Source organism: Bacillus sp. EB600 (genome assembly GCF_024494385.1).
In the GTDB taxonomy this organism is placed as follows: Bacteria; Bacillota; Bacilli; order Bacillales; family Cytobacillaceae; genus JAEVLT01.
Map to the genome: position 1 here is coordinate 1 of NZ_JAEVLT010000025.1, position 57,671 is coordinate 57,671.

At 38.0% G+C, this 57,671-nt stretch carries 51 protein-coding genes, 5 pseudogenes and 1 other annotated feature (1 of these 57 running past the window's edge); of the genes and pseudogenes, 9 read left to right on the top strand and 47 right to left on the bottom strand.

Annotated elements, in window-relative coordinates; all coding sequences use genetic code 11:
* Window positions 1–895 (top strand): IclR family transcriptional regulator (locus tag JN080_RS20150; protein WP_256237777.1); only part of this gene is annotated, 895 nt, incomplete at its 5' end.
* A 179-nt stretch (window positions 896–1,074) separates the two neighbouring features.
* Here JN080_RS20150 and JN080_RS20155 read toward each other — a convergent pair.
* The 4 genes from JN080_RS20155 to JN080_RS20170 form a co-directional block, all read right to left on the bottom strand.
* On the bottom strand, window positions 1,075–2,262 hold the full coding sequence (locus JN080_RS20155) for a M20 family metallopeptidase (RefSeq protein ID WP_256237778.1): 1,188 nt from the start codon (window positions 2,260–2,262) through the stop codon (window positions 1,075–1,077).
* A 56-nt stretch (window positions 2,263–2,318) separates the two neighbouring features.
* Entirely contained in the window at window positions 2,319–3,725 is a 1,407-nt protein-coding gene (locus JN080_RS20160) for an MFS transporter (protein WP_309144704.1), read from the bottom strand.
* Window positions 3,726–4,146: 421 nt separating this feature from the next.
* Complete coding sequence (locus tag JN080_RS20165) at window positions 4,147–6,522, bottom strand: helix-turn-helix domain-containing protein (RefSeq protein ID WP_256237780.1); 2,376 nt, start codon at window positions 6,520–6,522, stop codon at window positions 4,147–4,149.
* Window positions 6,523–6,729: 207 nt separating this feature from the next.
* Window positions 6,730–7,746: a 4Fe-4S binding protein gene (locus JN080_RS20170; RefSeq protein WP_256237781.1), complete on the bottom strand. Its 1,017-nt coding sequence runs from the start codon at window positions 7,744–7,746 to the stop codon at window positions 6,730–6,732.
* A 241-nt stretch (window positions 7,747–7,987) separates the two neighbouring features.
* Window positions 7,988–8,242, top strand: a binding site (T-box leader).
* A 142-nt stretch (window positions 8,243–8,384) separates the two neighbouring features.
* Here JN080_RS20170 and brnQ point away from each other — a divergent pair.
* Window positions 8,385–9,719: a branched-chain amino acid transport system II carrier protein gene (gene brnQ / locus JN080_RS20175; protein ID WP_256237782.1), complete on the top strand. Its 1,335-nt coding sequence runs from the start codon at window positions 8,385–8,387 to the stop codon at window positions 9,717–9,719.
* 199 nt (window positions 9,720–9,918) lie between these two features.
* On the opposite strand, the pseudogene JN080_RS20180 reads toward brnQ, so the two are convergent.
* Window positions 9,919–10,905: pseudogene (locus JN080_RS20180) on the bottom strand (Gfo/Idh/MocA family protein).
* Window positions 10,906–11,075: 170 nt separating this feature from the next.
* Between JN080_RS20180 and JN080_RS20185 the strand changes: the two are divergent.
* Entirely contained in the window at window positions 11,076–12,734 is a 1,659-nt protein-coding gene (locus tag JN080_RS20185) for a glutamine--tRNA ligase/YqeY domain fusion protein (protein ID WP_256237783.1), read from the top strand.
* 67 nt (window positions 12,735–12,801) lie between these two features.
* Here the strand turns inward: JN080_RS20185 and JN080_RS20190 are convergent, their stop codons facing one another.
* The 20 genes from JN080_RS20190 to JN080_RS20285 form a co-directional block, all read right to left on the bottom strand.
* A complete protein-coding gene (locus JN080_RS20190; protein WP_256237784.1) occupies window positions 12,802–13,869 on the bottom strand; it encodes a PAS domain-containing sensor histidine kinase in 1,068 nt (355 codons plus the stop codon).
* Window positions 13,870–13,886: 17 nt separating this feature from the next.
* Window positions 13,887–14,339 (bottom strand): GAF domain-containing protein, encoded by a 453-nt coding sequence (locus JN080_RS20195; RefSeq protein WP_256237785.1) that lies wholly within the window; start codon window positions 14,337–14,339, stop codon window positions 13,887–13,889.
* A gap of 15 nt (window positions 14,340–14,354) precedes the next feature.
* Complete coding sequence (locus JN080_RS20200; protein ID WP_309144703.1) at window positions 14,355–15,008, bottom strand: response regulator; 654 nt, start codon at window positions 15,006–15,008, stop codon at window positions 14,355–14,357.
* Window positions 14,986–15,699, bottom strand: coding sequence for a sensor histidine kinase (locus JN080_RS20205; protein WP_256237786.1), 714 nt, complete (start codon window positions 15,697–15,699; stop codon window positions 14,986–14,988). Before JN080_RS20205 ends, JN080_RS20200 begins: the two co-directional genes overlap by 23 nt.
* 43 nt (window positions 15,700–15,742) lie before the next feature.
* Window positions 15,743–16,018: a hypothetical protein gene (locus JN080_RS20210; protein WP_256237787.1), complete on the bottom strand. Its 276-nt coding sequence runs from the start codon at window positions 16,016–16,018 to the stop codon at window positions 15,743–15,745.
* Window positions 16,005–16,316, bottom strand: a complete 312-nt coding sequence (locus JN080_RS20215) for a hypothetical protein (RefSeq protein ID WP_256237788.1) — start codon at window positions 16,314–16,316, stop codon at window positions 16,005–16,007. The genes JN080_RS20210 and JN080_RS20215 overlap by 14 nt, the downstream gene beginning before the upstream one ends.
* Complete coding sequence (locus JN080_RS20220) at window positions 16,313–16,510, bottom strand: hypothetical protein (RefSeq protein ID WP_256237789.1); 198 nt, start codon at window positions 16,508–16,510, stop codon at window positions 16,313–16,315. Before JN080_RS20220 ends, JN080_RS20215 begins: the two co-directional genes overlap by 4 nt.
* Window positions 16,500–17,024 carry a Rieske 2Fe-2S domain-containing protein gene (locus JN080_RS20225; RefSeq protein WP_256237790.1) on the bottom strand — a complete coding sequence of 175 codons (525 nt, stop codon included), beginning with the start codon at window positions 17,022–17,024 and terminating at the stop codon, window positions 16,500–16,502. The genes JN080_RS20220 and JN080_RS20225 overlap by 11 nt, the downstream gene beginning before the upstream one ends.
* 12 nt (window positions 17,025–17,036) lie before the next feature.
* The gene (locus JN080_RS20230) at window positions 17,037–17,597 is read right to left on the bottom strand and encodes a 4Fe-4S dicluster domain-containing protein (RefSeq protein ID WP_256237791.1); all 561 of its coding nucleotides are present in this window, start codon (window positions 17,595–17,597) and stop codon (window positions 17,037–17,039) included.
* Window positions 17,598–19,766 (bottom strand): molybdopterin oxidoreductase family protein, encoded by a 2,169-nt coding sequence (locus tag JN080_RS20235; protein WP_256237792.1) that lies wholly within the window; start codon window positions 19,764–19,766, stop codon window positions 17,598–17,600. It lies immediately after the preceding gene.
* Window positions 19,753–20,793 (bottom strand): hypothetical protein, encoded by a 1,041-nt coding sequence (locus JN080_RS20240; protein ID WP_375141715.1) that lies wholly within the window; start codon window positions 20,791–20,793, stop codon window positions 19,753–19,755. The genes JN080_RS20235 and JN080_RS20240 overlap by 14 nt, the downstream gene beginning before the upstream one ends.
* A 203-nt stretch (window positions 20,794–20,996) precedes the next feature.
* Entirely contained in the window at window positions 20,997–22,184 is a 1,188-nt protein-coding gene (locus JN080_RS20245; protein WP_256237794.1) for a zinc metalloprotease, read from the bottom strand.
* Window positions 22,185–22,312: 128 nt separating this feature from the next.
* Complete coding sequence (locus tag JN080_RS20250; RefSeq protein ID WP_256237795.1) at window positions 22,313–23,494, bottom strand: HD-GYP domain-containing protein; 1,182 nt, start codon at window positions 23,492–23,494, stop codon at window positions 22,313–22,315.
* A gap of 156 nt (window positions 23,495–23,650) precedes the next feature.
* Entirely contained in the window at window positions 23,651–24,886 is a 1,236-nt protein-coding gene (locus tag JN080_RS20255; RefSeq protein WP_256237796.1) for an ATP-binding protein, read from the bottom strand.
* A 160-nt stretch (window positions 24,887–25,046) separates the two neighbouring features.
* On the bottom strand, window positions 25,047–26,840 hold the full coding sequence (locus JN080_RS20260) for a carbon starvation CstA family protein (protein WP_256237797.1): 1,794 nt from the start codon (window positions 26,838–26,840) through the stop codon (window positions 25,047–25,049).
* A 261-nt stretch (window positions 26,841–27,101) separates the two neighbouring features.
* The gene (locus JN080_RS20265) at window positions 27,102–27,848 is read right to left on the bottom strand and encodes a LytR/AlgR family response regulator transcription factor (protein ID WP_256237832.1); all 747 of its coding nucleotides are present in this window, start codon (window positions 27,846–27,848) and stop codon (window positions 27,102–27,104) included.
* Between the two features lie 24 nt (window positions 27,849–27,872).
* Window positions 27,873–29,600, bottom strand: a complete 1,728-nt coding sequence (locus JN080_RS20270) for a sensor histidine kinase (protein ID WP_256237798.1) — start codon at window positions 29,598–29,600, stop codon at window positions 27,873–27,875.
* 947 nt (window positions 29,601–30,547) lie between these two features.
* Window positions 30,548–31,279 (bottom strand): C39 family peptidase, encoded by a 732-nt coding sequence (locus JN080_RS20275; RefSeq protein WP_256237833.1) that lies wholly within the window; start codon window positions 31,277–31,279, stop codon window positions 30,548–30,550.
* Window positions 31,280–31,417: 138 nt separating this feature from the next.
* Window positions 31,418–31,870 (bottom strand): threonine/serine exporter family protein, encoded by a 453-nt coding sequence (locus JN080_RS20280; protein WP_256237799.1) that lies wholly within the window; start codon window positions 31,868–31,870, stop codon window positions 31,418–31,420.
* 78 nt (window positions 31,871–31,948) lie between these two features.
* A complete protein-coding gene (locus JN080_RS20285; protein ID WP_256237800.1) occupies window positions 31,949–32,713 on the bottom strand; it encodes a threonine/serine exporter family protein in 765 nt (254 codons plus the stop codon).
* A 195-nt stretch (window positions 32,714–32,908) separates the two neighbouring features.
* Here JN080_RS20285 and JN080_RS20290 point away from each other — a divergent pair, with 195 nt between their 5' ends.
* Together JN080_RS20290 and JN080_RS20295 are read left to right on the top strand one after the other, a co-directional pair.
* Window positions 32,909–34,987, top strand: coding sequence for a carbon starvation CstA family protein (locus JN080_RS20290; protein WP_256237801.1), 2,079 nt, complete (start codon window positions 32,909–32,911; stop codon window positions 34,985–34,987).
* Window positions 34,980–35,183, top strand: coding sequence for a YbdD/YjiX family protein (locus tag JN080_RS20295; RefSeq protein ID WP_256237802.1), 204 nt, complete (start codon window positions 34,980–34,982; stop codon window positions 35,181–35,183). Before JN080_RS20290 ends, JN080_RS20295 begins: the two co-directional genes overlap by 8 nt.
* A 217-nt stretch (window positions 35,184–35,400) precedes the next feature.
* Here the strand turns inward: JN080_RS20295 and ltrA are convergent.
* Window positions 35,401–36,594 (bottom strand): annotated as a pseudogene (gene ltrA, locus JN080_RS20300) (group II intron reverse transcriptase/maturase); the annotation flags it as partial.
* Window positions 36,595–37,251: 657 nt separating this feature from the next.
* Window positions 37,252–37,827 (bottom strand): ferric reductase-like transmembrane domain-containing protein, encoded by a 576-nt coding sequence (locus JN080_RS20305; RefSeq protein WP_256237803.1) that lies wholly within the window; start codon window positions 37,825–37,827, stop codon window positions 37,252–37,254.
* A 393-nt stretch (window positions 37,828–38,220) separates the two neighbouring features.
* Here JN080_RS20305 and JN080_RS20310 point away from each other — a divergent pair, with 393 nt between their 5' ends.
* On the top strand, window positions 38,221–39,438 hold the full coding sequence (locus JN080_RS20310; protein WP_256237804.1) for an MFS transporter: 1,218 nt from the start codon (window positions 38,221–38,223) through the stop codon (window positions 39,436–39,438).
* Between the two features lie 69 nt (window positions 39,439–39,507).
* Here JN080_RS20310 and JN080_RS20315 read toward each other — a convergent pair whose 3' ends face one another.
* Window positions 39,508–41,706, bottom strand: a complete 2,199-nt coding sequence (locus tag JN080_RS20315) for a heavy metal translocating P-type ATPase (RefSeq protein WP_256237805.1) — start codon at window positions 41,704–41,706, stop codon at window positions 39,508–39,510.
* 170 nt (window positions 41,707–41,876) lie between these two features.
* On the opposite strand from JN080_RS20315, the gene JN080_RS20320 reads away from it, so the two are divergent.
* On the top strand, window positions 41,877–42,299 hold the full coding sequence (locus JN080_RS20320; protein ID WP_256237806.1) for a hypothetical protein: 423 nt from the start codon (window positions 41,877–41,879) through the stop codon (window positions 42,297–42,299).
* Between the two features lie 445 nt (window positions 42,300–42,744).
* On the opposite strand, the gene JN080_RS20325 is transcribed toward JN080_RS20320, so the two are convergent.
* The 16 genes and pseudogenes from JN080_RS20325 to JN080_RS20410 all read right to left on the bottom strand — a co-directional run bounded on the left by JN080_RS20325 (window position 42,745) and on the right by JN080_RS20410 (window position 53,758).
* Entirely contained in the window at window positions 42,745–43,713 is a 969-nt protein-coding gene (locus tag JN080_RS20325) for a DMT family transporter (RefSeq protein ID WP_256237807.1), read from the bottom strand.
* Between the two features lie 322 nt (window positions 43,714–44,035).
* The gene (locus tag JN080_RS20330; RefSeq protein ID WP_256237808.1) at window positions 44,036–44,518 is read right to left on the bottom strand and encodes a hypothetical protein; all 483 of its coding nucleotides are present in this window, start codon (window positions 44,516–44,518) and stop codon (window positions 44,036–44,038) included.
* Window positions 44,519–44,872: 354 nt separating this feature from the next.
* Window positions 44,873–45,019, bottom strand: a pseudogene (locus tag JN080_RS20340) (NAD(P)H:quinone oxidoreductase, type IV); the annotation flags it as partial.
* Window positions 45,020–45,160: 141 nt separating this feature from the next.
* Window positions 45,161–45,859: a pirin family protein gene (locus tag JN080_RS20350; RefSeq protein ID WP_256237809.1), complete on the bottom strand. Its 699-nt coding sequence runs from the start codon at window positions 45,857–45,859 to the stop codon at window positions 45,161–45,163.
* A gap of 40 nt (window positions 45,860–45,899) precedes the next feature.
* Window positions 45,900–46,034 carry a BA3454 family stress response protein gene (locus JN080_RS20355; RefSeq protein WP_256237810.1) on the bottom strand — a complete coding sequence of 45 codons (135 nt, stop codon included), beginning with the start codon at window positions 46,032–46,034 and terminating at the stop codon, window positions 45,900–45,902.
* A gap of 116 nt (window positions 46,035–46,150) precedes the next feature.
* On the bottom strand, window positions 46,151–46,426 hold the full coding sequence (locus JN080_RS20360; protein WP_256237811.1) for a hypothetical protein: 276 nt from the start codon (window positions 46,424–46,426) through the stop codon (window positions 46,151–46,153).
* A gap of 90 nt (window positions 46,427–46,516) precedes the next feature.
* Window positions 46,517–47,125 carry a flavin reductase family protein gene (locus JN080_RS20365; RefSeq protein WP_256237812.1) on the bottom strand — a complete coding sequence of 203 codons (609 nt, stop codon included), beginning with the start codon at window positions 47,123–47,125 and terminating at the stop codon, window positions 46,517–46,519.
* Between the two features lie 26 nt (window positions 47,126–47,151).
* A pseudogene (locus tag JN080_RS20370) lies at window positions 47,152–47,468 on the bottom strand (VOC family protein); the annotation flags it as partial.
* Between the two features lie 249 nt (window positions 47,469–47,717).
* Window positions 47,718–47,912: pseudogene (locus tag JN080_RS20375) on the bottom strand (diadenylate cyclase); the annotation flags it as partial.
* A gap of 349 nt (window positions 47,913–48,261) precedes the next feature.
* Window positions 48,262–48,384 (bottom strand): hypothetical protein, encoded by a 123-nt coding sequence (locus JN080_RS20380; RefSeq protein ID WP_256237813.1) that lies wholly within the window; start codon window positions 48,382–48,384, stop codon window positions 48,262–48,264.
* A 12-nt stretch (window positions 48,385–48,396) separates the two neighbouring features.
* Entirely contained in the window at window positions 48,397–50,811 is a 2,415-nt protein-coding gene (locus JN080_RS20385) for a heavy metal translocating P-type ATPase (RefSeq protein WP_256237814.1), read from the bottom strand.
* Between the two features lie 81 nt (window positions 50,812–50,892).
* Complete coding sequence (gene copZ, locus JN080_RS20390) at window positions 50,893–51,099, bottom strand: copper chaperone CopZ (RefSeq protein ID WP_256237815.1); 207 nt, start codon at window positions 51,097–51,099, stop codon at window positions 50,893–50,895.
* A gap of 24 nt (window positions 51,100–51,123) precedes the next feature.
* The gene (locus JN080_RS20395; RefSeq protein ID WP_256237816.1) at window positions 51,124–51,471 is read right to left on the bottom strand and encodes a metal-sensitive transcriptional regulator; all 348 of its coding nucleotides are present in this window, start codon (window positions 51,469–51,471) and stop codon (window positions 51,124–51,126) included.
* 278 nt (window positions 51,472–51,749) lie between these two features.
* Window positions 51,750–51,932 carry a hypothetical protein gene (locus JN080_RS20400; protein WP_256237817.1) on the bottom strand — a complete coding sequence of 61 codons (183 nt, stop codon included), beginning with the start codon at window positions 51,930–51,932 and terminating at the stop codon, window positions 51,750–51,752.
* 103 nt (window positions 51,933–52,035) lie between these two features.
* The gene (locus JN080_RS20405; RefSeq protein WP_256237818.1) at window positions 52,036–53,412 is read right to left on the bottom strand and encodes a 4Fe-4S binding protein; all 1,377 of its coding nucleotides are present in this window, start codon (window positions 53,410–53,412) and stop codon (window positions 52,036–52,038) included.
* Entirely contained in the window at window positions 53,396–53,758 is a 363-nt protein-coding gene (locus tag JN080_RS20410; RefSeq protein ID WP_256237819.1) for a hypothetical protein, read from the bottom strand. The genes JN080_RS20405 and JN080_RS20410 overlap by 17 nt, the downstream gene beginning before the upstream one ends.
* Window positions 53,759–54,047: 289 nt before the next feature.
* Here JN080_RS20410 and JN080_RS20415 point away from each other — a divergent pair, with 289 nt between their 5' ends.
* Window positions 54,048–54,728 (top strand): response regulator transcription factor, encoded by a 681-nt coding sequence (locus tag JN080_RS20415; protein WP_256237820.1) that lies wholly within the window; start codon window positions 54,048–54,050, stop codon window positions 54,726–54,728.
* A gap of 64 nt (window positions 54,729–54,792) precedes the next feature.
* Here the strand turns inward: JN080_RS20415 and JN080_RS20420 are convergent, their stop codons facing one another.
* The 3 genes from JN080_RS20420 to JN080_RS20430 all read right to left on the bottom strand — a co-directional run bounded on the left by JN080_RS20420 (window position 54,793) and on the right by JN080_RS20430 (window position 56,114).
* Window positions 54,793–55,722: a F510_1955 family glycosylhydrolase gene (locus JN080_RS20420; RefSeq protein ID WP_256237821.1), complete on the bottom strand. Its 930-nt coding sequence runs from the start codon at window positions 55,720–55,722 to the stop codon at window positions 54,793–54,795.
* Window positions 55,723–55,811: 89 nt separating this feature from the next.
* Window positions 55,812–55,955 (bottom strand): FeoB-associated Cys-rich membrane protein, encoded by a 144-nt coding sequence (locus JN080_RS20425; RefSeq protein WP_256237822.1) that lies wholly within the window; start codon window positions 55,953–55,955, stop codon window positions 55,812–55,814.
* A 3-nt stretch (window positions 55,956–55,958) separates the two neighbouring features.
* The gene (locus tag JN080_RS20430) at window positions 55,959–56,114 is read right to left on the bottom strand and encodes a hypothetical protein (RefSeq protein ID WP_256237823.1); all 156 of its coding nucleotides are present in this window, start codon (window positions 56,112–56,114) and stop codon (window positions 55,959–55,961) included.
* 202 nt (window positions 56,115–56,316) lie between these two features.
* Here JN080_RS20430 and JN080_RS20435 point away from each other — a divergent pair, with 202 nt between their 5' ends.
* Window positions 56,317–57,671, top strand: partial view of a sensor histidine kinase gene (locus tag JN080_RS20435; protein WP_256237824.1) — the 5' portion only. 4 nt of this gene lie beyond the right edge of the window; only the first 1,355 of its 1,359 coding nucleotides appear in the window; its start codon is at window positions 56,317–56,319; the stop codon falls past the right edge of the window.

A 57,671-nucleotide genomic window follows, 5' to 3' on the forward strand; every position in this document is an offset into this window, starting at 1 on the left:
TTTTAGAATGAATAAATTAAAAAAAGGTCTATTTTTTTATATCTTAAATGTGTATACTATTGAACTAATTCAATATGTGAATCGGTATCAACATCTACTTGGGGGTAATGGGTATATGAGGGATGTAAACGTTAAATTAAATCAATCACTTGAAAAGGCCATTAGTATTTTAGACTGTTTTTCTCATGATTCGCAGTATCAAACGATAGAAAATATATGTAAATTAGTAGATATTCCAAAAGCAACTGCTTATCGGCTTCTTTATACAATGGAGACTTTGGGGCTAATCCATTATAACCAAAAGGATTCCACCTATTGTTTAGGGTTAAAAATGTTCGAATATGGCGGCGTGGTTATTGGTCGATTAAATATAATTAATGTCGCAAGTCCCTATTTAACTGCTCTCCATCATAAAACAGGTTTTACTGTTCTATTAGCGATTCTTGAAGGTGACCACTTAGTTTATATAGATAAACGTGTAACGCTTGAAGGTGTAGGATATACATCTACCATTGGTCGATTCAGGGATCCCCATTATGGAGCTCTTGGGAAGGTTTTAATGGCATATCTTGAGGAGCCAGAAATAAAAAAGCTTCTTAGAACAGCGCCATTAATAAAGTATACGAATTACAGCATTACAGATCCTGAGGCTTTTTTGAAACAGTTACAGCAAATAAGAGAACAAGGATACTATGTTGATAATGAAGAGGTAATATATAACGTCACTGCTGTTGCAGCACCTATTAAAAATAAATGGAATGAAGTTATAGCTGCCGTAACAGTAGTTGGGCCAAAGGATACAATCAATGAATACTCAGTTTCAGAAATCATTCAAAGTATCTGCCATTGTACAGACCAAATATCTGGAGAGTTGGGAAGAAAGTCTCCAGATTGATATCATTAAAGATATAAATATTCGTTTTCTAATCATTTTCACGTATTGACCACCGATTGATAAATTTCCAAAAAAAGGGTCTCAAGATAATGGTAGCTTTTAGAAAGACAGCCATTACATTGAGACCCTTTTAAAAAGATACCTTTCTCCACTCAATCAAATTGAGTGGAGAGTTTTCTTTATTCTACTTCAAAGTAACTGCAAGCTACTTGTCCAACTGCCTTCGCAGCTACAAGAAGTGCATCCTCATCAATGTCAAATTTTGGATTGTGATTGAAATATGGTTTTTCTACCCCTTTTGGTGAACATGCAATGTAAAAGAAGCAAGCAGGGAATTTTTCAGCATAATGAGCAAAGTCTTCGGATGGCGGCATTGCCGGGAATTCCTTCACTTCTTTAATATCTTTATCATTCATGCTTCGTAAACTTTCAGCAACCTTTGCGGTAAGCTCAGGGTTGTTATATAAAGGCGGATAATCCGGAGTATAGGTAAGCTCACAGGTTACGCCAAATTCTTCTTCAATTCCTTTTACAATCCGTTTTACTTCTTTCTCAATCGTTTCTTTTGTTTCAACAGTCATATAACGGATATCACCTTCAAGCTCCACACTGTCTTTAATAACGTTGAATGTACCTTTACCATCAAATGATCCGATTGTAATAACGCCTACATCGAAAGGACTTAATCTGCGGCTAACAATGGTTTGAACGGCAGTAACAAAATAAGAACCAGCAACAATGGCATCATTCGCTAGATGAGGAGAGGAACCATGTCCTCCTCTTCCTTGAATTTTTAGTCTCATGTATGCTCTTCCATTGAATGAAAAACCAGCATGATAGCCTACTGTTCCTGCAGGTCCCATAGGTAACAAATGGATGCCATAAATGGCATCTAAATCATCAAGTAAACCAGATTTAATCATCCCGATTGCGCCGCCTGGCGGTACCTCTTCAGCAGGTTGGTGAATGATTTTAATCTTGCCGGGAATTTCATCCTTAAGTTGGATTAAGCAGTCTGCCAGAACCATTAGGTATGCGGTATGGCCATCATGACCACAAGCGTGCATGACACCTGGATTTTTCGATTTAAATGGTACATCTGTTTCTTCAAAAATCGGAAGTGCATCGAAATCAGCACGTAAGCCAATTGTTTTTCCCGGTTTACCACCTGTAATGGTCACGATAAGACCGTGTCCACCGCCAACATTTGTTTGCACTTCGACATCTTTACCTTTATAAAACTCTTCAATATATTTACTTGTGTTTTCTTCTTGAAAGGATAACTCAGGGTTTTCATGAAGATATCGACGAATTTGAATCATTTCTTCTTTACGGTCTTCTAACATTTTCATCAATTTGTCTTTCATATCGATTACCTCCATTTAATTATTATATTTTGTTTTTATTATGACTAATGAAAACATTAACCAACCTTTTTGATGAGTTCTTCTTGATGTGCTTTTCCTGCACTTTTTGGAACCAGGGCTACAATTGAAATAAGTGCCAGTATTCCGAAGATCACGTTGACGATGATTCCGGATGATGCTGCAATTTCTTTACTGCTCGGTGCGATGGCACCGTAAACCGCTGCTGAAATGGCAACACCGAATGCCCCGCCAAGTGAGCTTGCCATTTTGTAAACCCCTGCAGCAGCCCCAATTTTATCTGAAGGAGCATTCGATACAGAAGTATCTGTAGATGGAGTTGCATAGATGCCAAGTCCCAGACCAAATAATGCAAAACCGATGAACACCACAACTGTATAAGCGAAGCCTTGTAAGAAAGTAAGACCCATAAACGCTACCCCAATCGTCGTGATGATTGTTCCCCAGATCATTGGAGCTTTAGCACCTGCTTTTTGGAGAATTTTCTCACCAACACGAATCATCACTAAAACAGCAACTAAATAACCAAGTGACAGCATCCCTGATTGGAAAGCAGTAAATCCACGACCAACTTGAACATACGTATTGGCCACAACTAATGTACCAGCTACGGCGTTTAATAAGAAATTTGAATATGTTGCACCGGCATATGGTTTATTTTTAAATAAAGAGAAGTCAATTAAAGCAATGGCATTGTTTTTTTCCACTTTGACAAAAACAAAAATCCCAATAATGGCTACAGCTAAACAAATTAAAATAGGAGCGCTTGTCCAGCCCCAATCTTTTCCCCGAGTGATGAAAAGATTTAAAGCAAGCAGCGTGACAACCAAAATGGTTAAGCCCCTCACGTCAAATTTAAAAGCACCTTTTGATTCTGCTTTACTTTCGGGAGTATCTTTTATAAGCAACATGCCCAGAAGAGCAAAAATGATCGAGAAAATGAAAATCCATCTCCAACCCATATAGGTGGCAATCGCACCACCGGCGAAAGAACAAACCCCAGAACCGCCCCAAGACCCAATTGACCAGAAACTGAGAGCACGTTGACGATCCGCTCCCTCATAATATTCTTTCACTAACGCAATGGTTGACGGCATAATACATGCTGCTGAAAGACCTTGAATAATACGTCCAATAATCAGTAACGTTGCCCCTTGTGTTATTACAAGGAGTAAGGAACCAATGATGCTCAATATTAACCCAATATACGTAATTTTTTTTCGTCCAACTTTATCCGCTAAACCACCAGCACCTACGATAAACATACCTGAGAATAACGAAGTTAAACTAATCGCAATATTCAATGTTCCAAGTGAAATGCCTAAATCCGATTGTACAGCTGGCACTACGTTCACCATAGCCTGAGCAAACAGCCAAAATGTAATAACGCCGAACACAATTCCTGTGATCATCTTATTTGTTCCTTTATAACCTGTCTCCATGATTTCCCTCCTGATGTTGTTTTCTAAAAAGGTTCACTACTCAATCGCCCTAAGGATTTCATTAATGATTTCTTACTGCTACTTTTTACATATAATAGCTTTATAAACTTGGTAATATTCCTCAATCTCTGCAATAAGTGCTCCTTTTGACAAAAGGCAGGCAACCTTTTCTTTCTACACCATTATTATAAAAAATAGGCCGAAATAAAATGAGTCAATAATGATGTAATTTGATGCCTTAAAAAGGGGAATTTTAAACATTGAAGTGGTTTAGGTAAAAAAAAGGCGGTTTTTTTTTACCTAAACCAAAATGGGCCTGACCTATGCAACCTCTTTATACCGTTTAAAAAAGTGTATGTACCACTATTAACGGCGTACAGAGAGCAAATTCAGACCCTTTTTGGATTACCTTCACTGAACCTCTTTATATGATGACCTTACGAATATCAAAAAAATGAATAGCATTACTCGTCATGTAGGAATAAAATGACCAGTCTCCTTTGATCGATTCATCGAATATTTCCAGGGACGGACGAGTGGAATTGATAATATAATCGATAATCTCAGCATCCATGCCATGTTTGCTGTTCAAGCCCCACCATTTCGTATACAAAGCACCATAATTTTTGTCAAATACCTGCTTCCGTATTTGATACTCACCTGCTTGCATTCCAGATATTGTAACACGAATATCCTTATTAAGTTTTTGAAGGAACGCCTCTTCAAGTGAGAAATACGGATTGACGATATTGCAATTCATCAGGACCAATTGAAATCCTCGGTCATTTTGTGTTAGCAAAAAATCCTCGCCCTTTGCTACAATCTCTCCATTCAATCGTTTTAAAAACATCATGGCAAAATAAGCAGGTCGTTTACCTTTAAAATAATGGAATAATTCGATGCCATCCATTCGTATATTGAGATCATTTCCCCCTTCTTCATGAACTTCCGTGTTCATCCAGAAACAAACAGATTCTACTTCATTTGCTATATCCAAAACATTTTTCAAGATTAAAGCTCCGCGAAAGAAGGTGCCGTTCGTATACCTGGTATTACCAGTCAATGTGTTCCAAGTTACGAGATGGAGCGGTTTTTCGAGATGATTCTTCCTTAAATAGTGTTTCATTTTATTTGTTTTCTCTTTGATATAATCCTTAGCTAAATCTAAACGTTCATCTTCTATTCCTTTAAAGTCAAACATCTCATTCTGGTTGGCATTGAAGCCGATAAAATCAATATAATCGGCAAATTCTACCTGCCAGGTGTGGTTGTCGCTTGTTTTTTCTTCACGATAGGAAAAAGGCATATAGACGCCAACCCGAATGGATGGAATATACATTTTTAAGGCTTCATACAGCCTAGAATAGACCCTCTGAAGTTCTATTGATTCGACCCCTGTATAATAAGGCTCGTAAAACATAACATGCCAGTGTTTAATATACGTTTCTCCGTATAGATGCAAACAATGTCTGATAAATTGAGTAAGTTTGGTGAAATATTGTTCTTCATTTCTCGAAATGTCTTTATAATCAATCCGTACAAACAAAGAGAAATCGTGCTTTTTCATGAACTCCAGCGCACTATCGATATTAAAATAAGGAGATGTCGTCGCGATCGCTTCATCTGTTTCCACCTCAGGAGGAATCACCGCACTGCTTAGCAGATGACGAACTCCGATATATCTGAGCTGTAAATCTTTTTTCACGCTTAATACTTGGGACCTTACATCTTCTTTTAACAGTTCGATAATGTCTCCAATATTGAGAATATGATCAGGACAGTTTAATTTTGATGGGACTGAATTGAATAAGTTTACTGTCAATTTTTCATAACGAGTTTCTGTATGGTTATACACCTTATTATCATCCATTAATAGTCTACTTAATTTCGCAACCGTTTCTGGTGAACGAATCAGCTTCGCAGCATCTTCTATGTTATATTTTTGAACAGAATCTACCTTTTGCACTGGATGATTATCTCGATAAGCATGCGGGGACATTCCGTATACTTCTTTAAATAGAGTAGAGTAAGACTTTGTATTTGGAAAGCCATTATTCATTGCAATTTGTGATATAGATTCGGATGTGTACAGCAAATCCTTCATGCTATGTTTGAGTCTAATATTCATTAAGAACCTGCTGAATCCCATCCCCATCTTTTGTTTAAAATAACGGGATAAGTAGCCTGTGGAAAGATAAAATTTCTTTGCCATTTCTTCTAATGTAATCACCTGTTCGTAATTCTTTCCCATAAAATCAATCATTTGGGATAACCGCATGTCATCTGTATCAATTCTCTCATAGACACTCCCATCTTCTTTGAAGCGACGGATGAGGATGAGAAGGATTTGACTGATATATCCATGAATCTCGATTCCATAGCTTTCTTCTTGTCTATAATAGCTGATCATCACATTTGCTAGCAGCTTTCGGATGGAAAGAATCATTTCTTCTCTTCCCATATCGACTTCTCGCGAAAAGCATTCAAATCGACGATTACGATACTCACCGTAATGATGATCCATGAATGCATCCGAAATGGTTAAGTTCAGTACACTATTATTTTCGCTTCCCTGGACTTGATAAAGCTGATTACGATTAATAACAAGCAGATCTTTCTCTTTCAAATGGTAAAAGCGACTGTCGGTTTCAATTTTTAATTCACCGTCTATCACTAAAATGAATCGAATTCCTTGGTTCACTCTTGGGGCAAGAAACTCGATATTTTGTAATGAAATTTGAAAATCTGACAGTGCATCGTTCAATCTTTTCACCCATTTCCATTTTTTCATTCTATTCATTATATACCACGATATTAACCTAATATAATATCAGCCATCGTGGAACATCCAAAAATCCTCCTTAGTATCAGTTTGATCAAACTTTATTCTAAAGCAACTGCAGTTGATTTTGTCCTTTAGAGCTTTTTGTTTAACTGGAGCTAGACAGTTCCCAAAGTCCAGCAACTATACTATTCATTACTACCAAAAGAAAAGACTGCCTTTGTTTTAATGTCCAATCTGATTTACTTGAGGGATTAATTCCTTCCATTCATTATAGGTGATGATCGTATTCCAATGGCCGGTGATTTTTGCGAAGCTGACAACAACTATAAACAGGGCTATGAATGCAACAGGAATTACCCATTTGTTTACCTTTTTATTGACGACTGTCATGTTTAACGTATCCTTAATCGGACACGCCTCTACACACGCCATGCATGCGGTGCAATTTGGCGTAAGTACAGTCTTTTTTTGTGAAACCTTTATTCTTTGTGGACAAACCTTAGTACACATTTCACAATTTGTGCAGGTATCTTCATTTCTGCGAACCTTTGTAATTCGAAAAATAGAACCGAGGCCGATTAATGCTCCATATGGACAAAGAAAGCGGCACCAAAAGTTTTTAAAGAAAAGCGAGAGCAGAACCAAAACAATGACAACCTTTAAAGAAAAACCGCTAATATTTAAGAAAAAGAGCAGCATTTTTACATCGGAAATCTTATTATAAGGATCATCTAAAAAATATTTAGCAGTATAGGTCGACATCCCGATAATCATATTTAAGAAAAAGAGCAATAACAAATATTTTAGCGGTGTCAATAGCCATGCCACTACTTGAGGAATCTCAAAATTTCGTTTAAACAGCTTTTTTCCAAGCACCCCCAGCCATTCACTTACTGTACCTATCGGACAGAACCAGCTGCAAAATGTTTTGCGGAACAGAATTCCCGAGCCAATAATAAAGGTGAATAAAACAAGACCTGCCGGGTGAACTTTATCAAAATCTCCACTGGTTAACCAAACCTTTAAGGCAACCAAAGCACTGATCGGCAAAAACCCTTCAACCGCTGAAGGCCGTACCACGAATGGCTCTTTTCCGAGTGATTCAAAATGTAGATAAAATTGATAAAAACGCAATCCTACATATAATAAAAAGAAAAGAAACACAGCTTGAACAGCATGCCTTGCTAGTTGAATAGGCTTGCGTTTCAATTGCTTATAATACCACTGCTTTGATTTCATTACGAAACCTCCATTCCTCGTTACACTAACTATAAAGAATGGAAAAAAGCACACATGTGATTTAAATCATCGACAAGACTGATTTCATAAAGATTTCACATTAGTCTTCGCAAATAGTTCATATTTACTAGATATGATTGAATACAGAAACCGTTTTCGAAAAATTTTTATAAAAAACCCCTTGCAATATTATATAGAAATAATATAATTGCATTATCAAAGTTTTTAGAAAAGTCTTTGTATAAAGTCAATGAAGAGAACAGTAGCATGCACAATCTTGTTCTGTAGAGAGCCGGCGGTTGGTGAAAGACCGGTGTCAGGTTGCCTGTGAAAATCATCTCTGAGATGCAAGGCCGAACCAATTAGTAAGCCTTTGCCGGAACTGTCCGCCGTTAGCATGGACCGCGTATGATGGTACGTTGATCGAGAGCCGCAAATTTCTTTATTTGTTTGTTTGCGGAAGTAGGGTGGTAACGCGAGCACGCTCGTCCCTATCCATTAGGGGCGGGCTTTTTATTTTGTCCAAAAAGCTCTTGGCGCACTGGAGCTTACGATGAAATGCGGAGGTACCCTTTAACGACTGACCAACATCCAGCTGCAAAGATATATTTCTATACTAATAAAAGGGAGAGAGAGAAATGAAAAGAAAAGATACTTTTTTTGTAGGTTTAATGCTATTCTCAATGTTTTTTGGAGCAGGAAATTTAATCTTCCCTCCTTTTTTAGGAATGGGGGCCGGAACCTCCTTTTGGCCAGCTATAATTGGCTTCGTTTTAACCGGGGTGGGCTTACCGCTCTTAGTACTAACAGCTATTGCCCTAGTAAAAGATGGTGTCAATACATTGGGGAGTCGTGTTCATCCATTATTTGGGGTCATTTTTACAGTAGTCGTTTATTTATCGATCGGACCATTCTTTGGTATTCCAAGAAATGCGAATGTTGCGTTTGAAATGGGCTTTAAACCATTCCTAGGCAGTGTTTCCATCAGCCAATCCGTACTATTGTTACTGTTTACGGTAGTATTCTTTGCACTTGTTTACCTATTAAGCTTAAACCCATCGAAAGTGGTTGATTATATGGGACAATTAATTACTCCTGTCCTATTGATCTCCATTGTGGTTCTATGTATAACAGGATTCATGAAGCTGAATCATCCATTTACTGCGCCTAATGAAACCTATCAAACAGCTTCCTTGTTTAAAGGTTTTATCGATGGCTATCAAACAATGGACGCCCTTGCTGCGCTTGCCTTCGGAATTGTTATTTTATCAACCCTTAAGCAAAAAGGGGTGCAAGAGAGAAAACAGTTAACCAAATATACCGTGAAAACAGGCCTTGTTGCCGGAACAGCACTTGCCCTTGTTTATGTAGCAATTGGATTTTTAGGAGCAAAAATGGGCGGTTACGGAACATTCGATAATGGTACATCATTATTATCTGCCGCTTCAACGATGCTCTTAGGAACAGGTGGAAAGGTCCTCCTTGGGGTAATTTTCACGCTCGCCTGCTTTACAACATGTGTCGGACTTACCATTGCTTGCGGTGAATATTTTTCAAAGGTTTTACCGAAGCTTAGCTATCGTTTTGTTGTGACAACCATTACAGTTGTTAGTTTTTTAATTGCAAATCTTGGCTTAAATCAAATTATTTCCATTTCTGTTCCATTCCTGGTCACGGCGTACCCATTAACCATTGTCCTTGTAACTCTTTCGTTTTTCCATCGCTATTACCATGGTTCACAAATGGTTTATGTTGGCGCAATGTTATTGACAGGACTTGTGAGCTTAAATGATGGTTTGAAATCGTTTGGTGTCGGTGTCCATTTTGTCCAAGTATTCATGGATACTCTACCATTAGCATCTGTTGGTTTAGGCTGGGTTGTTCCGGCACTAGTTGGAGGGATCGTTGGGCTCGGTTGGGACCGGCTGAGGACCCATTCTACTGATGAGCTTAATGTGGAAAAAGCATCATAATAATAAAAAATACCTGGGCCATGGCCATGGCACCCGGGTATTTTTTATTATTTTTATTACCAAAGTAAATGCCGAACAGATTATGACATTCGCGGAATAAAAGTTGAACTGCGCGGAAATATCGCTAAAACGTGCGAAAATAATCAAAAATTCCTCGGAATTCAAGCTTAAATCCGCGGAATAGGTAATAAACACTTTTTTATTTTTCCGATTCAAAAATAATCTTGTTTTGTTTTCTTGATTCCTCTGTGATCTTGAGAACGATTTTGCTCAAAGCTTTTAATTCCTCATATTCCTTGTTATTTTTCGTGTTTAAAATCTTTGCGAAATTCCTACATTCATAAACCATATCTTTTTATTCAAGGGGAACACTTAGGATATTGCTTTCTTTTGTATGGCTGTCAAAAAATTCAATTTGAGAAATTGGGGCGGCATCCTCCATGACAAAGGTTCCATCCTCACCATGAATTTCACACAGCAGTGTCGAATGAGAAACCTTTGAGCAGACGATCGTACACACAAATTCCTCATACTCTAATACGAGTGTCCCGCTCCCATCGACACCAGTCCTTAAAATCACTGGATGGTACCCTGCTTTTTTCGGTGCCCCAAACAATCCAACCGCTAAATAAAGCGGGTATACTCCTAAATCAACTAACGCTCCTCCAGAATAAACGGCTGAAAATATATTGGGTTCTTCGCCTTGTCAGTATAAATCATAGCGGGAAGAGTACTTGATGTACGGTAAAATAGCACTTCTAATTTCCCCTGCCATTGAAAGCTTTTCTTTTAAAATTTTAAAATTAGGAGTATGAATATTGCGGATTGCTTCAAATAAACAGACCCCATTTTCTTCTGCTGCTTTGAACGCTTCTTCTAACTCTCTTGTGTTTGAAAAGATTGGCTTTTCACAGATTACATGCTTTTTATTTTTTAAAAATAAAATAGCTTGTTCGTAATGAAAAGAATTAGGCGAAGCAATGTATACAACATCAATTTTGTCGCTTTTCGCCATTACCTCCAAGTCGGAAAAGGTCTCTGATGCATTGTATGTATCAGCCAGCATTGCCGCATTTTCCTCTGACCGTGAATATACACCGGCTAATTGAAACTCTCCACTAAGCTGAGCTGCTTCTATAAATGATGAAGTAATCCAACCTGTACCGACTGTGCCGAAGTTTACCATTTCGTCATCTCCCTTCAAGATCGCTCTTCAACAACCATTTTACACATCTATTATTCCCTTTTAAAATAGATAGCTGCATTTGTTTCCTTAACGGATTATCGGGAATAATGGAAAAATATCAATATTTATGATATATAAGAAGTACATATAATGAAAGAGGTTGAAAAAAAGTGGACAATAATACGTCTAATTTTATTAAAGATGTTATGATTCAAGATCTGGAAACAGGCAAGCGCAAAAGTATTGTCACCCGCTTTCCACCTGAACCTAATGGTTATTTACATATTGGTCATGCCAAGTCAATCGTGATTAATTTTGGATTAGCAGATGATTTTAACGGTAAAACCAATTTAAGATTCGATGATACCAACCCATTGAAAGAAGATGTTGAGTTTGTAAACTCGATCAAAGAAGATGTTAAATGGCTTGGATATGAATGGGACGGATTATTTTTTGCTTCAAATTACTTCGAAGAAATGTATAACCGTGCTGTGCTTTTAATTAAAAAAGGATTAGCGTATGTGGATGACTTATCAGCAGACGATATTCGCGAATACCGCGGAACATTAACGGAGCCTGGAAAAGAAAGTCCATATCGTAATCGTTCAATCGAAGAAAATCTTGAGCTGTTTGACCAGATGCGTAATGGCGAGTTTGGTAATGGCGAAAAGGTTCTCCGTGCTAAAATTGACATGAGTTCACCTAACATTAACCTCCGTGACCCGGTAATTTATCGAATTGCCCATGCGACCCACCATAATACTGGTGACAAATGGTGCATTTACCCTATGTATGCCTTTGCCCATCCAATTGAGGATGCAATTGAAGGCGTCACACATTCAATTTGTACAATTGAGTTCGAGGATCAACGTCCATTATATAATTGGATCGTTGAACAATGTGAGATGGAGTGCCAGCCGCAGCAAATCGAATTTGGTCGCCTAAATATTACAAATACTGTAATGAGTAAGCGGAAGCTGAAGCAATTAGTTGAAGAAGGCTATGTGGATGGCTGGGATGATCCCCGCATGCCGACTCTTTCCGGGATGCGCCGAAAAGGATATACACCTGAATCAATTCGTGAATTTGTCCGTGAAACAGGTGTATCGAAAGGTTCTGGAGTTGTTGATTCGCAAATGCTTGATCATTTTGTCCGTGAGGATTTAAAATTAAAGGCCCCCCGTACAATGGCTGTGATTAAACCATTAAAGGTCGTTATTACCAACTATCCTGAAGGACAGGTTGAATGGCTGGATGCGGAAAACAATCCGGAAAATCCGGACATGGGCAGCAGGAAAATTCCATTTTCTCGTGAAATCTACATCGAACAGGAGGATTTCATGGAAAATCCACCTAAGAAATATTTCCGCTTGTTCCCAGGAAATGAAGTCCGTTTAAAAAATGCCTATTTTATTAAATGTGAAGAGTTTATTAAAAATGAAAACGGGGAAGTTGTTGAAATTCGGTGTACCTATGATCCTGAGACGAAGAGCGGAACAGGCTTTGCCGGCCGAAAAGTAAAAGGAACGATTCACTGGGTTGAAGCAAGCCTTGCCGTTCCGGCGGAATTCCGTTTATATGAGCCGCTCATATTGGATGAAACCAAGGATGCAGCAGATGGTGAAGGAAAGACGTTCCTTGACCATGTGAATCCGAACTCACTAGAAATAATCCAGGGTTTTGTAGAGCCAAATATGAAAGAAGCACAGGCTCAGGATAAGTTCCAATTTTTCAGACATGGATACTTTAACGTTGACCCTAAAAATACGACAGCAGACAAGCTCGTTTTTAACAGAATTGTCTCATTGAAGAGTTCATTTAAATTATGAAAATCATAAAAAGAACCAGGCAGGCGCCTGGTTCTTTTGCTTATTAAACATCATTTTTCTGATTCACTCATTCTACCCTTTTTACGATTATTGGCACCTCTAAAATAATTTTCGTGCCTTGGCCAGGGATAGACTGGACCGATAACTCCCCACCAACTGAGCGAGCCCGTTCATCCATGCTAAATAAACCGACACCGGGCGAATGTTTGCTCATATCAAAGCCTTTACCCCTATCCTCTATCATCACCCTAACCGCTTCATCCAGCTCTCTTATCGTAATAGTTGCTATTGTAACTTCAGCGTACTTACGAACATTTGTTAAAGCTTCTTGTATGACGCGGTAAATCGTTGTTTCAATACTCATACTCAGACGCCGGTTTAAGACACATTCAAAGTAGACATCAATATGATAGTTATCGGAAAAACGGCTTAAAAATGTACGGATAGCTGGAACCAGGCCCAGATCATCAAGCACAGAGGGCCGCAGCTCCCACGAGATATCACGAATTTCTTCAATTAATTGTGCTGCCTCGGCCTGCATCTGTTCTAACAAGGGATGATCCAACTCAGATTGCAAACGATTAATTGTTATCAGATGACTGTATAAATTTTGGCCGATTCCATCATGCAAATTCCGTGAAAGTCGTTTACGCTCCTCTTCTTGTACATCGATTATTCGCACCATCATTTTTTGAAGTTCTACTTCGGCTTGCTTTCTTTTCGTAATTTCATAGCGAATGGCAAGATATTGATATGGGCGACCCTTCTCATTTAAAAACGGGACAATGGTTGTATCGACCCAATAGTAGCTGCCATCCTTTGCCTTATTTCGGATTTCTCCCTTCCAAACTTGACCTAAACCAATGGTCCGCCACATCTCTTTGAAAAAATCCCTCGAGTGGTAGCCGGAATTAACAATTCGATGATCCTGGCCAATGAGCTCTGCCCTGGGAAATTTCGATACTTGGCAAAATTGGTCATTCACGTATGTAATCAACCCCCGTGCATCAGTAATAGCAACGATGGAAGATTCATCAAGGGCAAACTTTAAATCAACTAATTCTTGCACCGACTTTTTAAGTTCCTCTTCAAGGCCTGCCACCTTGTTTGCAGGCTGAATTATTTTACCGTCCATCATTCTGCCTCCTGCAATCAAAGGATAATGTAGTCTTTTAACGCCATTTCAAGTAAGGTTGCAGTTTCTTTCACAGTTTCCTGTTCCCTTTCGGAAAAAATATACCGCTCTCTTTTTCCTATCAATAAAACACCTTTTGGGACACCATTAAAAAATAAAGGGACTGCATATGAGGAAACAAGTTTTTCAGCGAGCATGATTGGATGTTCAATTGCCTTTCCTGTAATCCCATTTGGAAAGTCCTGAATCATCATTGGGCTTCCGCTTGAAATCACCTTTCCCGCAATTCCTTTTCCGTACCGTACGGTTATTCTTTTATACTTGTCATTCAGATTACCGGAAGCATACCTCCATCTGATATCAGGGCCTACTTCGTTTTGGATAGCAAGTCCGACAAACTCACCTTCAATTTCATTCTTCAATTTTTCACAGGCTTCAACAATTGGCTGCAGTTCCCTTAATTCTGTCATGCGCGAACTTTCTCCTTATAAGCCATAACCTAGTAACCCCTTTTTAAGAGCATATTCGACTAACTCTGGCCGGGTTTTCATTTGCAGCTTTTCCATCAGGTTGCCTTTATGGGTCTCAACGGTCTTCACACTAATGACTAGCTTTTCAGCTATTTCCTTATTGGAGTATCCCTTGGCAATGAGGGTAAGCACCTCTTTTTCCCGATCCGATAAAAGGTGATATGTATCAGCATTCCCATGCTTCATACTGCCAAGATATTCTTCCATTAAACGCTTTGTTGCCGAAGGGTGCAGATAGGCGTCACCTTTCGCAACAGATTCAATCGCAGCCATCAGCTCATCATGGGGAGCACTTTTTAAAATACATCCTGATGCTCCCGCCTGTATGGCTCGAAATAAGTATTCTTCATCATCATGCATCGTTAATATTAAAATGTTTACTTCAGGCATTAATTTCTTTAACTCGGCTGTCGCAGACAGCCCATCTTTACCATGCGGCATGCTTAAATCCATAACGACTACATTTGGTTTAAGCTTTAACGCTTTTTTAATTCCTTCATTTCCTTCCGAGGCCTCTCCAATTACCTGAATCTCAGGGTTGGTATTTAAAAGCATTGTCAGTCCCATTCTTACAACCGCATGGTCATCAACCAACAGGATTTTTATCACGATAATCTCTCCTTTGATCCCTATCCATTTCTGCAAAGGGAAGAGATAGTTCAATTGCAGTTCCCTCTCCTATTTTAGAGGAAATGCAGCAATCCCCGCCAGCTAAAAGCATTCGTTCCCGCATCGCAGCCAGCCCTGATGATGGATTTTGCTTCGAGCGTTTCTCCGGCTCAAAGCCCTTGCCAAAATCACGAATAGTAATTTTCAAATCAGCTGCATCCCAACTAAAATCAATTGTTACATTTGAAGTGTCAGCATATTTCGCGATATTGGCAAGGGCCTCCTGGCAGACACGAAAGACGGCAATATTGTTTTGTTCAGGGATAGGCTGCTCCTTTCCTGTGGATGTAAGATCAACGATGATTCCGAATGTTGAGGTATATAATTTACTATAGCTTTTTATTGCTGGAAGTAAACCTAGTGTATCAAGGGTTGGAGGATGCAATTCTACGGAAAGCAGCCTTAGCTCTTGGATGGTCTTTTCTAATAACTGCGACATTTCACGTGCATACATTTTCATATCCGGTTTAATCACACCGGATTCCAAAACCTTTAATCCCGTTAGTAGGCTATAGAGGTTTTGGCCAACTCCCTCATGAAGCTCAAGAGCAATTCGTTTGATTTCATCTTCCTGCGATTGAATAATATATGAGCTTATTTGCTGATTAGAAGAAACATTCTCCATATCCATCTCTGCTCCCTTCTTTACATTAGTATACAAAAAAGGCAGGTTCTTATGAAGAAACCTGAACCTTATAATGCAATCCGCTTTCTTGATCAAACGCAGACCATTCTGTGTCCGTTTCACTTATCCTGCTTGCGAGCGGCACAGCAAGAAAATAAATATCATCAAAGTAAAAGCGGATATGTGTTTTATCTGGGCAAAGCTGAATCCTCTTTATCGATTTTTTGACGGTGGGAGCCTGATCGCTCCCTTTTTCATCATGAATTGAAATTTCAGCATGAATGCCGGCAAATCTTTGTAGTTCTTGCAAGTTAATGAGTTCCACAGCTACTACATCCTCTCGTTACAGGATAAATAAACATCTTATAGCCTTGTAGGTACTTCCAAAATTCCTCACCGGCCTGCTCCTCGAGAAATTGAATCGTTTCTTCTTCGGAAGTCCAATCGCTCATTCCTTTTACTTCTGCAACGACCATTTCCGCTCCATCCATTTGCTTTTCCTCTAAATACCAGTTTACTCTTTTCCCCTGAAAAACAAAGTGCAAGATTTGGTCAATTTCAGCCTTAAAACCGCCGGATGCTCCCCTTATAAAACAAAAATCAAGATAGGTTTCATTGTTCATCTGTCTTCCAGACCCCTCATTTTCTTTTTGTCATATTTATAGACAAGGAGAGCGATCGGAAACAATACCACATTGATTAGGGCCGCGATTATAGAATTGGTATAATGTTCGTAAAAATACTGATGCACCATATATTGAGTAAAAATGATATTCACCATTAAAATTACACATAGAATAACAAGATTACGCTTCATAACGTTTCACCCTCACAGCATAAATTGCACCGTTTTCTACTTTCACTTGGACTTCAGGGAGCGGGCGTCTTGGCGGACCGGCAATCGGTTCACCCGTTTTCACATCAAATTTTCCATGATGGCACGGGCAAATCATTTCTCCCTCCTTCTTTTCCCAGAATACGGGACAGCGAAGATGTGTACAGGCATTTTGATAGGCTACATATTGATTTTCGGAAAGTCGAATCAGAATAGCGCTGTCATGTTCTCCTGGAAAGGCAAAATCAACTGCATCCCCAACCGCGAGCGATTTCACATCGGTGATTTTCTTTTTTGGATAGTCTTTATGGCTAAGACCCGCTAACTCCTTTGCCGCTACAGCTCCCCATGGAAGAGAGGAGATAGCAAAAACCCCGGCTGCACCAACAAGTGTTTTCATGAAACCACGGCGGTCTAACTTTCTTTCATGATTACGATTAATATTATGGGTATAATTATCCTCATCAAATGGGATTTTGTTGTTTTTATCCGTCATCCCTAATCCCTCCTAAAACAGTTTCGTGACTCCCTGCAAAATACCTGGAAGATTCACTCTTACGTTTGTTTCACCCTCTAGATAAGGCCTGCTTGTTACCCATTTTCCATTATCAAGGTTAAATTGCTTTTGCTTTGCTTCTATTTCTTCATCTGTTAGCCACTGTAATGTATTAGACGGACAAACGCTCGCACACATCGGCGGTATTCCATCCTTTGAACGGTCAATACAAAGGTCACATTTGTACATTAAATTTTGCTCAGTATCGAATTTCGGTATCCCGTACGGGCAAGCAATTGTACAGTTTTGGCAGCCAATACATTTCTCTACAAGTGCCGAAAGCACAGCACCCGTTTCATGGATTTGAATCGCTTGGGCCGGACAGCTTCGTGCACATGCCGGGTTCACACAATGAAGACACATTAGAGGCATTGTCTGCCGGTTAACGAGCGGGTTAACGTCGTAAACATAGTTGCGATTACGCTGTTCGTGTCCGCCGCATTGCGTGCAGGCAGCTAAACAGGAACGGCAACCGATACAGTTTTCAAGTTCTAAATAAAGCCTCTTCTTCATTTATTGCACCTTCTTTAAATCTAATTTTTCAATTTGTGCTGCACACGCTTTAAATTCTGGCATCTTTGAGATTGGATCAAGCGCCGGATTTGTTAGTAGATTAATAGATTGTTCATGACCCCAATGGTATGGAACAAATACTGTATCTTTCCTAATAGCTTCGGTAATTTTCACTTTATATACTGCCTCTCCCCTGCGGGTATACAATCGAACCCGTTCCTCATGTTCGATTCCGTATTTTGCTGCCGTTTCTGGGTGAACTTCTACATATGGTTCTGGACACATATCACGTAAAAATTGAATTCTTCTCGTCTGATTTCCTGATAAATAATGGAATACCACACGACCTGAAGTTAAGCGAAGCGGATACGTGTCATCCGGCTCTTCAGCAGGCGGACGGTATGGAAGGGCACAGATTTTCGCCTTTCCGTCTGGGTGGTAGAACTTTTTATCTAAAAACATATGTGGTGTACCTGGATCATTTTCATCTTTGCAAGGCCAGAATACGCCATCTTGTTTGTCAATCTTATCCCACGTTGCCCCGTAATAATCGGCATACCCGCCTTTGGAGGCTAAGCGGAATTCATCAGCAACATCTCTTGCAGTTTTTAAATGAGAGAAATATTTTCCTCTGCCCAGCTTTTCTGCAAGTTCCACCTGGATTTGCCAATCTGGCTTGGATTCACCAAGCGGCTCTTGCGCTTTATTAATCTTAATGATTCGACCCTCAAGGTTTGTAACTGTTCCTTCATCCTCTGACCAAGTGACGGTTGGCAGAATGACATCAGCAAATTCTGCTGATTCAGATAGATAGAAATCTGCACAGACCATAAAATCTAAGCCTTTCATAGCCTTACGGACCAAGTTTAAATTCGGAGCCGAAACAGCAGGGTTTGAACAGAGTAAATAAAATCCTCGGATTGTCTTTTCCTCCATTAGCCCAAACATTTCATAGGCAGACACACCCGGCAAAGGCATTTCTTCCGGAGTAATTCCCCACACTTCGCATACTTCTTCCACATGCTTTGGATTGGTTAGTTTGCGGTAACCTGGAAGCAGATCTGCTTTCTGGCCATGTTCACGGCCGCCTTGACCATTCCCTTGTCCTGTAAATGTAGCAACACCTGCTTTAGGGCGTCCGATTTTACCTGTTACCAATGCCATATTGGTATAAGCAGAAACATTATCCACACCTTTTTGCTGCTGCTCGATTCCACGGGCAAACATAACAATCGCGTTTGGCGCCTTTCCGTAGATTTCAGCAGCACGGATTATTTTTTCTTTCGCTACACCAGTGATCTCACTTGTATACTCTGGAGTGAATTGTTTAACAAGCTCTTTTGTTTCTTCAAAGCCATTTGTATGGTTGTTAACGAAATCCTCATCCACATATCCATTTTGGATTAACAGATTTAAAATCCCGTTTGCAAGTGCTAAGTCTGTTCCTGGCCTTAAATCTAAGTGAACATCTGCTCTCCGGGCAATTGGCGTTTCACGAGGGTCAGCAACGATTAAGTATCCGCCTCTTTCTTGAACATTCCAGATTCGAAACATTGATGTTGGATGACATTCTGCCGTATTGCTTCCGGCAATAAATAAACAATCCGTCTCATGGAGATCTGTCCAAGGTAAAGTAGACCCACGGTCAACACCAAATGAACGAAGGAACCCCCCTGCTGCACTAGACATACAAAAACGTCCATTATAGTCGATGTAGCGAGTCCGAAGCCCCACCCTTGCAAATTTTCCTGTTAAGTAACATTTCTCATTGGTCATCGAAACACCGCTGTAAACAGCCAATGTATCTTTCCCATATTTACTTTGCAGCTCGGTAAACCTTGCAGCAATCAAATCATAGGCTTCCTCCCATGTTGCTTCACGGAATCCTTCTTTTGTCCCTTTTAACGAAGCATCATCACGGATCAACGGTCTGAGAATTCGATCAGGGTGGTTTGTTTGCTGATAAGCGGTTACGCCTTTGGGACACATTTTTCCCACGTTAACCGGCCAATCATAACGAGGTTCAACGCCAACAATTTTATTTGTTACCGTATTCACCCTTAAGTTCATCCCGCATTGCATCCCGCAATAGGCACAATGTGTTTTAATGAGGGTCTCATTCGGATGTCTTACATTTTCAATTTCCTTAAAAAACTTATCCCTTGGCATTCTGGTTGGCCTCCTTGAACTTTATCTCGTGAGTGGGAATTCCTGAGAATCTTGAAATACGATATTTTCGTCGGCATGGAAGACATAATTCCGCAAGCTGAAAGCCTTCCTTCATTTTAAATCCGATATCATTGACACCTAATACATGAATGACATCATTTGATTGTTCCACCGAAACAAAATGATCGCCGCAAACCTTGCACTCTTTCATTTTTTGTTCACCATAGTGCTCACGATAGTTTCTTGCCAACACACTCATCGGCCGAAAAGGAATATGAGCGAGTTTTCCAAATGGAAGATAAATCAATGTAACAATTACTGCAAACTGATGAATCAGTGACATAATTGGCTGTCCATAACCATGCATAACAATGTTCATAAACGTTAATAAGAGTCCTGTAATCGAAATAAATAACAATAAATATAATGGTAGGAAATCATACATAAATTTTTGTTCCGCTCTTGCCTGGAAATTTTTCAAGCGGCGGTATAAGGCCATGCAGACCCCTGCAGTTACCATGATCGCTGCAATATTCAAGGCATTATAGGAGAAAAAAGCGACAATCCCCTCCGCTGGCATCTTCATTACATTCATTCCAAATAACACAACGGTATAATAGCCATTATCATCCATCGTAAAATACATCCAGCTAAACACGAGCGGAAACGTAACAAAGCAAGCTAAAATGCAGCCCCAGCCAATTAAAATATGTTGGACCCAGCGATAAACTCCCCTGTTTCGAATGAAGTTGTATATCGCTAAATGATTGATTGATGTTTTAACCGTATTTTTTCGAAACAGCAGCTTTAATCCCTTTTTAATAATGATTTTAGTTGGCGGCCTTTCCCCCCATGCGATAAATCGATAAAAGAATCCACCGATAAAGACAATAGTTCCCACCATATATCCATATAGGTTCAAGTCAATATGCGTAAACATTCTTGTACCTATAAACGTTAAAATGGCAAGACCGACAACAGCTAAAAACATTGATTTTGCAAAATGGGAAGCAAACGCATTATTGATCGAATGTTCCTGTTTTTGATTGGTTGTTGTATGAACACTATGTACCTGCATCAAAGTTCCCTCCTAAAAAAATAACACTACCGTTCTTCTTATTTCATTCTAAGAAAACGGTAGTGTTATCAGTATCGGGGAAATCCCCGATCATGTGCGGAAAATCCCCCTATATATAGCGATTTAGACATACTTTTGTCACAAACACCGATTTAGGCCGCTTGCCTGTATTTTTTTGTCCAAGAATAAACGAGCAGAACAAAACCAAGAAGGATCTGAATGACAAAAACGGCTGCGTCCCAAAAAGATAAACTAGTTATAGGATTTCGAAATTCGGGAAGAATTTTATGAAATGCATAGAGCAGTTGTGGAATATAAAAGCCGATGTAAAGAGCAATGGTCAAAACAACACCCACGATATAGAAAATAGAATACCAAAGGACTGTTTTTCTTTCGCTGTCAAAGACTACGTCTCCAGCTGCGGGAGTCTTATGCAGCAGCTTAAAGCGGTTCCTAAGAAGCTGTTGGGCGTTTTCCATCAAATTATAACAACCAGTACTATTTTCAAAAACATAATATAAATCTGTTTTCATATAGACACATAGCTGGTAAACGACGCGAATAAACGTATTTAAAACCATAACTTGTAAAATTCTATGTAAAATCGGAGAGCTGCTTGGAATAGCCAATTGACTAATTAAAGCAAGAAAAAGAATGACAGTATCAAAGCATAGCCCTGCACTATATAAAACATTTCGGTCTTTCGCAGGCAACTTCCATGCGGATGACATATCCGTTTCCAGAACAACCAGAAATAAGCGGTGGCCAACCTCCAGTTTTGTAGGAAGACCATAGGCCCTAACGGCTAAAACATGTCCAAATTCATGGATTATAACTAAGACAAAAGTCAAAACCAGCCATGCTGGTATATTCAGTACCATCAGATCAAAGATAAACATGTCTCTATATTGTGGGAATAAATTGTGGTGGAAAATAAGAAGACTAAGATTAGCAATAAATAAAACTAGATAAAGAATGATAGCTAACTTATTAAAGAAAAACCGACCTGCTTTTGATGAGATCCATAAAAAACCTGATGGCTGCTGCCTTTTTTGTTTGGATTCCATCCTAACCCCATCAATTACTTCAATCAACTCAAGCTCTAACAGTTGTTCGGCAAAATTGAGAAGATCTACTTCCTCCTCTGGGTATTTTTGTTTAAGTTGAGATTCAATTTCCGCTAACATAGCCCCAGTTTGAATCATTTTAATGGCATCAATACACACCTCAGTCATTTCGTAAAACTCACCCGAAGCCATATCCTCAACAATAAAATGCTTCTGATCCTTGTGTATTTTAAGCGGGACCAGCTTAATTTGTGTAGTCATGGCGAGCTTCATATGAACACCCTTTTTTTAAATAAAATAAGGATGCACATGAAGCATCCCATTCAAAAAACTATATTATATATTAAAAAATAGACACCACCAGCAAGTTGTCTTCACTTTCTCTAACTTCCGGATTTTCATTATTTCACCCCCCTAATGACAAATTCATTTGACCAGGGATACTTTTTATGAAATTCGACCCATGTAGGAAAAACCGTTTTAAATATTTCTACAAGGGCAGGGTCAAACTGAGATCCTTTTCCATCAATGATCCTTTTATATGCCTCTTCAACAGGTAACGCTGCACGATAAGACCTGGAAGAAGTCATAGCGTCATACGCGTCTGCGATCGCTGTGATTCTCGCTAGATATGGTATTTCTTCCCCTATTAATCTTTGAGGATATCCATTTCCATCCCATCTCTCATGGTGGGATAGGATTACACAGATATTGGTTTTTAAACCATCAATATTTTTTATTGCCTCAGCCCCCACACTAGGATGCTGCTTAATAATATTAAATTCCTCTTCCGTCAATTTTGAAGGTTTCATTAATATATGGTCAGGAATGTTGATTTTTCCAATGTCGTGTAATAAACAAGCATAGTTAAATTCCTTCAGTTCTTCATTTGAATACTTTCCAATTTGTTTTGCAAGGGATAAAGCATAACATGCAACCCTTTCGCTATGACCTCTTGTATATGGGTCCTTTAATTCAAGTGTGGCAATGACCCCTTTTACAATTCCCTCTAATTGTTTATCATAGGAAGATTTTATTGAATTTACATACCCTTTGATACGAATTAACAATATAAAAGCCATAATTGAAAAGACAAGAAACAAAATAATTGGTAATATTACAATCGATGTTTTGATAATAATTCCTTCTAATAAGTACTTAAAGCAAATTCCTAAACAAACGGTCCAAAAGTAACGGGAGTTAACAAACAATGGAGCAAACAAAATTAAAAATACTTCTAAGATATTACCAATTTTATATTGATTTGGATAACTATGATAAGTAAGTACATCAACAATAATGGTTATAAATATATAACTAATAATATAAATATATTTAACCATATTCTGTTTTTTACATTTAAATAGATATTTTGTTATAGGAATTAAAGCTACAATCACAATATATGTGAGGTAGAAGAATACGCTAGGAAATCCTGCTTTTTTATTGGAAAGTAATATAGGTACAATAAAGTAATAGAAGAAATCATAAGATAGTAAAATAATGTAGAATAGACTTAAAAACCATTTGATTGTCAGCTGTTCTTCATTTATTAATACTGTACCCTCCACAGTTTTTTTCATTAATAATACCCCACACTAATAAGTTTTCGAATTTTCAAGACCCTGCCCTGTAACCACTTAGAATTTACTTAAAAAGACCTATTTTATACAAATTATAAATCATTTATCTACCTATTAGAAACAGAATTACTTTGTATAAATTGTTAATTATTCTCTTTACTTTTGAGAGATTGGTAAAATTACATTAACTTTTGTTCCTACCCCCACGCTGCTCTCAATCCTAAATTGTCCATTGTGATCACTAATAATTTGATTTGTAACCATTAAGCCCAAACCATTGCCATCCTTTTTCGTTGTATAAAATGGTTCACCTAGATTAAGAATATGTTCGTCTTCAATTCCACAGCCTTCATCTTGAACAGATGTTAACATCCTTTTTCCTTCCAAGACCTTGATATTAATTCTTATTTTTCCACCATCAGGCATTGCTTCAATTGCATTTTTTATTAGATTAATAAACACTTGTTTTAATTGTTTATCATCGCAGTCAATAGGAGGAAGCGGTCCTTCCATAATTGTTTCAATAATTATTTGTTGCCTTTCAGCCTGCTGCTGGGTAATTGATAAGGTGTAGGCGATGATCTCTTCAATATTTACCTTTGTAAATTGGACTGATTTTGGTTTTCCAAGATACATTAAATCATTTGCTATTGAATTTATTCGATCTATTTCTTGAATCATAATCGGGTAAAAATCATTTGTATTTGGATACCTTTCCTGCTGCAGTTGAGTAAATCCTTTTAATGATGCAAGCGGGTTGCGGATTTCATGGCCAATCGCAGCAGCCATTTGGCCAATTACAGCCAGCTTTTCTTTTTGGCGGAGTTCTTCATGGACAGAAGTTATTGCTTTAATATAGGAAATAAATCGGACTAATAGAACAAATGCAATTGCAGATATAATAATTACTAACAAAATAGCAACAAGAACCCTTGTGTCCTTTAGGATAAGCCCAAGCAATCCGTATTTAACAATTGTACCTAATGAGACAAGAAAAAAATATTTTTTATTAATAAATAGGGGTGAGAACAGTACCAAAAAAATTTCGACTAAACTTCCGTTAGCGAACGGCTTGTTACTCCCCCAGTAAATCAATACAGAATTTAAAAAATCAAAAAGTGTATAGCCGAAAAAAAATATATATTTGACTAGATATGGATTACCTCTTTTTAAAAAATATATACCAATAGGTGTGATCAAAAAAATAAGCAAATAAAACCAATAACCAAGTCCTCCTTGAGGTATACCTGCTTCTCTGTTAAGAGATTTCGGAAAAATAAAATAACTAAATAAATCATAAGTAATAAAAACGATATTAAACAGCCAAAAAAATAACTTAACGGCTTTTTTCTCTTCTAAGACCAACTTTGTAATTCTAATCTCTTCTTTCATTAAAATAAACGCCCTGTCATAAATTTTTAGTTTCCCCTATATTCTATCATCATTATTAAAGTGGGTTTACAAAAAATATGAAAAATCCATGATACATTCGACAATTTTCGCATAAAAAAAGGAAACCTACCAATATCAGTAAGTTTCCTTTTAACTTGTATCACGCTACATGTGACTCAAGTTTTACTCGAGGTGAATTCCACATCGTAATCCATTTTTTTATCGCGGTAATCATAATAACTACACCAAGAACTAACATGATAACGGATAGAACACCATTTAGGACATTATAACCGGCAGCCGCTGGGTTAAGGTAGACGTTTTTAACCATCCAGTATCCGGCAACGTTTACGGTAACATACAGATAAGCAAGTGGAATAAGGCATGTTAACATGTAGCGGCGTTTATCAGCAACTCTAAGAATAACTGTTGCCCCAATAATCAATCCAATGGAAGCCATTAACTGATTGGAAACACCGAATAGTGTCCAAACCGAACCAATATTACCGGTAAAGAGGAGATACCCCCACATTACACTTGACAGCGCACTGGCAAATATCGAGCCTGGCAGCCAATTTGTGTTTTTCAATGGCTTGTAAAAATCGCCAAAGAAGTCTTGAATTAAATAACGTGCCGTACGGGTTCCTGCGTCAATCGCTGTTAAAATAAAAACAGCTTCAAACATGATAACGAATTGGAAGAAATAGGACGATAGCTTAGAAAACCAGGAAATACCGGTAAACACATAGGTCATTCCAACTGCCAGCGTTACCGCACCACCTGTTCTTCCCTCCAGATTAAGACCAATTTCATGGGCCAGTTTCGGTAATTGATCAACATGCATTCCTAATGTCTTAAATACTTCAGGTGCAGAGTTAATCGCAAAATAATCAGCTGGCTGTAATGCTGTTGCAGCAACCAAAGCCATGATACCGACTACACATTCCATAAGCATGGAGCCAAACCCGACAGCTTTAATATCTGTCCACTTGTCAAGCATTTTTGGTGTCGTTCCTGAACCAATGAAGGCATGAAAACCAGAAATGGCACCACAAGCAATGGTAATTGAGATAAATGGCCAAACCGGACCACCGATAACTGGACCGCCGCCATGAATAAACTTAGTAAACGCTGGCATTTGAATCGATGGGTTGATAATAAAAACACCAATAATCAAGGCAGCAAATACGCCAATTTTCATAAAGGTACTTAAATAATCCCTTGGAGCTAATAACAACCAAACAGGCAAAGCAGCTGCCATAAATGCATATGCTGGTAAGATAAAGGATAATGTCTTTATATCCAATGTCAACCAGTGTCCAAGGATAGAATCTTTAATAAAGGGTCCGACGAATACACAAACCATGATAGCAATAAAACCAAACGTTGAAGTAAGTTTTAAATTTCCTGTTTTCCGATAGGCCAATCCAACAGCCATCGCAATCGGAATTGTCATTCCCACAGCAAATGTTCCCCAAGGATTGTTTGCAAGTGCATTTAATACAACCATTGAAAGGCCGGCCATCGTAATCGTAATAATAAAGAGCATTGCTAAACCTGTACAAAAACCTGCAACTGGGCCTAATTCTTCCTTTGCAACTTCAGATAGAGATTTCCCTTTTCTTAGCATTGAGGCGTAGAGAACAACTGCATCATGAACAGCTCCCCCAATTACTGCCCCGATCAAAAGCCATAATAATCCTGGCAAATAACCGAATTGTGCTGCCAAAATCGGACCGACAAGCGGACCGGCAGCAGCAATTGCTGCAAAGTGATGTCCAAAGGTTACCCACTTATTAGTTGGAACATAGTCCTTTCCATCATCAAATTCATGTGCTGGTGTTACCTTTGAATCATCTAGCTTCATAACTTTAACAGCCATAAATGTTCCATAGAGACGGTAGGCTATGATTAAAATACAAAGAGATCCTATGACAATTGGGACCGCATTCATTTTTAACAACCTCCTTAAGTTGTTTGTTTTCTATGGCATAATCATACTAAATAAAAGCGCTAACAATAGGTTTTCAGGCTAAAACGCAAAAACTTAGGATTGAAATGCAAAAAAGGGAACTTGAAATGCGAATATAAAAGCGGATGCACCTTTTAGCAAAGTACGCTGGGCGCTGGCCGACTAAAAAAAGCGCCGCCGTCCTAGCGGCCACATCGGCACTAGCACTTCCTGTGCATCGAAGCTAGACGAAAAAACAGCTGCTTAGAATCCAAGCAGCTGTTTCAATTCTTTTATATGGGTTCGGCTTACCGGAACCTTATCACTATTTGTCATTACCAGGTTATAGGTTGAATTAAACCAAGGTTCTATTTCTTTTATACCGTTAATATTAACAATAAAAGCACGGTGAACACGAATGATTGAAAAGCATTTTAGTTTTCGTTCGAAGGTAACTAAAGCATCATTAACTACATACTTTTCCTTATTTGTAACAATAATCGTCTTTCCTTCATTTGTTCCAATATAAAGAATATCATTTACGTTCACTAAAATGATTTTTTCATCTACCGTAATTGCAATTTTTTCAGACAGTTCAGAAAGCCCAGTATTTTGTCTTGAAGCCAATGGGATTGGCGGCTCATGGGCGCTTGTTAATTTTACTAATTTTTCGATGGTGTGCAAAACTCTCTTTTCTTCAAATGGCTTTAATAGATAATCAGCAGCATTTAACTCAAAAGCCTTGAGTGCGTAATCATCATACGCGGTGGCAAACACGATCATCGGAGGATATTCCAGCTCATTTAGTTTGTTGGCAATGTCAATTCCACTTTGATCCCCGAGTTGGATGTCTAAAAAAATAACATCGATATCAAGGTTTTGTAATTTTACTAGAGCTGTTTCTAAGCTGTCCGCCTGCCCCACAATTTCTACTTGCTTACTTCTTTTCAATAGATAAGCAAGTTCATCTCTAGCCAGTGGCTCATCATCAACTATAAAAGCTTTAAGCAAATTCCCCACCCCAATTCTCCTTTGTTAGGGAAGTTTAATACAAACTTTGGTACCTCTTTCTGCATTACTTTCTATCTGAAATAAAGCTTCAGGCCCATAAATTTCCTCGATGCGTGTTCTAATATTCCATAATGCCGTACCGGTCCCCTCAGCTGATTCAACAGTTTGCTTTCCAAGTGTTTGAAGCCGTTCTGGTGAGATCCCTTGCCCATTGTCTTCAGTAAGAAGAACCATTCTGCCATTCTCTTCGAAAGCACTTATTTTTACAGTTCCTGTTTTCGTTTTTTGAAAAGCATAACGAATGGCATTCTCAACAAGCGGCTGCAGCGTAAAGGGCGGTATTAAAACATGTTCTAGTGACGGGGCAATCTCCATTTCCACTTTGTATCGGTCTGGGAAACGCGCTTGTTCTAATGATAAATAAGCCTCGACATGCTCAAGTTCTTTTTCAAGGGGTATGAGCATTTGACGGGCACCCTGCAAATTACTGCGAAAAAAGGTACTTAAATTAATCAAAAGCCCTCTAGCTTGATCAGCATCCGTTCGAATCATGCTTGATATCGTATTGATGGCGTTAAAAAGAAAATGAGGATGAATCTGCGCCTGCAGAGCCTTGATCTCAGCATCTTTTAACAGCCTTCTTTGCATTTCTATTTCTGCCATTTCTAGTTGATCTGAAAAGAGCTTTCCTAATCCCTCTGCTAACTCCTGTTCTACTTGATCAAGCTTGCTTATATTCTTAAAGTATAGCTTTAATGTCCCAACCGTTTTTTGATGAACATGCAGCGGTAGAACAATGGCTGCATGGAGAGGGCAATTTTCCTTCCAGCACTGAATTTCCTGGGGGGATTTAGCAGTAATAATCCTCCCTTGCTCTAAGACTTTTTTCGTTAATTTAGTCGCCATCTTACTTAATGGTAAATGGTGATCTGAACCTGCACCTGCATGCGCTAGCACTTGTTGTTGATCCGTTATGGAAATGGCATCGGCGTTCGTCCATTTCAGAATGACCTCTGCCGCTTTTTTGCATGAATCAACCTTTAAACCTTGACGAAAAAAAGGCAGTGTCTGTTGAGCTATATAGAGCGCTTTATGCGTCTGCAGTGCCCTAGTCCGCTCTTCTTCCAAAAGAATTTCTTGAATAATCATTAAAAATATAAATGTTCCAAAACCGTTAATCGCAATCATCGGTACGGAAATTAAATCAACCAAATGCAGTGCTTCATCATAAGGTTTTGCCGCAACTAGGATAATACCCATTTGGACACATTCCATCAAAATCCCGATGACAACAGCCTTCCACGGCGTCTTTTCCACTTGGATTTTAAAGTGTTTCCCCATAAAACCAGTAACGATTCCTGCCAAAATAGTTGAAAATGCGCAAGCCCCTGCAGTAAAACCTCCCAGTGATAAACGATGAAGACCGGCAATTAAACCAGCGCCAATCCCAACGACTGGTCCGCCAAGCAGACCTCCAATGGCCACTCCCATGATCCTTGTATTTGCAATGGCATTGTCCTTGTCTATTTCTGTTAACCAGTCCTGGGACCTAATGGAACCATGACTAATCTCAACCCCTGTATAATTACTAATGATCCCAAAGACTCCGAAAATAGCAATCATGAAAACTTTCTCCCGTAAACCATGTTCATCATGAATAACCCGGCGAAATGTTTTCATTCGTGAAAGTAAAAACGCAACTATGATCAAAATCCCGACACGTTCAAGCATAAGAGGCACTAATGTCAGCATTAACTTCCCTCTTTCCATCGTCACTTTAACTCAATTGTCCTAATGTTTTCTATTCCAGCCCATAATTCGGAAACGCTTCCAAAATAACAAAGACGCATGCACCCTTTTAGCGACGTACACTAGTCGGCGCTGTGGCTAACGAAAATGAAAGCACAAAATTCTATTTAAACACATTAATAATATATCAGAAAAATAAGCTAACTGGGTGATCATTTTCGATAGCATTTATGTAAGTATTTTCTTAAATACTTCAGTGTGTTGGCAGCTACTACATTTATTGTTTTAAAACCAAACTTCTTAACGATCATGAAGTAGAGAGAATCGAGGAGCATTCATCCTATTAAAACATCCTTTTTAGAAGCAATTATACTCAAGCTATTGACTTATAGATAAAATCAATGTAATATTATCTATTGTGCTTTAAATTTATGGTACTTCGGATTAACAGATAATCGTAATGTAAAAATGAACTGGCATTCTGCTTTTGTTTTTTTTAGAAAGACTTATTCACACTGGATCGGCTTCGGAGCCGTAAGGATGTAAGAGAGGTAGGGCTTACGTCGTTTAGGTATAAAACCATCAGGTGGGATTTGAACCGCGGCAAATTGTTATAGTATAGAAAAGCTATAACATTAAATAAAAATATTTTTACCTTACGAAATAGAAAAGCGAAAGCGCCCGTTTAGCGCACGGCAGGACTGGAGCACATCGACTGAGATAAAGGAAACACGAAGAGCGTTAGCGCATTCGTGCTTGACTTATCGTAGGGAGGTGGGCGAAGTACACTAGTCGCTGGGCGCTGCAGCTAGACAGTTATCAGAGTTTAAAACTCTGATACAGAAAAAGTACAACTATTCATAAGTTACTCATAAAGGTTCTTTGAACCAAAAGCAAAAAAGGCAGAGGGATGATTCGTTCCTCTGCCTTTGCCAATTTAGTAACCCTCTTTATGCATTTGAGGGTTCTTCTTCAATAACAATAGCTTGGCTACCCATTTGTTCCCATGCCTTTTCAAAATTATCACGATCTAATTTTCGATTTTTATGACCATATGGGTCATTAACATAGATAAAATTTTCATCATATCCAGTTATCACAGCACTATGCTCGCTGAAGGTTATCTCGATTGTACCTTGCGGTGTAGACCACTTTTCAAAACCAGAAACAGGCGAAAAGCTGGTGGTTGTGATCACCCAAACTGGCTGACCACCGCTCACTTGTTTCAGTAAATCGGTAAAAGGACTACTCGTTAAATTAACTACATTATCACCCGCATACTCCTTAGCTAAATCATAAATTGGTCCATTGTAGGCACCGTATCCTGGGCCATCCACCATATCACCGACAAAGCCTTCATTTGGGTTTCCTTTAAGACCATTTTTATAATTTAAGGGGACCGTTTTTATCTTAGAAGCTAGTTCATTTTTCGTCACAGTATACCCATTGTAGTTTAAGATCATTGCTAAACTTGTTACCTCACAGCCATTATAAAGACCCGGTGGATCCAGCTGATTGATTAAGGGAATATCTAACAGTTTACTCTCTAAGAGGATTGGCTGTTTTTCAACTAATGCAGTTTCAAGTTGGCTTAAAGAATTTGATTTACGAATTGCTGAGGATTTTCTAGCTTGCTTATGAATGGTTAGGAAATTTTCCGTCAAAAAGATAAGCACTGCCATAATTATAGCTGATAAAAAAATCTTCTTTATTATAGAAGTCAAGTTCATCCTCTCACTTTGTATTTATTGTTTAATGATCGGCAAGGAACAATAACATATGTATAATATGTGTGCCTTTTAACTTTTCCTTAATTCGTTTCATTCTTTCACATACTTTTGTTTGTCTGTCAGCTTCCGAAACACTTGGTTAATAACCTCGGATAAAACAAGACCGAAGGCAATTGAACCAGATAGCATGAAGGCTTTTGCTGCTAAGTTGAGCGCTGTATTATAATCATTCTCAACAAAATTCCTCATCGAATCATAGGAAAGTCCTCCCGGCACCAATGGAATAATTCCGGCAACGCTATAAATAATGACAGGGGTTTTATATGCTTTCGCTAAAACATGACTAATAACACCTACAAAAACGGCTGCAGTTACTGTTGCCACAACAGCATCATGATTATTGTTTTCCAAGATATAATAAATAATCCAGCCACCCATTCCAATTAATCCACATTTAATAAGTGTTTTTGTTGGTGCATTAAAAAGAATTCCAAATGCTCCTGTAGCGATAAAGCTTGTTACTAACTGTGCAACAATGGCCAATTCCACAACCTCCTATTAACGATTACTTATCTAGCTTTATTGACATTCCAATGTCAGCATACCTGCAATTCGATATGCCTAACCTAAAAATGTCAATACAGCGGCAATCCCAGACCCAATCCCAAAGGAGGTTAAAAATGCCTCAGCTCCTTTTGATAAGCCTGAAACAAGATGTCCTGCCATTAAATCTCTAATAGCGTTGGTAATCAACAACCCCGGAACTAAGGGCATAACCGATCCGATGATAATTTTATCTAACTGATGTCCTATTCCTATTTTTACAAAAAACAGCGATAGCAGACCAATAATAAATGACGCTAGGAACTCAGAAAAAAACTTGATTGGTACAAACCGATGAAAGGAGACAAAGCTAAGATACCCCACCCCTCCGGAAATCATTGCTGGGATAAAATCATTCCAATTTCCATTAAACATAATTAAAAAGCAGCCACTGGTAATCGATGAAGCTGCCACTTGTATCATCATTGGAAAGGTCATCCTTAGTGTTTCAATTTCCTTTAACTGAGCAATTGCTTCTTGAAGGCTCAGGTTCCCGCTGCTAATTTGTCTAGAAATACTGTTGACCATTGCGACCTTCTTTAAATCGGTAGAACGTTCTAAAATCCGAATTAGCTTTGTCTTCGTTGGCTCCACGCCGCCAGCTGAGAATATAATCCCTGTTGGAGTTACATAGCTGTGTGTCTCTGAAATGCCAAAAGCGGCTGCCATCCTCGTCATTGTGTCCTCGACCCTATAGGTCTCTGCTCCGCATTGGAGCATAATCTTCCCCGCAAGTAAACATGCCTCGAAAATTTCATATGTTTCAGAATCTTGATTTTCCATATTCGCTCTCACCACTATTATTTTAACATTTGATTCTTTACCATTTTATAGAAAACAAAACCTTGAATCAATGGACAATAACGTAATTTGTAAAAACAGTAAGTATTTTTTTCATATAGTACAAGAAAATAGTACAAACATTCAAAATTATGTAATATACTATAATTGTTATATAACAGAAAGGTGGCGAGTTCATTGAAAGCAATAAGATCCATACTATTATGGGGGGTTATTTCAGCGCTGGGTGCTGCAAGTTTTGCGGTAATAGCATTAAACAGCGGTGAAACAATCAATGCAATTTGGCTGTTAACAGCAGCAGTTTGTACTTATGCGGTTGGCTATCGTTTTTACAGCAAATTTATTGCTCAAAAGGTTTTTCAGCTAGATGACACTCGTAAGACGCCTGCAGAGATTCACAACGATGGGAAGGATTATGTACCAACAAACAAATATGTTCTTTTTGGGCACCACTTTGCAGCCATTGCAGGAGCCGGTCCATTGGTTGGCCCAATCCTTGCGGCACAAATGGGATATCTGCCCGGAACCATTTGGATTATCGTTGGGGTTGTTTTAGGTGGAGCCGTTCAGGATTTTATCATCCTATTTGGTTCCATGCGCAGAAATGGGAAGTCTCTTGGAGAAATGATTAAAGAAGAAATGGGCCCAATAACAGGGTTTATTTCGATGATTGGTATTTTAGGAATTATGATTATTTTGTTAGCCGTTTTAGCATTAGTTGTCGTGAAAGCGCTAACCGGAAGCCCGTGGGGAATGTTCACGATTGCCGCTACGATTCCAATTGCAATTTTAATGGGCATATACATGCGATTTATTCGGCCGGGCCGTGTTGGTGAAGCCTCCATTATAGGTATTGTCCTATTGATGCTGGCCCTTTATTTCGGACAATATGTTTCCCAAGACCCAACCCTGGCAAAAATGTTTACTTTTAAAGGTGAAACAATTGCTATTATGTTGATTATTTACGGCTTTATTGCGTCTGTCCTCCCTGTTTGGCTGCTTCTGGCACCGCGGGATTATTTAAGTACATTCTTGAAGGTTGGTACCATACTAGCTCTTGCATTAGGAATTGTCATTGTAGCACCAAATCTTCAAATGCCTGGACTAACAAAGTTTATTGATGGAACAGGACCTGTTTTTTCTGGAAACCTCTTTCCTTTCATATTTATTACGATTGCCTGTGGGTCTGTCTCTGGTTTCCATGCTCTCATTTCCTCAGGGACAACACCAAAAATGATCGAGACGGAATCGCATGCTCGTCCAATTGGTTATGGGGCTATGCTGACCGAATCATTTGTCGCGGTTATGGCGATGATTGCTGCATGTGTACTTAGTCCTGGGGTTTACTTTGCAATCAATAGCCCTCCAGCTGTTATTGGTACAGATGCTATACAAGCAGCTACTACGATCACCAGCTGGGGTTTCACCGTAACACCGAATGAAATAACAACCATTGCCAAGCATGTTGGTGAACAATCGATTCTCTCTAGAACAGGTGGTGCACCAACACTTGCCATTGGAATGGCAACCATCTTCTCAAAGATCATTGGTGGAAAAGCATTAATGGCTTTCTGGTATCATTTTGCCATTCTGTTTGAAGCACTATTTATCTTGACGACAATTGACGCGGGTACTCGTGTTGGACGTTTTATGATTCAGGACCTTGTCGGGACAGCTTATAAACCATTCAAAAGAACGGAAGCATGGGTTCCAAACCTGATTGCAACCGCTCTTTGCGTGAGTTTCTGGGGATACTTTCTTTATCAGGGTGTTATCGACCCGCTCGGTGGAATCAATACATTATGGCCGTTATTTGGTATCGCGAATCAAATGCTTGCCGGTATTGCCTTGCTGCTCGGTACGACACTTCTCTTTAAAATGGGTAAAAAAGTTTACGTATGGATCACGCTGCTTCCTACCACATGGCTGTTAATCGTGACGTTAACAGCAGGCTGGCAAAAACTTTTTGACAGTAATCCTAAGGTTGGCTTTTTATCCCACGCCAAAGTTTTCCAAACAGCGTTTAATGATGGACAAATTTTGGCACCTGCCAAAACAGCTGCACAAATGAAGCAGGTACTTATTAATGACTATGTGGATGCTACGTTAACAGGAATATTTATGGCCGTGGTAATCATCGTACTCATTTCTGCTTTACGTATTTGGTTTAAGGTCATCACAAACCATAAACTGGCATTACATGAAGAGCCATTTGTTCCACGCGAAAATAATGGAGATGTGAAAACTTATGCTTAAAAAACTAAAAGTTATCTTACACTATCGGAAACAATTTATAAGCCTGCTTGTTGGAGTGCCAAGCTATGAAAAATATGTGGAGCATATGGACACTCATCATCCTGGTGAGCCTATTCAATCAAGGAAAGAATTCTTTTGTGAAGCCCAGGAAACACGTTATAATTCAAAAGATGGGAGAGTTTCAAGGTGTTGCTGATTAGAAAAATAGCAACGGTAGAATAATAGCATTACGGTTTTAAAAAATGCTTGGAAAAAATTCCAAGCGTTTTTTCTTTTAAAATCCGCCACCTTGGACCGTCCCCCCTTATTAAATTCCATTTATTCAGAAAATCGAGTAGGAGGCTAATCATTATTTGATTAGCCGACCTCTCACACCACCGTGCGTACGGTTCCGTACACGGCGGTTCTAAAGTTTACAGTCTTACGGACAAATAATACTCAAGAAAACTAACGTATTTCGCTTTTCGGAAGAGTTCGTTTGTCAGGGTTTTATCCAAGATATAGCTACCAGCGATTCGCCAGTAGCCTTTTCTTGTGTTCGCCCATTCCCATGCTTTTCTTTCACTGGCTCCCAATTTTCTGAGCCAATAATAGCGGGTGCGAATCTTCTTCCAGCGTTTCCAAGTTACCATTCGCATTCGTCTTCGGGTCCATTGGTCCATTTTTGCCATGAGTTTCTTCATGTCAGCTAGTTTGTAGTAATTGACCCAACCGCGAATCGTTTGGTTCAGTCTTTCCTTTCTCTTTTCAATACTCATTCCATTACTTCGTCCTGTTAAAAGGCGGATTTTGTCTTTTAACTTCTGAACACCCTTCGGGTGTACCCTTAGACGGCATTTTCTTTTGTAGAAATAAAATCCATAACTTAGAAACTTTATGTTCCGTATATGTGTGATTTCTGTTTTCTCTTGATTGACTTTCAGCCGTAATCTTCCTTCTATGAATGGGAGGATGTGCTGATAGGTTCTTTCACAGCTTCTTTTGCTTTTGCAGAAAATGACGATATCATCGGCATATCGGACAAATCGATGATTCCTTGATTCCAGCTCCTTGTCCAATTCATTTAACATAATATTAGCCAGGAGTGGACTTAATGGTCCACCTTGCGGTACTCCGAAATCATTCGTTGTCTTTACACCCTTTTCCATAATTCCTGCGTTAAGAAACTTGTGGATTAAAGAAATAACGCGGCCGTCGTGGATGGTATTGCCAAGTATTTGTATGAGTTTGCTATGATCAACCGTGTCAAAATATTGTGCTAAGTCCAGATCTATCCCATTATGGTATCCTTCATTTGCATTCTTCTGACATGCTAGAAGTGCATCATGTGTACTTCTGTGTGGTCGAAATCCATAGCTATTGTTCGAGAATTGCCTCTCGAAGAGAGGGATTATGACTTGTGCAATGGCTTGTTGGATCATTCTGTCTACTACTGTTGGAATGCCAAGTTTTCTTGTTTTCCCATTATCTTTTGGTATTTCTACCCTTCTAACGGGTTGAGGTTTATATGTTCCCCTCCGAATGGATAGTATGAGTTCCCCCTGGTGTTCGACTAGATATCCCAGAAGTTCATCTGTTGTCATCTTATCGATACCACCTGCTCCTTTGTTCTTCTTAACCTATTTATATGCTAGTTTAAGATTATCACTGGATAGAATTCGCTCAAGCATCCATTCGTTTTGCCTGTTGCTGTTAGTGGTGTTGTTTTCAGTTATCCTATTTAAACAGTGCCCTCTGTCATACATTTCCTGTTCCGCAGTATTTCTTTGACGATAGGTTTCTTCTTGTTTTCTGCACTTTTGTGTTCTTTTGGTAACTTTCATTGACTTCCACTTCCTTTAGTTCAGCCCTTCCTTTGATGTCTAGAGCATCTCTGTACTATGGCTTTTGCTGACTTCTCACGATAAATCTTGTTTCAACCAAGCTTCATACTCTGTTTCTGCTTGTCCGTGAGACCTCCCCGGGTAAGAGCTATAACCTTCCTCCCATGTAACTGCTGTATTTACTGTATGGAGTCCGTGCAGTATTGGACTTTGTTTTGTTGTGCAAACTCGTCCATTCCAATTCAGCCTTATATACAGTTTCTGTTCGTCAGTTCGGGATTTTGCCTCCGGCTTCCTTCAGATTCCACCTCACGGTGGACACCCTTGCCATTGGCTAACAGTTCCTACTGCCAGGCCTGTAGTGGACTTTCACCACCAAGTTATAGCCCATGCCGGGCGCACACAAAGAAGGTACAGAAAAAATTCTGCACCGACTTGACGTTACTTTTGTTTCACACTGTTGACTTTCCCCACTTCCGGGGATTGACGTAATACTAGTGATTCCATGCAGCGAAGGAAAGCTAAAACAAGGATAAGGGTTATTCCCGCTGCATAGATGAATAATGCCCAAGACCTTGATGAATCTGTACCGATTGCTAGACCATGAATAACCATCATCACCCAGGCAGGAATCACGGCGATATGGACTTTCTTCCACATTGCACGACCCAGTTTTTTTATAAAGAAGTCAGATGTACCAATCACCAATAAGAATAAATAAAATGAAACGGTCCCAAGTGCTGAGAAAACGGGTGCATTTTTTGCAAATAAAGGGATAAATAGCTCAGTTAATGAGTATGGTACAAACTGATCCTTCCAAATAAGTGTCATATGAAAAACAATGGTCAGCAATCCAAACCAGCCGCTCGTTTGATGATAGGAAAGCAGGAACGCCTTCTTTTTCTTCATGATCGATAGAGAGATTAGCAGTCCAAAGGCAAGTGAGATGGTCATGAAAAAGTAAGCTAAAAATCCCGAGGCCCGAATCAGGCTCCAAACTGAAATATAGTCAGTCATAATCTGTTACTCCTTTCATATCAGAATCAACGATCTTTTGATATGAAGTTTAATCAGAGTAACTGAAATAAGACTGAAAAAGAAATACAATGTTTGCAATTGTAAAATTGAAATTTATTTTTCAGAAAGGTGTTTGGATTTACTAAAAATAGCAAAATGTGCAAAACTCCTTGAAGATGGTGCACAACCCCACAATAATGGTGCATAACAAAAGCATGCATTGATCCGATTAGGTAAAAAAACCTCCATTTCGGCGCAATAACCTAAATCCTATTGAATTTTTGCTAATTTGGTAACTTTACATCTAATAATCCTTTCACTTCATTAATTTTTAAATTTGGAGTATGATTCTGTTTAGGTTTACGAAATAGTTTATTGGAAAGAAGTGTTTTTATGGTCAATCAACAGGAAATTGCACGTCGTAATTTACATATCATGTGGTTTGCCAATTTCTTTGTTAATTCCAGTATGACAATGGTTCTGCCATTTCTATCATTATATATTGAAACGTTTGGACATTTTTCAGAAAAGTATGTTCAGCATTGGTCTGGATTAACCTTCGGGGTTACCTTCGTTTCCGCGTTTATCTTTTCGCCAATTTGGGGAAAAGTCGGGGACCGCTACGGAAGGAAAAGAATTCTTATTTTTTCCGGGCTGGGAATGGCATTATCCATCTTTTTAATGGGATTTTGTCATACAGTATGGCAATTATTTACACTGCGGTTTTTCATGGGATTTTTCTCAGGCTTTATTTCTATGTCACAAGCCTTTATTTCTACGCAAACACCAAAAAAAATCGCCGGACAAGTTCTTGGAACCTTGCAAACCGGTACGATTACCGGTGCATTACTTGGCCCAATCCTTGGCGGTGTATTAGCTGATTCACTTGGATATTCAACAACCTTCAAATGGACTTCGATCTCCATTTTTATTTCAGCACTGCTTGTCATGCTGACAAAAGAGTATCGACTTAACGAAAAACAAACGGCAAAATCGATTCATTCCAGCAGGGAGCTTATCAAGCATATCGCCCAAAACCCTGTTCTGTTGACAGCCTTACTCATTTCAGCACTCATTCAAATTGCTCATTTCAGCATCCAGCCGATTCTTTCGCTGTATGTAACTGAATTACATGGGAAAGCGAATATTGCCTTTTACTCTGGGATCGCTTTTTCCGTAGCTGGTTTAGGAAATTTACTGATGGCAAGAAGTTGGGGGAAAATTGCCGATACGCATGGCTACGTTAAGGTCCTTGTAATTCTTCTTTTTACAGCAGGGTTTGTCTATATGCCAGGCGCCATTGTGACAAGCTTATGGCAGCTTGTTATTATCCGGTTTCTCTTAGGAATTGCACTTGGAGGGATCGTCCCTGTCCAAATTGCTTACCTGCGCCAAGAGACCCCCATTACTATGCAAGGTGAGGTTATTGGTTATAATACTAGCCTTAGATTCTTTGGTAATATCATAGGTCCGATGCTAGGGGGATTCGTTTCCGGGTACTTTGGCTTTTCAGCTGTATTTATTACAACAAGCACGTTACTTCTGTTGTGCGGTTGTGTTTTGCTCACCGCCATCCTTCGTCATCAAAACTTAGTAAAACATACGATATAAGAAAAAGGTCCGAAATCCGGGCTTTTTTCCTTATTGCAGTTTCTCCCTATCTTCATTGCATCATTCGCCCTAAATTTTAACCCTTTTTAATCTAAGAGAATTTAATACAACGGACAATGAACTAAAAGCCATTGCTGCTCCTGCCAGCCACGGAGCCAATAATCCAAACATCGCAAAGGGGATCATAATAATATTATATAAAAATGCCCAAAGAAAATTTTGTTTTATATTGATAATTGTTCTTTTACTGATGTTAATTGCATCCACAACTCGATGTAAATCACCGGTTATAACCGTTATATCCGCTGATTCAATGGCAATATCAGAACCGGTCCCTATCGCGATGCCTACATCTGCGATGGTTAATGCCGGAGCATCATTAATGCCATCGCCTACCATTACAACTTGGTTTCCTTTTTTCTGCAGATTTTGAACAATTTCGGCCTTTTCCTGCGGGGTTATCTCTGCATACAAACTTTTTATTCCTACCTGTTTTGCTACTTCGATTGCAGTACTTCTGTTATCCCCTGTTAACATGATTACTTCTATTCCTAATTTTTTCATTCGTGAAATTGCAGCTTGAGAAGTTGGCTTTATTTCATCAGCAACAGCAACGATTCCGGCAAAACGTGAATCAATCGACACAATCATTGCTGTTTTTCCCTCTTGTTCAAGCTTTACAACCATACTAATTGCTTCACTAGGTAAAATGAAATTATTTTTTTTAAAATATCTTGGGTTAGAAATGACAACTTTTTTTCCGTTTACCGATGCTTTGATTCCATATCCTGGGGAAAATTGAACTTTAGTCGCAGTTGGAAATTTGCGAATCTTTTTATCTGCCATTCTAACAATTGCTTTGGCGACCGGATGATCTGAAGCACTTTCCACTGCACCGATTATTTCTAAAAAAGCACTTTCGCTAAAATGTTCAAAATAGAGGTTGGTTACTTGGGGTTCGCCTTTTGTAATCGTTCCTGTTTTATCGAGGACAACAATATTGTTTTTACCAAGCAATTCAAGGAATTTGCCTTCTTTAAAAAGAATTCCCAATTGGGCGGCCCGTCCGCTTGCGACCATAACAGAAGTAGGTGTAGCCAAACCCAGTGCGCAGGGACAAGCGATAATTAATACTGCAATCACTTTTTCCAATGCTTCATGAAAATTCCCCGGCTGTAAAATGAAATACCATGCTGTAAATGTAATGGCTGAAAATAGAATAACAGCGGGTACAAAAACGGCAGTAATTTTATCTGCGATATGTTGAATGGGAGCTTTTGAGGCCTGTGCTTCCTCCACAATCCGAATGATTTGCGACAAAGTCGTTTCAGAGTCTCTTTTTGTTACTTTAATTTTCAATAAACCATTCTGATTGATCGTTCCAGCATAGACGAAATTTCCGATCCTTTTTTCAACCGACCTGCTTTCACCTGTTAACATCGATTCATCAATCATTGAGTTTCCTAGAATAACTTGTCCATCAACTGGAATTCGTTCGCCCGGTTTCACAACAATGACATCTCCAAGTGAAATCCTATCAATGGATATTTTGGACTCCGTCCCATTTATGTACAAGGTGGCCGTTTTGGGCTGCAATTGATACAGTTTCTTGATCGACTCCGTTGTTCTCAATTTTGTTTTTGCTTCCAGTAATTTTCCGAGTAAAATAAAGGTAATAATAAATGCACTTGTTTCATAGAACAACCCGATCGAATGAGAATGATAAGTTGAAAAAGTAAGATAATGACTGTAAAAAAAGGCGGCTGACGTGCTCAAAACCACTAAAACATCCATGTTGGCACTTCCATTTTTCAGCGCTTTCCATGAGCTTTCGTAAAATTGATAGCCGATAAAAAACTGGATGGGGATCGTAATCGCCAGCTGAAAGAACGGGTTTAAAAAAAGTTCCGGTACTATTACAAAAGAAGTCAGCTGAAAATGAGCAAACATCGCCCATGCCAAAGGAAGGGTAAGCAGTGCTGAAAAAATAAACTTTGCTTGAAGAGTTCTCATTTCTTTTCGTTTTGCTTCATCCGATCGGGGGCTATTTTGGGTGAATTCGTTCGCCGTAAAGCCAATATGATTAATTTTATTGATGATTTCCGTAGTACTTGTCCGATCTTTATAAAACGTAACCCGTCCTTTTTCAGTTGTTAAGCTGACGTTAACATCGACTACACCTTCCATTTTCGAAACTGCCTTTTCGATTCGCACGGAACAAGCAGCGCAATGCATTCCTTTTATCTCTAAATAGCTCGTCTCTTCCATTTTTCCACCACTTTTGTTTTTTTAGATTATCATATTAATGGTAGATTTTATTTATGCGAGTTTTACAAACTAATAGTTAGGCATCACAAAAAATGAACATGAAAACGGCTCGCCTTATCATATAAATGTAAAAGATAACTGATTCATTTGAGGATGTGAAGAGACGGAAAATGTTAATTTCATTTAGTATTACAATCATTTTTCTGATTACATGTATTGTCGTTTACTGCACTTTTTCAAATAGAACATACATTTCCCCTATGACCGGCATGATCATCAGTATGGCAAACGCAATGATGACGAGTATGGCAATGGGGACTATTCTAGGGATCCTCGTTCCACAAAAAGATTTAACGATCCCTACGATAATATCTGTTTCAATTGGGATGATTGTAGGGTATGTAACGGGACGACCTGTTTCCCTCATTGCTTCGTTAGATGGAATAATAGCTGGGATAATGGGCGGGATGATGGGCACCATGCTTGGAATCATGCTAATGCCGACATTCACCCAGATGATGATTTTATTTATTGATGTGATCTATATATTGGTCACAGTGTTACTATTTCGTGTTATTGCTAAAACATCATGAAAGTTTTCATTGCTGTACGTTCCTTTCTGCTTTAAATGAAATTTCCTTTGCTATTTCTTGTTTTTCATTTGTGATATTGATGTCCGCAATCCAATCTCCGTGCATCGGGAGTTGGACGTTTTCTTGATAAATTCCATTCCCTTATTCATGGAACAGCACCTCGATCTGGCCGTGATCAATCACCTTCATGCCACGCTAGTTTTCTAATAACCATTTTCAAATCTCCACCCCCATATGACCATTTTTTGAAGAAGAAGGCGTGGAAATACAGTTATTTAGAAAAAGGGTGTCCCAAAAGTAGCTTTTGGAACACCCTAATATCCCCTGAACCGGAAATTTAAAACGTAACTTGTTTGCACAAGGAAAGCCTTTAAACACCTCTGCCCGTTAGCGGAATAACTGCCTCTTTTCCTATTTAGTTACTTTTATACCTTTATAGTAGTTTTTATACTTTTAAGTCTTTCTTCACCTTCTTATTAAGCAACTCATTTACATTACTTCCTACGGAGTTAACCATCCATATGCCTATACATACTAATATAAGCGCCACAATATTTTTTAACTCAAATATTGTTTCTCCTAAAAAAATTGCTGAGAGCACAGAACCGAAAATTGGTATTAGAAAATTATATACAGAAACCAGGCCGACATTATTATACTTTAGTAAAAGATTCCATAATGAAAATGCAATTGAAGACAATAATGCTAGATAAATTAAAAGTAAAGAAGATGTCAGTGTAAAATGATAAACTTGTCCACCAAAAACCTCCCCCAATAAGACTAGCAGAATGCCTCCTATAAAAAGACTATATCCTGTAGTTACCATTACATCCATACTTTCTGTAAGCTTTTTGGAATAAATAGCTGCAACCGAAAAAAAAAGGGCTGCAATTACAACAAAACCATCCCCAGTAAAATTAAAAGAAAATCGCAATAGTTCAGAATTAAAATTTACTACTATAACTCCTATAAATCCAACCACGCATCCTATTGCCTTTGTTTTAGTTAACTTATCATATTTATATATGTAGTGAGCTAATATAACACTAAAAAATGTAGCTGTAGAATTCATTACTGATCCTTTTACTCCGGTAGTATTTGCTACACCTATGTAAAAAAATATATATTGTAAAGTTGTTTGAATTAAGCCTAATATAAACAATCTTGAAAAACTTCTCTTAGAAACACTCAATATACTCTTTCCAGATATTTGCGCAAGAATAAGTAAAATTATACCTGCAATAACAAACCTATACCCTGCAAATAAAATTTTTGATGCTGTATCATTAGAATTAATAGTAAATAATAGATATCCTATTTTTATCGCTGGGTAGGCACTTCCCCATAATAAACAGCATAATGTTGCAATTGCAGCAACAAATTTTGTATCTGTAAACTTTTTATTATCAAACAAATAATCTGCTCCTTCTGTAATTAAACTAATGTTATTTGTCATGTGCATTTTTAGTATAGCATGAAATATTTTTAGTTTTTATTGAAAATGTTGACAAACTACTAGCTGGTTTCCTTTAAGTGTTAATTTTTAAACTGGTGATACCCAAACTAACTACAAATAGAAAACGGCGGTCTATTTAAGCCCGCCATTTTGGAGTTTATATGTGACTATTTAAAAGTTGCCCAAACCTGGATAAGCAACGCACAAAGTATTGCTTCCAACTTAGTTGTCCTTTTCATTAAATATCTGCCTTTAATATCGATAAATATGATGCTTTACCTTACAATTTTAATTCGGGAGCGTTTGTTTCTCTTATATATTTTTCCACTAATTTCTGAAACCCATAAATCATAACTGCCATAGAAATACAAAACACATACCACATGGTATGACTTAATTTTTTCAATTTAAATACTCCTACCTTTTCCCATATTTCAGCAAAAGGATAAGCACAAATAACATCTAATACTGCATTTGTAATGAAATATTTAAAAAAATTTCCGTATGTTAGTTTAAATATCCATAGTGTGGCTACAAAAAAAGGACCCAGTATATATGTAAAATCAACTAAACCGGGAGATAGAGGATTTTTATTTATCCACCATTTTCTCTTATTAGCGATAACACTGAACATACTTATAAATAAATTAGTAAAACTTGCTACTGGTAAAAACCTAAAAAATGATTTTTTTCCAAGAAAAGGTACAGTTAGCCAAGGAATGATAAGCATTCCTATAGCGAATGCCATTTTTTTGTTGAACATAAATTACCTCCATAAGCCATATTTTAATGATTTATTGAATCCAATTATTTAAGCAAAGAAACATTCTTTAATCAACAACATCAAGGGAAACATCATATTTTTACCTCTGCACCAGCTTCTTTTTCTTCCTCCTCAGCCTATTCTGCTAATTGATAATTTGTATTTGTTGTACTATAAAAGATGATTGCCAGTTTTACATTAGACATAGTACCTATCCCCTTTACTAAAAATTAATACATATAAACCTCTTCAGAGCTTCTAAATTATAAGTTACCCTTGCGTTTATTTTTAATCCCAAGTTTTACAACTTCCTCTTATTTTTTCCTCAAAAAAATAAAAGACTTTCTGAACTTTTTATCGATTTGTTTTTTGAAACCATTCGGCAACAGTTACTGTACGTTTTGCTTGATGTTTCACTGCAGCTAGAACATCCTCAATCACTTTTCCATTTTCATCAACCGTCACACTTGCTCCATATAGGTTTACACCAGCAGCTAATATACTTTATTAGCAAAAAAAAACTAACCGGAAATTTTCCGATTGGTTTTTTTTGATTGGCTTTCTTAACCCATTTAGCAACAGTAACTGTACGCTTTGCTTGATGTTTTACGGCTGCTTGAACATCTTCTAAATTTGTATACCTTATTCTTTTTTCATTTCTATAATTAGAATATGTGAGGTTTTCAATGCCTTAATTAGAATATTTTCTTCCACAATCTCCATTCCATCTCTATCCGACAACTCAATATCATTAATTACGGAAGTACCTTCTATTTGAACTAAATAAGCATGCCTTCCTTCTTTTACAGGGAAAGTAATCTCTTTTCCTTGTTCCAATTCCAAAGAATAAATATTGGCATCCTGATTAATTTTGATTGGAGCATTTCCGTTCAATCCTGAAACCATATGCAACCAATTATTCTTTCTATCTTCCCAATTGAATCTATAATCACCGTAGTTTGGCTCAAGTCCATTTTTTACAGGGAAAATCCAAACTTGCAAAAACCTTAGTGTATCTTCTCCTAAGTTATACTCACTATGAAGCACACCTGTTCCTGCACTCATGTATTGAACTTGCCCACGTGTTACTGTGTTTTTATTTCCCATGCTATCACCATGAGTTAGTTCACCATTCACAACATAAGAAATGATTTCCATATCCCTATGAGGGTGTACGCCAAATCCTTTTTTTGGTTCAACTAAATCATCGTTGATCACTCGTAAAACGCCGAACTGGATATTGTCTGGATTATAGTATTCAGCGAATGAAAAGTGAAATTTACTTTTCAACCATCCAAGATTACTGGCACCCATGTTTTTACTTTCGATTTTTCTTAACATAATATTTCTCTCCTTACTTCATACGTAATATCTATTTGATTTATAAACTCCATTGTTTAACTACTTGTTTTTTTGCTAAGTGCATAATTTTTTCACAAGGCATTCCTTTATTGGCAAGGATATTAGTTTGATAATTTTTACCTTTATATTTAACTGTAACGGTTACCTCAATCATTGTTTATTCTCCTTTCAACAAAAATAATTACCTTATATAAATGAACTTCCCTGTGGAATCAGCGAAACATATTTTTCTAATTCATATTGGATCCAAGATAATATAAAAAATTCATTCTAATATGGATATACGGTTTTATGGTCGGCAAGTATCACCAATTGTTTTTCAATAGGTTGAAAGCTTATTTGTGCATCAGAGGAGTAATACCAGGTCTTTTCCTTTTCATTTACCTCAAATACATTTAACTCCTCCTTAAAATCCAAAATTTTTGAAGAAGTTTCTTCATCAACTTGCAGGCTAATTTTCCAACGATCCTCTTTATTTTTTTCAATACTATAAATTTCAGTTTGGCAAAAAAGACGACTCCCGATAGAATGACGAATCAATAGCATTTAGCAATCCCCCCATTTACCTGTTATAAAGTTCTTTATACTACTTTGCGGCTGCTTCAACTTCTTCCATGGTTAATTGATGACCAATGGCTATTTAGGTCTTTCTATTTCGAAAATCTCGCCAATTTTTGCATAATCATTACCAGCCAATCTACTAACAGCGGCTAAACCTTTTGGGTCTATTCTGCCATTTTCATAAAGATCATTTTCAATGTGAAATTGGACAACTCTTCCAATGATCAGATCACACCCTGGGGAATCCAAACCTCCTAATTCTAAGGAGTGTTCTACTATACACTCCATTCGAATTTTGGCTTCCTTTACTCCTGGAACCCTAATTTTTACGCTTTCTATTGGAGTCAAATCAGCTAGTTCTATTTCACTTTGGTCAGGAGGAAGACTTGCAGCTGTTTCATTTATTTTTGCAACATTGTGTTCATCTACAATATGAACGACAAATTCCTTAATCTCCATGATGTTTCTAGCTGTATCCTTCTGTCTCCCCTGTGACCGTTGAATCGCTAATGAAATCATCGGAGGATTAGATGAGACGATAGTAAAATAACTAAATGGTGCACCGTTCAAAACTCCATCTTTCGAAATCGTTGTTACAAAAGCAATAGGTCTTGGTATTATGCTTCCTATCAGAAATTTATAATTTTCTCTTTCAGTCATATTGGATGGGTCAATTGAAAGCAATGAAATCAATCCTTTCTTAATTAGTCTTATTCTCTCACTTTAAAAGGAAGCAGCTCTCGTTCAATCTGTCCCCTTTTCGGTTCATACTGTTTAGGCAACATTATTTTTTGTCCCACAGTATCTTGTGATTCATCACGAGCGAATCCTGGTGGATCCGTTGCAATTTCAAATAAGATTTCTCCGTGTTCTCTAAAAGTAAATGGCATTAAAATAGTTTCGATTTCATAGGTGTTACCCCATATCCATTACCTTGAACAAACTTTTTCCACTGCAATTGATCCTGATCATCTTTAGCCCGCCATGCAATATGGTGTACAGCACCAACGCCCATTCGTCCTCTACCGTAATACTTAGGTTATTTTCACCCATTTCCTTATATGTTCCTGAACTGCGTTGGATGTTTGCATTAAAACCAGATAAGGCAAATTCCTGCATTTTGATTCCATATGCTCACATCATGCAATAAACCTCAAATTAAAATATCTTTAATTCAAGATAATGATAATACTTAAAAATTTTCGTGTCAATAACCTTGTTTAAGACAGCATTTAAAATCGTTTTAAAAATTGTATACATAGTTAATAGGATACATTTACCCATTTAAGCTGAATGAAATATTCCCTGTTTCTTTAGAAACAACCAATGCTAGTGCATCACTTTGTTCAGTTATACCTAGTGCTGCGCTATGACGTGATCCTACCCTTTCTTCCCCAATTTCTCGTTTTGTTAATGGAAGCAGCACATTTGATGCAGAATCAACTATGTTACCACGGACTAAAACAGCCCCATCATGAAGGGGATATTAGGGGTTACTATAGCTACAATAGCAATTACCGTGATGGCTAAAGTCATTTTTTGTTCATTAAGATCCTCCCGCTAAACAAATATATATAACAAATAGGACACTGCCTATTGTAATCAAGGCTGCAAATATTAAAACAATGGAAGCAAGAATCATCCTTAGAATAAAAACTATGGACATTTGATGAAATAAAAAGAAGAATATAACAAAAGCCAGGAAAATAATATATAAGATATATTTAAATATTTGGAATGCTGAAATGAAGGTCATACGTAAAAAAAGATGCTTGGAATACCTTGCCCAGCATCTTTTTCTATATAATATTACTATATTCTTATTTCATTTCCATTTGGTGAGAGGGATTGGCATTTGGTCCCTCAATTGCTGCGTAAATTCCATAACCCGTCATCACTATTAATAAGTAGACAAAAGCAACGATTGCCCATTTTTTCCACACTTTCGTTCACTCCTACAAATTTACTTTTTGCAAGCGTAATGCATTGAGAACAACAGATACAGAACTAAACGCCATTGCTGCTCCCGCAAGCCATGGTGCCAGGAAACCTAATGCAGAGATTGGGATGCCAATCGAGTTGTAAGCAAGGGCCCAGAAAAGATTTTGTTTAATATTACGAATCGTTTTTTTACTCATAAAAATGGCATCAGCGATACTAGTTAAATCCCCACGAATAAGTGTAATATCGGCTGCCTCCATGGCAACATCAGTACCCGTCCCAATTGCCATTCCAATATCTGCTATTGCAAGGGCAGGGGCATCATTAATTCCATCCCCAACCATGGCTACCTTTTTGCCTTGTTCCTGTAATTTCTTAATTTCATCTGCTTTTCCTTCTGGAAGGACCTCAGCAATTACATGGTCAATACCGACTTGGGCAGCAATGGCTTTTGCCGTCTGCTGATTATCTCCTGTAATCATAATTACTTCAAGTCCCATATCTTTCAGGCGGCTAATTGCCGTCTTTGACGTTTCTTTAATGGTATCGGCCACAGCAACAATACCGGCAAACTTACCATTTATAGCTGCAAGCATTGCTGTTTTTCCTGCACCTTCAAGTTCCTGCATCTGATCCATTACAGAATCGACCGCTATGTTATATTTACTCATTAATTTTCTTGTTCCAACTAATACTTCATTTCCTTCAACAAGCGCTTTAATGCCGAAACCGGGAATAGCTTCAAATTCTGCAGTATTCTTTAATGAAATTCCTCTCTCTTTCACTCCTTGGACAATCGCTTGTGCAAGAGGGTGCTCTGATTGTTTTTCGGCTGAACCCACCAATGCCAAAAGCTTTTCTTCCGATTGTGATTGAGAAGTAAAAACATCTGTTAACACAGGAGTTCCATTTGTAACAGTTCCAGTTTTATCTAGAACGACCGCTGAGATCTTATGGGTCATTTCCAAGTGCTCGCCGCCCTTGAACAAAATGCCATATTCTGCTGCCCTGCCTGAACCTGCCATAATCGAGGTTGGTGTTGCCAAGCCCAATGCACATGGGCATGCGATTACAAGAACAGCAATCATTTTCTCTAATGCTCCTGCAAATTCACCAGGGTCAATCACAAAATACCAAAGGATAAACGTGATAACGGCAAGCGCCACAACAATGGGTACAAACACTCCGGAAATTTGATCAGCCAGTCGCTGAATCGGTGCTTTTGATCCCTGTGCCTCCTCGACGACTTTAATAATTTGAGCAAGAGCTGTATCCCGGCCCACCTTAGTTGCTTCCACTTTTAAGAAGCCATTTTTATTGATGGTTGCACCAATAACATCATCGCCGACATTCTTATCAATTGGAACACTCTCACCTGTCAGCATCGACTCATCAATCGCGGAAAAGCCTTCAATAATTTTTCCGTCTACGGGAATTTTTTCTCCCGGTTTGATATGGAGAATATCCCCAACAATAACCTCTTCGATTTGGATTTCCTGTTCAACACCTGCCCTTTCAACAATGGCAGTTTTAGCTTGAAGGCCCATCAACTTTTTGATAGCTTCGGAAGAGCGGCCTTTTGCTTTTGCTTCAAAAAGCTTTCCTAAGATGATTAACGTTATTAAAATTGAACTGGTTTCAAAGTAAAGCTCAACTGTATGTGCGTTTTCACCGAGAGACATAAATGAAAGATAAACACTGTAAAAGTAAGCTGCTGAAGTACCTAATACAACTAGGACATCCATATTGGCACTTTTATTCTTTAATGCTTTATAGGCACCAACATAAAACTGCTTTCCTATGAAAAACTGTACCGGTGTTGCTAAAGCTAGCTGCACCCAGGGATTCATAAACATTTTCGGAACCCAAATAAAAGAAGTAAATGAAAAATGACCAACCATTGCCCAAAGTAACGGAAAGGATAGAATAACAGAGAAGATAAATTTACCGGTTTGTTTTTCAATTTCAATTTGGCGATGATCAACAGCATCTTTGGATTCTTCTTTAATAGCTGCACCGTAGCCTAGACTTTCAACTTTTTTAATAATGTCGCTCGGCGCTAAGACAGTTCCGTTATATTGGACGCTTGCTTGTTCAAGTGCTAAATTGACATTCGCCTTCATGACCCCGTCTAATTTATTCAAACCCTTTTCAATTCTGGCTGAACAACTAGCACATGTCATACCAGTTATGTCAAACTCTGCTTTTTCAGTGACAACATCATATCCCAAGTCTTGAATTTTTTTTTGAATATCGATAACATTTATTTTTGCAGGATCGAACTTAATAGCTCCTTTTTCTAAAGCGAGATTAACATTTGCAGTCTCAACGCCTTCTAATTTATTAAGACCTTTTTCAATTCTGGCTGCGCATGCGGCACATGTCATTCCAGATATTTGCAAATTGGTTTCTTTCAAACTTTGACTCATGAAAACCAACTCCCTATACCCCACATAGGTATATTTTATTTTTGAAAGAACGTGCTAGAAGCTAGCACGTCTTTTAAAGTTTTATTTTACATCGTAGCCTTGGTCATCTATTGTTTCTTTAATTTTGTCTAATGTTACCTCTTGTTCATTATACTCAACATCGACTTTTGCTCCCTTTAAATCAACCTTTACTGAGCTGATGCCGTTTAGAGCACCAACACTTCCTTCTACCGCTTTCACACAATGCCCGCAAGACATTCCTTGAACGTTTAATGTTACCTTTGCCATTATAAATCTCCTCCTATTTTTAATTTATTTTTTCATAAGCCTTTGGATGGTTGTCAGCAGCTCATCAACAACTTCATGATCTCCTTCTTGAATCCGTTCAACCACACAGCTTTTTAAATGACCTTCTAAAAGAATTTTGGCAACGCTGTTTAATGCTGCTTGAGTTGCTGCAATTTGCGTGATGACATCATCACAATACGTATCTTTTTCGATCAGACCTTTTATTCCTCGGATTTGCCCTTCAACACGATTTAATCTTGTAATAAGATTCTTTTTCGTACTTTCTGAATGGTGGCTTTTTCGCTCCGACGTGATTGTATCGCAATGATTATCACATGGAGGATTAGGGTTTGACGATTCTTGATTATGCATCAAACATCCCTCCTTCACACCAATTAAACCATACCCCCCCATCCTATGTAAAGCCTATATTATTAATTTTTCACGTGATTCCTTCCATACTTCACAAATTATTCAAATATCGAATTACCAACATCAACTAGCATGTTTGCGATGGTCAAATACAAGGACTTTCAATCAAATTATCACCCTGGCTCTAATGGGAATAATAAACGAGAATAACGAATAAAAGCTGAAGGAGCTACTGGTCTCTTTGGAGCTTATTTTATAATTCATTAAAGAAAAGAAAATTATTTATTATCGCTCTTCTTCATATTTTTCATTTGTTCATTAGTCATATTCATTTTTTTACCATCTGATTGTTGTGTTTGTTTGTCACTCATTTTTTTATCACTACTTTGAGAATTTGAACATCCAACAACCACGGCTAATAATAAAGAGGCCATTAGGCCTAACAAAATTTTTTTATTCATTAAAATAACCCCCGCTGACAAAAGGAACAGTTGTATGAAGAGAATATAGCCGAAAAGTTTGCAGAAATTATGCATTTTATTAAGTTCAAAAACATCTTTGAATTTAAACCCTGTGCATCATTGGCATCGAGAACAGATAAATATTTGCCACTGCAAGCAATACCATTAAAGTATAGTAAGGCACTAATGCTTTAAATGAACCTTTATTCCCAATTCGGTAAGCAGTATAGATGGAACCAATTGTTCCAATGACGATAATGATATACTGGAGCATTTGTACAGTTGAAGCAGGTGCGAAAGCAAGATCACCTCTTGTGACGTTAACACCAAATAATACTGCTGAGTTATACCAGATTGCTTTTCCTTCGGTGATAATATGAAATAAGTTATGGGCAAGGTGTCCTGCTAAATCCAACGGAATAATCGCATAACCGAAACGAATAAAGTTTTGCTTAACCTTCTCAACAGATCCGCCTGTTAAAGTAGCAATTTTCGCGGTTGCAAATAAAAGTCCGACTGGTATAGCCATTGAAATAATGAAGGTAATAGTAAAGTTAACATTGTAATTATCGGTTCCTGTAATCGAACCAATTGCTTTTAAGATATCTTGCCAAATAGCTACCATGGTAATATTTTGCACAAACACAATTCCCATGATAACAGCCGCTAAAACGGTGTGTTCGACTTTTGGCTTTTTAATTCCCCATAATTCAGAGGTAGGCACCCGCGGTGAAATCCTAATTGAATCATTTGGACAGTTCTTCACACAATTTCCGCAAAGGTTGCAATCAGCTGATGAACCCAATGTTCGCACAAATTGGAACATTGGACAGCCTTCTGCTTTTTCGGTCCCTTTAAAACAAGATTGTGCTTTGCAGGTTTTACAAACTTCCGGTGTTCCACGAAGCTCTAGAGAACCTGAACGAGAATAGTTTCCTGACAATCCCCCTAGGAAACATAAATTCTTACAAAATGTTCTTCTTTCATAAAAGATCGATGTGCCGACTACCATTGTTACAAGTAGAAGCAGCAAGTATCCTGATCCTCTTGGATTTTCAACTACCCCCCAAATATGGTCACTATAAGTAATCGCAATAAAGAAAAGGTCAATCATCCAAAGTCCATATTTTCTGATAAACTTAGGTGCAGGTCTTTCACTGCCAATTGTTTTCCGGATAATATCACTTACCTTACCAAATGGACAGATTGCACACCAGAACCGGCCAATTAGAACGAAAAAGAGTGGGATTAGCGGCCACCATAATACCCAGGTTAGCGAAGTTCCCACGTTTCGAGAGGGATCAACAGTTCCTGCAACTAATTCATATACAATACCGAAAAAAACAATTAAAACAATCCATTGAAAAAGACCTGGATACCATCTGCTCTGGATAAACTTTTTAATGATTGGAATCGATAATAAATTGATCGCTTTTTTTTCTTCCAGTTTATGAGTAAGTTTATTATTTGGAATTGCCATCCAAACCATCCTTCCTTCTAAACCATTTATTCCAAACGCCAATGATAATAAAAGAAAGGTTTACAGCCCCATAGGTTCCTAAAACCTTTACATTAGGCGGTGTTTCTTTAATCGGTTGTTCTCCCATGTCCATGCCAGCCATATTACCATCCTGATTCGAGCCACTCATATCCATGTTTTTGTCTTTACCGCTCATATCCATGCCTTGCATGCTATTAGTAGAATTTCCGCTTCCATTTAGGCTTGAGGTGGACGGCATTTTCATATCTCCTCCATGAGCCATCGCCATTCCTCCACCTGCTAGAACAAAAACTAGTAAAGCTAAAACTACTATTTTAACCTTCAAAACATTCACCTCATTCCCAATATGTTTAAATTAATTTTGTTAGTTAACCTATGTAATACAATAATAGAAAAGTGTGCAGAAACTTTGATTTTTTTTTGTACAAAATTTGTCTTTTATATTTGGAAAGTAAATGGGCGGAAAATAAGAACGAACGATACTCTGTTTATGATACTATTTAAAACCCTTTCAATCGCCTTAATTTTCTAAATGGTAAATTTGTCTTACTGCAAAGAATCTACATTTTTTTCTGTTACTATGTTGGTAGACACTTTTCAAATGGAGGGTAAAAATGAAGACAATCTTACTAGTAGACGATGAAACCCTAATGCTTGATCTTTTGAGTCTATATTTATCTCCTTACGGGTATAAATGCTTAAAATCAAAATCCGGTATGGAAGCCTTACAACTTCTATGTATAGAGAAAGCTGACCTTGTCATTCTTGATGTGATGATGCCTGAAATGGATGGATGGACAACTTGCAAAAAAATACGGGAAGTTTCAGATGTTCCAATCATAATGCTTACCGCTCGAAGTGAAACAGTTGACGTGATCAAGGGTTTAAAGTACGGTGCCGATGATTATGTGACAAAACCTTTTCACGAGCCAGAATTATTAGCAAGAATTGAGGCTTTGTTAAGACGAACAAGCACTTCCAAAGATCAAAAGCTTTTTTTTAAAGGACTTGAATGGGATGAAGATTCTGTTGAACTAAAATACGAGTATCAAATCATTCCCATTACACCAAAGGAATTTGCATTAATTGGTTTGTTTTTAAAAAATCCTCACAGAGTGTATTCACGAGATCATTTACTGTCTCTTATTTGGGGAGATCATTCTCATATAGATGATCGAACAATCGATTCTCATATCAGGAATTTACGAGAAAAGCTGCGATCTGCGGGATTCCCAGTTGACAACCATCTTTTTACTGTATGGGGGGTTGGCTATAAATGGATATCTGACAACTAATATCTCTCATTAAAACAAAAAAGCAGTGAAGCTCATTGGTGAATTCACTGCTTTTAGACAACGTTTAATTTAAAACTCCAGATGAAATTATTTTATCCCAATTCTTACCTCCATCCTTCGTTTCATACAAGGATGTATTAAAAGTTGATACGGCAATTTGTTGATCATCCTTTTGATTTACCGAAATAGACGAAGCAGCATCTTTGCCTAAGTCTAATCCCACTCCTTCCCAAGATTGACCGTTATCCTTGGTGATCATTAGCCCGGATAACATGTTACTCATGGAATATCCAATAATATCTTTTCCATTTGGCATCACGGTCATAGCAGTAATTAGACGGGTATCATCAAACATTTTCCAGTTTTCTCCCCCATCTTTCGAAATCATTACTCCATTTTCAGTTCCCGCAAGCAAAGTGTCTTTATTATCCGGCAGTACAAGCAGTGAATATACTTTCATTAAATCATCAGGTAGTCCTTTTGGTTCAATCTTAACCCATTTTTTTCCGCCATCAGAGCTTTGGTATATTCCGGCTCCATATTGCCCAGTACCCATTTGATTTAGCCCATATATTAGGTTAGGATCTTGATGATAGGAAGTTAGCACATGAAAATCAATTTTACCAACATACTCAACTTTTTCCCAATGAAGACCGTGGTCTTTGCTTATTAACACACCAATTGGATTCGGATACTCGGAATTTTTGCCTGGATGCCCACTCGTCATCATTGTGCCATCTGACCTCATATTAAAACCCATTAAATCATCATTCGATGCTCCTACTTTATTCCATGTTTTCCCTTCATCCTTTGTGGAAAGCAATCCCTCATGGTTTGCTACATAGGTAGTACCATCATTTGAAATCCCCACGCCATGGATATCCATCAATTTTGTTCCACTTTTTACAGAAGAAAGTTTAGCATCGTTATTGGAACGGCAAGCAGCCAGTACTAAACTCAAAGAAAGTACAGATAAGATTACTCCTTTTTTCATCCAAGTCACCTCTATATGTTTTTATATCTTTAGAAACAAACAAATAATACTTATGTGAGTAATCTAACAAATTAACTGCTTATTTATCTCTAGTGACACTTGCAATCTTCTCCACTGCAAGAACAATCGGAAGAACAAGAAGGACATTTACCTTGTTTTGATTTTTGAATGTTTTTATATAGCATCCACCCTGCAAATGAAAAAATGATAATTCCAATTATCCAGTTAAACATCTTCTATTCCCCTTTGTAGATAATCGATGTTATGCTCTTTAAAACTTTAAAGAAAGATTCTTCCATAAATTTCAATTGATGTTTTCCCTCTGATTGTTGAAGAGTTCTTTCTCTTTCCATTTGTCGAATTGTATGCTTCATCAAATGTTCGTAATTCATGAAATTCCTCCTTTGTTGTCGCTATAATGAGTTTATAAATTAAATGTGCAGAAAGTAACAATTTTTTGTAACAACTTTATTAATAGTTCGCTAATGTACGCAACAAAATGTTTTCTACTCAAATCCTTAACATTTTCTGCAATGTTTCTCGACATTTATTTAATAAAATAATTGTCAAGTCAACAATACAAGAGGTGCAACCATGAAAATTTCCATTAAGTTAGGTCTATGGCTCTTTTTCTGCATATTATTTATTGAAACTTTCTCAATGATTTTTTTACACGACCATCTAGTTCATTCACAAATTGATCAGGAATTACAATCACTCTTGGCAAGGGGGAATAGTCACCGGGATGTTCTGGAGATCAGTGCTGACCCAGGAACTCTCCATCATATCGGTTTAATGGAATCCCATACAGATACAATGATTGTCATTACGGATACAAAAGGCAAAATTATTCTATCTTCGAGCAAGATTGATAAAAGTATGCAAGATATACTAAAAAAGCCAATCCATTCACTTCATGAAAATGGACAAATAGTGCAATCTGATTGGAAAAATGAAAAATATATTTCTACAGTCACAAAGATTAAAAAAAGTGGTAAGACAACCGGATATGTCTATATGTTCAAAAAAACGGATGAGATTCAAAAGTTAATTTCCCAATTAAACGGGCATTTTCTATTAGCCTTTTTATTGGTTCTTTTCGTTATGTTCATTACTATTTTTGTATTATCTAAGGCTTTAACAAAGCCTCTATTGTCAATGCTGGAGGCAACAAAGAAATTAAGCAAAGGGGACTTTTCAGTATCTCTCCCTGCTCCATCTAACGACGAATTAGGAGAACTTTCAAAGTCCATTCAAACACTTGCCATGGACTTAAATTATTTAAAACAAGAAAGAAATGAATTTTTAGCAAGTGTATCCCATGAATTGCGTACTCCATTAACCTATATTCAGGGGTACTCAGATATTGCAAGGAGAAAGGAATTGAACGAAGATAATCGAATTCAGTACTTGGATATTATCCATGAAGAATCAATACGTGTCAGTCAATTATTAAAAGAATTGTTTGAACTTGCAAAACTGGATCAAAATGCTTTTTCCATTAAAAAGGAAGTAGTTGACTTTTGTGCTTTTTTAAATTCCATTTATGAAAAAGTTTTGCCTGCCTTTAACCATAAGGGCATACAGCTAAAATTAGTCTGCCACAACAGTTTATCTACTGAGATAGATCCTGCCAGATTTGAGCAAGTTATTTTCAACTTATTAGATAATTGTCTTAAATTCTCACATGAAGGTACTACTACCTATTTGAGAGCAATTGAAACGAATGGAAAGATACAAATCACTGTTAAGGACCAGGGCAGTGGGATCCCACAAGAGGACTTGCCTTATGTTTTTGACCGGTTATATCGTGTAGAAAAGTCACGAGCAAGGTCAACAGGTGGATTTGGCTTAGGACTCGCGATTGTTAAACAATTGGTCGAAGCACATGGTGGGGAAATTTCCGTGGAAAGTAAGGTCGGAAGTGGAACATGCTTTAAGATTATTTT

Coding starts and splice junctions, on each gene's coding strand:
- JN080_RS20270 (WP_256237798.1), bottom strand. CDS start 29,600: ATGCTGACATTAGTGCCTCTTATGCTTGAACGTGTCGGGATTTTGATC.
- JN080_RS20430 (WP_256237823.1), bottom strand. CDS start 56,114: ATGAATTACGAACATTTGATGAAGCATACAATTCGACAAATGGAAAGA.
- JN080_RS20170 (WP_256237781.1), bottom strand. CDS start 7,746: ATGAAATCAAAGCAGTGGTATTATAAGCAATTGAAACGCAAGCCTATT.
- JN080_RS20205 (WP_256237786.1), bottom strand. CDS start 15,699: ATGGATATGGAGAATGTTTCTTCTAATCAGCAAATAAGCTCATATATT.
- JN080_RS20225 (WP_256237790.1), bottom strand. CDS start 17,024: ATGACGGATAAAAACAACAAAATCCCATTTGATGAGGATAATTATACC.
- JN080_RS20195 (WP_256237785.1), bottom strand. CDS start 14,339: ATGACAGAATTAAGGGAACTGCAGCCAATTGTTGAAGCCTGTGAAAAA.
- brnQ (WP_256237782.1), top strand. CDS start 8,385: ATGAAAAGAAAAGATACTTTTTTTGTAGGTTTAATGCTATTCTCAATG.
- JN080_RS20330 (WP_256237808.1), bottom strand. CDS start 44,518: ATGTTCAACAAAAAAATGGCATTCGCTATAGGAATGCTTATCATTCCT.
- JN080_RS20230 (WP_256237791.1), bottom strand. CDS start 17,597: ATGAAGAAGAGGCTTTATTTAGAACTTGAAAACTGTATCGGTTGCCGT.
- JN080_RS20415 (WP_256237820.1), top strand. CDS start 54,048: ATGAAGACAATCTTACTAGTAGACGATGAAACCCTAATGCTTGATCTT.
- JN080_RS20350 (WP_256237809.1), bottom strand. CDS start 45,859: ATGTTAAGAAAAATCGAAAGTAAAAACATGGGTGCCAGTAATCTTGGA.
- JN080_RS20275 (WP_256237833.1), bottom strand. CDS start 31,279: ATGGCAGTGCTTATCTTTTTGACGGAAAATTTCCTAACCATTCATAAG.
- JN080_RS20155 (WP_256237778.1), bottom strand. CDS start 2,262: ATGAAAGACAAATTGATGAAAATGTTAGAAGACCGTAAAGAAGAAATG.
- JN080_RS20400 (WP_256237817.1), bottom strand. CDS start 51,932: ATGAATAAAAAAATTTTGTTAGGCCTAATGGCCTCTTTATTATTAGCC.
- JN080_RS20295 (WP_256237802.1), top strand. CDS start 34,980: ATGCTTAAAAAACTAAAAGTTATCTTACACTATCGGAAACAATTTATA.
- JN080_RS20310 (WP_256237804.1), top strand. CDS start 38,221: ATGGTCAATCAACAGGAAATTGCACGTCGTAATTTACATATCATGTGG.
- JN080_RS20255 (WP_256237796.1), bottom strand. CDS start 24,886: ATGAAAGAAGAGATTAGAATTACAAAGTTGGTCTTAGAAGAGAAAAAA.
- JN080_RS20315 (WP_256237805.1), bottom strand. CDS start 41,706: ATGGAAGAGACGAGCTATTTAGAGATAAAAGGAATGCATTGCGCTGCT.
- JN080_RS20220 (WP_256237789.1), bottom strand. CDS start 16,510: ATGAAGCGTAATCTTGTTATTCTATGTGTAATTTTAATGGTGAATATC.
- JN080_RS20245 (WP_256237794.1), bottom strand. CDS start 22,184: ATGAAGCTCGCCATGACTACACAAATTAAGCTGGTCCCGCTTAAAATA.
- copZ (WP_256237815.1), bottom strand. CDS start 51,099: ATGGCAAAGGTAACATTAAACGTTCAAGGAATGTCTTGCGGGCATTGT.
- JN080_RS20420 (WP_256237821.1), bottom strand. CDS start 55,722: ATGAAAAAAGGAGTAATCTTATCTGTACTTTCTTTGAGTTTAGTACTG.
- JN080_RS20405 (WP_256237818.1), bottom strand. CDS start 53,412: ATGGCAATTCCAAATAATAAACTTACTCATAAACTGGAAGAAAAAAAA.
- JN080_RS20260 (WP_256237797.1), bottom strand. CDS start 26,840: ATGAATGCGGTCCCAATTGTCATAGGATCTCTTTGTATTTTAATCATA.
- JN080_RS20360 (WP_256237811.1), bottom strand. CDS start 46,426: ATGCTATTGATTCGTCATTCTATCGGGAGTCGTCTTTTTTGCCAAACT.
- JN080_RS20425 (WP_256237822.1), bottom strand. CDS start 55,955: ATGTTTAACTGGATAATTGGAATTATCATTTTTTCATTTGCAGGGTGG.
- JN080_RS20395 (WP_256237816.1), bottom strand. CDS start 51,471: ATGCATAATCAAGAATCGTCAAACCCTAATCCTCCATGTGATAATCAT.
- JN080_RS20385 (WP_256237814.1), bottom strand. CDS start 50,811: ATGAGTCAAAGTTTGAAAGAAACCAATTTGCAAATATCTGGAATGACA.
- JN080_RS20190 (WP_256237784.1), bottom strand. CDS start 13,869: ATGGACGGTAAAATAATTCAGCCTGCAAACAAGGTGGCAGGCCTTGAA.
- JN080_RS20250 (WP_256237795.1), bottom strand. CDS start 23,494: ATGAAAAAAACTGTGGAGGGTACAGTATTAATAAATGAAGAACAGCTG.
- JN080_RS20215 (WP_256237788.1), bottom strand. CDS start 16,316: ATGAACAATGAAACCTATCTTGATTTTTGTTTTATAAGGGGAGCATCC.
- JN080_RS20355 (WP_256237810.1), bottom strand. CDS start 46,034: ATGATTGAGGTAACCGTTACAGTTAAATATAAAGGTAAAAATTATCAA.
- JN080_RS20285 (WP_256237800.1), bottom strand. CDS start 32,713: ATGGAAAATCAAGATTCTGAAACATATGAAATTTTCGAGGCATGTTTA.
- JN080_RS20235 (WP_256237792.1), bottom strand. CDS start 19,766: ATGCCAAGGGATAAGTTTTTTAAGGAAATTGAAAATGTAAGACATCCG.
- JN080_RS20305 (WP_256237803.1), bottom strand. CDS start 37,827: ATGACTGACTATATTTCAGTTTGGAGCCTGATTCGGGCCTCGGGATTT.
- JN080_RS20320 (WP_256237806.1), top strand. CDS start 41,877: ATGTTAATTTCATTTAGTATTACAATCATTTTTCTGATTACATGTATT.
- JN080_RS20165 (WP_256237780.1), bottom strand. CDS start 6,522: ATGAATAGAATGAAAAAATGGAAATGGGTGAAAAGATTGAACGATGCA.